This window comes from uncultured Porphyromonas sp. (assembly GCF_902489635.1).
GTDB lineage: Bacteria > Bacteroidota > Bacteroidia > Bacteroidales > Porphyromonadaceae > Porphyromonas.
The window spans coordinates 1-40640 of sequence record NZ_CABUAN010000018.1 but is presented as its reverse complement, the minus strand read 5'-3'; the positions used below and the strand labels follow the sequence as shown (position 1 = coordinate 40640).

Sequence of the window (40640 nt, the reverse complement as noted above, 5' to 3'; positions counted from 1 at the left end):
GCGTCCGGAGCAGGGCGAGCTCCACTCCAAATTGCATTTTGGAGTGGAAAATACGTGATAGAGGGTGGCTGATAGAGGGTGCTAGATAAGCTAACGTCTGATCTCCACGTAGAGATTTGCAGTTTACCACGTGGACGATGTGCTATGCGGGCGGTTTTTTGTAAGTTTGCAGGAGTAATTGAATTCATCAACTATAGATACCTATGAATATATTCCTTCTACAGGCAGCACAGGCAACACCGACAGCACCGCAGGGCGGTCTTTCTTCGTGGTCTACGCTTATCTTCTTTGCAGTCATCATCTTGATCTTCTGGCTTTTCTTCATCCGTCCTCAGAGCAAGCGTCAGAAGAAGCTACAGCAGGAGCGTGATGCACTCGCTGTAGGCGATGCAGTCATAACGGCAGGTGGTGTGCATGGCGAGATCCGCAAGGTAAACGAGCAGACCTTTGAGGTGGAGATAGCTCGTGACGTCTGCATAGAGATTGCCAAGAGCTCGGTCTATCCGCTCGGCACGGACCCCAACGCACGCTAATAGCCTCTCCGAACTTTTAAGACGGGAGCGGTGCGACTCAATCTGACCCCTAAGCTCCGCACAGGTGGAGATCCTGTGGTGCGTAAGCAGCGTGTCCCTCGCTTGAGACGACTGCTGGCGATCGCTGTGTGGGTACTCCTAGCGACCGTCTTATGGTTTATGCAGACGCTCTCACGTGGCACGACCTCGATAGTTCATGTACCTATCGTATATGAGGAGATGCCGGGAGAGATAGGACTAGAGGGGGATCAGCCGACGACGCTAGATGTCAGCGTCTCGGCAAAAGGCTCTCAGCTCCTCTTCCGCTGGATGAAGGGCGTGCCTCCGATTTCGCTCTCTATGCCACAGCGAGTGCCGCAGGGGGGGCGTATCCTCTTTAGCAGTGCCGTCTTGACACAGAAGGCGCGGGAGAGCTTGGGGAGCTCTATACAGATCCGTGACATCTATCCTAATCAGATTTCGCTGCGCGCATTCCCTCTCCAGAGGAAAGAGGTGCCAGTGGTAAACCACGTGTCGACTTCTGCTAAGGATGGCTATATGGTACTGCCGCTGACGATGACTCCTACGACGGTCGAGCTGTATGGTAGTCGTGAAGCCCTAGCGGGGATTAGCGAGATGCATACCAAAGCATTGACCTACAAGAACCTATCGCAAGACAAACTGGTGCTTGTGCCGTTCGAAGAGATCCCCCACGTCTATACCTCGCCCGATAGTGTGCAGCTACAGATCTCAGTCGTCGAGCTGACGGAGAGACGCATCGAGCTACCTGTCGAGGCGCTTAATACGCCCTCAGGCTTTGTCGCGAAGTTGCTCCCAGCTCGTGTCTCTCTGACCCTGACGATGCCGATCACAGACTACAATAAGCCTATCGGGGACAAGGTCTCGGTGGTGGTCGATCTGCAACAGCTCGCAGAAGCTGTGCAGCAGGGCGAGAAACAACCAGAGATGCTACCCGTAAGGGTCCAGGGACTACCCGACTGGGTGGTGCGCGCTACTCCCTCTCCCAAGGCGGTACAGTATATCCTAGAGACAGCTGAGCCGTGAGCCGTAGTGGCTACTGAGTCATGACCGAAAAGCAGCTCACCTCCTTCTCAAGGCCCCCTCGCATCTTAGGATTGACAGGAGGGATCGGTGCGGGCAAGAGCTTCGTCGGTCAGATGCTTGTCGAGGCGGGGCTACCTCTGATGGATAGCGATGCGGTAGCTCGTGGAGCTTACACCGAGAGCGAGCTGGTGCGTCAACAAGTGGTCGCATTATTAGGTGCAGAAGTTTATAATTCAGAGGGAAAGCCTCGCTATGACGAGATAGCTCGCAAAGTTTTCGCACCAACTGATATGGGTCAGTCGCTATTGCACCAGTTAGAGCAGATCATTCACCCCTATGTGTCTGAGAGACTGACGGCGTGGGCGAGGGAGCAGGATGCCCCCGAGGGGTGGGTCGTCCTAGAGAGTGCTATCTTGTGGCAGTCAGGCTTCTATCGTCTCTGCGACGCTGTGGTCGTCGTGACGGCTCCTGAGGCGGTACGTGTGGCTCGTGTCCAGGAGCGCGACGGAGCCTCCCGCGAGCAGGTGCAGGCACGGATCGCTCGTCAAGCTTCGTACACCTTTACAGATTTGCAACAGAGGTATCCAGAGCTCCCTCTCTATCAGATCAATAATGATGGGGTGCAGGATCTGGAGGAGCAGGTGGCGCAGCTACGCTCTCATCTAGCCACTCTGTAGATTGGTCTTGCGTGTATGGAGAGCTCGGTCGGGTTGTGGACGTTGACTCCCTTTGGGGTAGATCGAGGAGCAGAGGATATCATCTTACTATTGCTCCTCATGCTGCTCTTACTCCCAGCACTCATGCAGATGTGGGTCGGCTCTCTCTTGTCTCGCTCGGTAGATGCGCTACTATATAATAGAGGACACATTTTCTTTCGCAGCTTAGTGCATCGGGTATCTGTCGGCACCTATGCGATCCTCGGAGGGTTGCAGCGTCATCTGCTGGTCGGCGTGACTGGCTATCTGCTACTACGCTACTATGCAGCTCTTCCCTCAGGCGAACTGTGGACGACGCTCTCGCAGGTAGGGCTTCTAGCACTCTGCAGCTTGATCCTGAGCGGACTGTACCTAGGTATCAACCGTCTGCTGGCGGGGATCTATCTAGACTCAGCCTTTTACCTACACTGGGTGCGTCACTACGGCATCTTGGAGTGGCTGTGGCCGCTGCCTCTCTACCTGAGCTCCTTGCTGCTACTGGCGGGCGTCTGGCAGGGGGTCGCACTCTGGCTGTCGATCTCTGTAATCCTCTTGTGGCGCCTTGCGATCATCGTGCCCACAGCGCGCTGGCTCGGGGAGGCTGGGGTGACTCCTTTGCTTATTTCTTTGTACCTTTGCAGCCAGGAAATGGCTCCTCTTGCCTATCTCATAGGCTTTGGAATGCTGATCCTGTGAAAGAATCTATCATATACCATTAGCCCCTGCCTGTGCGTATGTCACGGATTAAAAAAATACTTATCTCTCAGCCCGCTCCACTGATGGCCAACCCCTACACCGAAGTCGCTGAAAAGCATCAAGTGGAGCTTGACTACAAGCAGTTCATTCGTGTCGAGACAGTTGAAGCAAAAGAGTTTCGCCAGCAGCGCATCAATCCATTGGATTACACAGCCATCATCTTTACCTCTCGTACTGCTATCCTGCACTTCTTCACGCTGATGAAAGAGATGCGCATCACGGTGCCAGACACGATGAAGTATTACTGCAGCTCAGAGATGTCCGCGCCATACTTACAGAAGTTTGTCAATTACCGCAAGCGCAAGGTCTTCTTCTCACCGACAGGACGTACCGAAGACCTTGTCAAGGTGATTGTCAAGCACAAAGGGGAGAAGTACCTCCTCCCCGTCGCAGAGGAGCACAGTGCTAAGCTCTCTGACCTACTGACAGATGCGGGGATAGACTATACCAAGTCGGTCATGTACCGCACCATACCTCGTGAGCTAGAGCTTGAGAAGCCACTACCTTACGATATGATCATCTTCTTCAGTCCCGTAGGGATCACCTCGCTCTTTGAGAATGTCCCTGACTTCAAGCAGGAGGATATGATCATCGCTACCGTAGGTCCTAAGACCGCACAGAAAGCTGAGGAGCTAGGGCTCAGAGTAGATATCAAGTCTACGGGCAGTCGTCAGGATCCGCCGATGCCTAAGCTACTTCACAACTACCTTGCCGAGCAAGAGGGATGACTACGGAGGAAGACTCCCCTCGCTCCCACCAGAACCAACGTCTACCCAAAGGTGAGCGACTCTATCTGCGTGAGGAGATAGAGCGACTGCATAGCTGTGGGCGTTCGTTTGTCTCTTACCCCATCCGCATCGTATGGCTCGCAGAGCCTATTGTCACGCAGACGCCAGGAGAGCAGGCGCAGGTGGCTGTCATGACCTCGGTCGCTAAGCGTCGCTTCAAGCATGCGGTAGATCGCAACCGCATCAAGCGCATGACCCGCGCTGCTTATCGCCTCCACAAAGCTCCGCTCTGGCAGGCTGCGACACAGCACCACTGTACGATACGAGTGGCACTACAATCTGTCGCTAAGACGATGCCGACCTATCCAGAGCTAGAGCAAGCGGTAGAGCGGGCCATAGCACGTATCGTCAAGGAGATAGAAAAAGCTAACCCAACCTCCCCCGCTACTGAACCCGCAACCGATCGTCAGGAGCAGACTGCACAAGCTGCACAAGACGACTCGCAGCAACTCTCGCTAGCGGTACGCCTGCTGAGCTACCCAGTCAAGTTTTATCGTCACTTCATCTCGCCGCTACTACCACCCAGCTGTCGCTTTACGCCGACCTGCTCGCAGTACGCACTAGAGGCTCTGAGGGTGCATGGAGCTCTGAAGGGAAGCTGGCTAACTATCTGGAGACTCTTACGGTGTAACCCCTTCAATCGACATGTGGGTTACGACCCCGTGCCACCACGACAATGAGCCAGGAGATCAGAGCTGCAGAGCAAGGCACAGGCCGTCCCAAACTTCTAGACTGCCACACGCACAGCCCCGAGGTAGGCTGTCAAGCAATTCGCTCGCTCACCTACACAGAGTGGAGACTGTTGCAAAAGTCAAGAGTCTCACAATCTTGCTGGCAAGATTGTCCTGACTTTGCAGAAAGGATGAAGCGCAAGGCGCTGAGGGTGAGGTCTGAAGGGAGCATACCTCCGTATGTGACCGAAGCCGAATCCCGAAAGCAACACAGCGATTCGCCTTTATGCAACAGTCTCGAGTGGAGCGGTGGTGTCGCAATCGAGGAGGGCCAGCTCTACTCAATAGGCTTTCACCCCTGGTCACTGCCTCCAGAGGGGAGCTTGACACCACTCATTGATCAGATGCAGAGTCGCCTAGCAACTGTTCCACAGATCGTCGCTGTCGGCGAGTGTGGCATCGACAAGGTGCGGAGCAATGCGACACTCGCAGAGCAACTCGTCTGGCTAGAGGCGCAGATGCGCTTAGCCTGTCAGTTACAGCGCCCGATCCTCCTACACACGGTACGTGCGTGGGCTGAGATGATTAAAGTGCGTAGTCAGATGGCGCAAGAGTTTGCGCAGCTCCCCCCGATGGTGCTACACGGCTTTCGCGCTAGGGGAGAGGTGGCGCAGATGATGCTGAGCAAGGGCTTTGTGCTCTCCTTCGGCCGTCGCTACGATGCTGAGGCTTTGCACTTAGCCTATGAGGCGAAGGCTCTCCTCGTCGAGACCGATGAGATCCCCAACGGACTTACGCATCGAAAGGCTATAGAGGCGACCTACGCCCACATCGCCGGGGAGCTAGCTACCACGCCAGAGGCCTTGGTAAGCCGAGTGGCGGCGACTCCATTCTGGAAGCAGATCGAAAGCTAAGCTCCGCAGGGCAAATTCAACGCCGGATCGTTACAATAATTTAGAACCGACTACATATCAAAACGGAGCTGTGTCGGAGAAAAGTGATTTCCACGTGGATATTTCGAAATATCCACGTGGGGAATTTTTATTTTCCACGTGGGGAAGAAAAAATTCTTCGGAGGAATCAAATGAAACTTCGGAGGAAATGAATCACGCCCACGTGGAAAATAAAAAATATCCACGTGGAGATTTGAGATTCCCCACGTGGATATTCGAAAAAGGAGGGAATCGGACAAATTTCGCCGTAAAGATATGTAAAGGTGCTAGAGGTTAGAAATTAGAAGTTAGAGATCCGATCACTCTGATAGATCCGATGGTTTCGATAGCCAACCGCCAATAGCCAACAGCCAATCCATGGCTGACACATTATATATATAGTAACCTCATCTATTCCTCGCTTGTCGCTCATGTGTAGCTCCTGACAGAGCGATTATAGTGCGTCAGCCCTGCTAAGCACCGCGAAAGCGTAAGCTCTTTGCGCTAAAAACACTATCTTAGTTCCCAGATTAGCCCTAACAGAAGAAATGCCATGACAGATATGAACCCGCTAGCATGCTCACCAGAGTATCAGAGGCTTCGGGAGCAGTACGAGACGCTCGTCGCGGACTACACGGCACTCGTCTCCCAGTATCAGGAGATGACGGATCACGAGGCGCCTCACCTATCTGCGCTCTACATGCACTACTTCGGCAAGTTGCTGTACACCCAGTTGCGTCTAGGGCTCTCCTTGGCCACGCTCCGCTTCAGGCGGTCGCTCCTGCAGGCTTACATCAATCGAGACGAAGCACCCGACCTCGTCGAGATAGACAAGCAGATGGCGCAGCAGCGGCTAGAGTTTCATCAGCTCCTGGAGCGAAAGCTGGCTCAACTCAAAGCGGCTAAGGAGTATTGGGACAGGCCACGCCTGTCTCCCGAGGAGACCAAAGAGCTCAAGGAGATCTACAAAACCCTCGTCAAGCGACTTCACCCAGACCTCAACCCACACTATACGGAGGAGGACAAGCGGCTCTTTCTGATCACAGTGAAGGCTTATCAGATCGGAGACCTACCGCAGCTACGAGCTGTGCTGGCTCTACTCAACAAGGAGAAGCACTCGGAAGAGCTCCCCTCAGATCCTGAGACACTCTCGGCTGAAATCGAAAAACTACGAGAGAAGAAGAGTACCCTCGAGATTAGGATGGCCAAGCGGTCGAAGAGCTTCCCATTTGATCAGAAAGAGTTACTGTCAAGCCCCGTAAAGATACTAGAGAAGCAAGCTGAGCTGCAAGCGATCATCCAGGAGCTCGAGGAGAGCGAGAAGGAGATGCAGACGATCATCACACTGATGGAGGAATATAAGTCACATAATCTATGAGTAACGAGATCATACCAGTCAGCCCCGAGCTACTAGCGCTCATTGGCACTGAAGGCATCAACGCACTAGGACTACCCAAGCGGGAGATCTTCCTCCTAGACATCGTAGTCGCTGGGACCACTTTCTGCCCTATCGTACAGGAGCTTTACCCTACGCTACTGCCCGACACAGTGCTACGTATGGTGCGACAGCCACAAAACGAGCACGACGAAAACGCTATCGCCATCTACTACGAGGAGCACCGCATAGGCTATGTGCCACAAGAGCTCAACCTAGTCATATCACGGCTGATGGACGCTGGCAAAGAGTTTTACGCTCGGGTCGTCCAGGTCAAGAAGATCAATGAATGGGTACGCATATCGGCCAAGCTCTTTATGATCGAGTGAGTGCTACGCATTCGATTGTTTTGCAGGGAGCCACTTTGGGGGTCTGCCTTCTTTTCGGTACTTTTGTAGCGATGCAATCAGACAGCCCCGATGGATAGGCACAAGATAAATACGATAGCAGTGTATGGGAGCCACGCTACAATGCGGCTCACGGACGATGTGACGGCACTACTGACGGCACTCGCAGAGCATGGTGTAGACCTTTATATAGAGGCACCGCTCTGGGAGGCACTGCAGCAGGCGGGCATCCCGGAGGGTTATCCGCAGATGCGGCTGGGTGGAGAGACGCCCTATGGCGACATCGCTCTGAGCCTCGGAGGTGATGGTACCCTCCTGCGAGCTGTGCACAAGTTGCGAGACGTGGAGCTGCCTATATGGGCGATCAACTGCGGGCACCTCGGCTTTATGACCGAGATGGAGCCACGAGAAGCTCTGCATCACCTTGATGACCTGCTGGCTGGGCAGTACGATATAGAGCCCCGCTCGCTGATCGATGTAAGTGTGGCGGGAGAGCATGTCGGCACAGCGCTCAATGACCTGGCGGTGCAGAAACGAGAGACTGGATCTATCATCAAGATACGCGTAGATCTAGACGGCGACTTGCTAGCTGAGTACGCTGCCGACGGCTTGGTCGTGAGCACGCCCTCGGGCTCGACGGCTTATGCGCTCAGCCTAGGAGGCCCTATCGTGACGCCTCAGTGCCAGACGTTGCTGCTGGTGCCGATAGCACCTCACACGCTCAACATGGCTCCGCTCATCTTCCCCGACACCAGTGTGCTGACGATGAGAGTCTCCTCGCTACATCCCACCTTCTCTATCGTGATCGATGGTAATCTGCGGGTCTACGACTGTGGTGTCGAGATCGTTGCTCGCAAGAGTGACAAGCGCGCCCACCTGTTGCGCCTCTCACACAAGCCTTATGCTCAAGTAATTCGCGAGAAGCTCCTTTGGGGTCGTGACTTGAGGTAGAAAGTCTGTTTTGAGCAAACTTTCTGTAAGGGCTTGACTATCAGCTTGCTGAGTCGTATTTTCTGCGGCGCGATCTCTCTTTTGGAGAATTTTCTTGCGAGAATCTTTTGCCAGAAGAAAAATTTGTATTACCTTTGCATCACAATTGCCCGAGAGCCGAACATTCGGCATCAGTTGGTAAGTAGCTACTGGCCCTTTCGTCTAACGGTTAGGACGTCAGATTCTCATTCTGAAAATAGGGGTTCGATTCCCCTAGGGGCTACAAGTAATCGCTGATATGCAGTGCTTCGCGTAGCGAGTCTCGCATATCGACAGTACACCACGTAATTAAGTATCACAAGAATGGCAAATCATAAATCAACGCTGAAGAGAATCCGTCAGAGTTCCACACGTCGCCTTCGCAATCGCTATGCGAGCAAGACGTCGCGTACGATGGTTAAGCAGTTCCGTGCTATGACCGATCGTCAGGAAGCTGAGCAGGCTTTGCCGAAGGTTTATTCTACGCTAGATCGTCTAGCTCGTAAGAATATCATCCATCGCAACAAGGCTGCGAATCTGAAGTCCAAGATGGCTCTTCACCTCAATTCTCTCTAGTCTACGACGACACATCGCAATACTGTATCAGTTCGCTGAGGATATAACTCTACATTAAAAGGATACTGGCGCAACGATTTGGCCCTTTCGTCTATCGGTTAGGACGCCAGGTTTTCATCCTGGAAAGAGGGGTTCGACTCCCCTAGGGGCTACATATAGAGCCTTGCCAGCCACCTCCCTTTCCTCTAAGTCGCTTTAAGACACAGGGCTGATACCACAAGCGAGCATATATCAAAAAGAAGAGGAGTGTTCTTGGACAAGATCGAGAGCACTCCTCTGATTTTTTTTACGCTAGAGCAGATTGGTGTGGGTTGCTTTATGTACATTTATCCACCATGCGCGCTCTCGGACTCGTAGCATGACGCCTTATCGCAAATCATTAATAAGACCCATTACTAAGAATACATGACTAAAGCAGAAGTTGTAAAGAACATAGCTGACACGACAGGCTTGGACCGCCAGGAGGTACTACAGGTCGTAGAGGCTTTTATGGATACAGTCAAGAACGCTATGAGCCAGGGAGACAATGTCTACCTCAGAGGCTTCGGTAGCTTTGTCGTCAAGGAGCGCGCAGAGAAGACTGCTCGCAACATATCCAAGCAGACGACGATCATCGTACCAGCTCGCAAGGTTCCTACGTTCAAGCCTTCGAAGGCATTCACAGCCATAATCAAATAGTATCCTAGGGGGTGAGTCGAGGCAGATAGTCCTGAGGAAGACATCGGTTGCTTCTGCATAGAGGCTAGCTACGGACCTCATGACCTTGGATCCAATATAGACCAATTCAAAAGAATCAATTATGCCAAACGGTAAGAAGCACAAGCGTCGCAAGATGTCGACGCACAAGCGTAAAAAGAGACTACGTAAGAATCGTCATAAGAAGAAGTAGTAGGCACTCGGTCGAGGAGACCGTATGTGATCTCTCTTAGGCGAGCAGATCGTCTTAGGGAGTCCTAGTCTACTCACTAGATAGCCATCACAGTATGTATGGCGATCTAATCTTGACGAACGAAACGTACCAAGCAAGCCGTCATGACCGACCTCTCACCGATGAGGGGCTGGTTGTGGTTGGCTTCGTTGCATAGCAACTCATCCTATCATCCTGCAGTAGTCACCTCTCACGGCCATCTGTCGGGGTCTGTTAGCAGACTCTATAGAAGATATAACCCGTGCTACGTGTGCTACGGCAGCATCTGTAGACCACCCCTCTCTGTGTATCTAGCGACTCTCTGGAGTCACTATCGAGATACGCATAGAGACCAGCTACTCCAGTAGAGGTGTAGCGATTAGGTACTTCGACAGCTCACCAGCTCGGGGCAGTGCAGTGGCACGACGTGGCTGTGAGACGGAGGAGAGAAGAGGCGGGTCATACTAGACCTCTACACGTTTCCAATCTATTAATGCACAGATTATTTGAGACACCGTGAATAGTGAACTAATCATCGATGTAAAGCCCAAAGAGGTGTCTATGGCAGTGCTCGAAGATGGCGAGCTCGTAGAGCTACGCACGGAGAATAGAAACATCCGTTACGCTGTCGGAGACATCCTGCTCGGCGAGGTAGACAATGTGGTCAGAGGCAACAACGCCGCCTTCGTCAACATAGGCCCCATGAAGAATGGCTTCCTTCACTACAATGATCTAGGCAAAGTATTTGGAGCGACAACTCACTTATTAGAAGATATAGCGGAAAAGAAGAAGGTACCCCCCATTGACAAAGTCAAAGAAGGTACCCCCCTTCCTAAGGATGGCAATATCATCAACTCGGGACTCAAGAAGGGAGACAAGATCCTCGTCAAGGTAACACGCGAAGCCTTCGGAACGAAAGGACCTAGCCTCTCAGCAGAGCTCTCCATAGCGGGTCGATTTCTAGTCTTAGTACCCTTTAGCGATCAGGTAGCCATCTCTAGCGAGATACGCTCCACGGAGGAGCGTACGAGGCTTAAGACGATCGTGCAGAGTGTCATCAAGAGTGGCTACGGAGCCATCATCCGGACGCAAGCTGCTGGTAAGAAGACTCAAGAGCTCGTCGAGGAGATGATGGATCTGATAGATCGATTTGAGACAAGTATCAAGAAGCTGGTCCGGGCCAAGGCTCCTGCACAGATTTACGAGGAGCGAAACCGCGCTATCAACCTCATCCGTGACTCCTACAACAAGACCTTTACGAAGATCGTCGTCAACGATCCAGACTACTACAAGGAGCTCAGAGGTTACGTAGCCGACATCGACCCAGGTAGAGAGCAGATCGTCACACTCTATGAGGATGACAGTAAGCGCCCTCTCTTTGATGCCTGTGGTGTGACAAAGCAAAAGAAGACCCTCTTCGGGCGCAAAGTCACCCTACGCAATGGAGCCAACATCATCATCGAGCAGACCGAGGCTATGCACGTCATAGACGTCAATAGTAGCAAGAAGGCTCGTCGCACCTCAGGACAGGAGGAGACCGCCTTTGATGTCAATATGGCCGTGGCAGACCTCATCGCCCGACAGATCAGGCTGAGGGACCTCGGAGGGATCATCGTAATCGACTTCATCGATATGAACGAAGCAGCCCACAACAAGGAGCTGTACGAGCACATGGTGAAGCTCATGGCAGATGACCGCGCTACCCACAAGATACTCCCTCTGAGCAAGTTTGGGCTCATGCAGATCACACGACAGCGTGTTCGTCAGGCGACCATCATACGCACCGAGGAGACCTGTCCTACCTGTCAAGGCACGGGAAAGATCAAGACCTCCATCACCTTTACCGATGATCTAGAGGAGGTCATAGCCCAGCTAACCTCTGGCGACAAGCCGATACGCAACTTCGCCATGCATCTACATCCCTACGTCGTCGCTTATATCAAGAAGGCTCCCCTCTTGGGATCTTCTATCTTTACTAAGTGGAAGAAGAAATACTCCAAAAACATCAAGCTGATCGAAGATCAAGATGTAGCACTCCTAGACTACAAGATCTACGACAAAGATCGTAATCCAGTAGAGCTAGAGAAGTAATAACCAGCTACACAAAGTAGCTATACGATAAATAAGCAAAGAGTCCCTATGAGAGCATCCATACCCTCGTAGGGACTCTTTTTTACGTCGTCTCGTGCCATCACAATTTGCAAGACTCAGAATATTGCTCTATATTTGTGGTAGCAAGACACCGATAGGTGTGTGCGCAGCGTGATCTTAGTACATAGTATATGTAGACGGCGCAGACCCATAGCCGCACTGCTCGATACGGAAACTCTTCAAATTTAATCGACTATTCCGAGATCATTCTATCTACCTGATGACCGGCCTCGACAGACTCCTCGTGAGTGTGTGAGCACTCGTTGCTCCAGTGGACTTCAGAGGGTGATGGATCCTCAAAACTTGTATGTTCTTCGGAGTTTTTCTAATCCGCAGTGCGGCTTTTTTGTGCCTGTCGCCATAGTCGGCAGGCTTTTTTGTGTCCGTACTTATAGGAGCGGGGAGAAGAGGCGAGCCAGCGCCTCTAGACTTCGTATCCAGAAGGAGCGCTCACTCCACTCCTCTAGAGTTAGTTGATGACACTCCTTGAGATCCTCCTCGAAGGCTTTGCTCAGCTCCTCAGCCATCTGCTTGTCATAGACGAAGGACATTACCTCCAGATTGATCTCTAGGCTACGAAAGTCCATATTAGCACTGCCGATACCTACGATGCGCCTATCCACCACCAGCAGCTTGGAGTGTAGGAAGCCACCCCTATAGCGTCTCACATCCACGCCAGCCTGCAGTAGTTGCGCCAGATAAGAGTCTGAGGCACGCTGCGTCAGATAAGAGTCGCCACGCTCAGGTAGCATGACGGAGACGTGTACACCGCGCAGAGCAGCACTGCACAGGCTCATCAGCAGTCCCTCTGGTGGAAGGAAGTAAGGGGTCTGTACTAAGATCTCCTCGTGCGCTATCGAGCACGCCTTGATGAAAGCCTGCTCGATCGTCTGCCAATGCGCTTGGGGCCCATTAGTAAGAAATTGCATCGCTATAGGGTGCTCGTAAGAAGTGCCTCGATCGATCCCTGCGAAGTAAGGCTCTAGGTCAAAGTGCTTGCGCACCGCCACAGCCCAGTCCACCAGAAAAACACGTTGCAGTCCCGCCACCGCACTACCCTCGATGCGAAAGTGTGTATCCCGCCACTGTCCCAGCTCATTGCCCTGCTTATAGTACTGCGCCACATTCATTCCCCCGAAGTAGCCGATACGCTGATCGATCACCACCACCTTACGATGGTTGCGGTAGTTGATGCGAAGATCAAAAAAGGGAAAGCGCACCGGAAGAAACGCATAGACCTGACCGCCAGCTCTACGTAGCGGCCTCCAGAAGCCCTTCACATCACTCCAGAAGGAGCCCAGCCCGTCATAGATGACCCGTACCTGAACCCCCTCGCGAGCCTTGCTCACCAAAAGGTCACGTAGCTCTACCCCCAGCTCGTCAGAGGCGATGATGTAGTACATCAGATGGATCTCCTGCCTTGCCGAGCGAATATCCTCAAAGAGCTGTCGGTACTTATCCTTTCCGACCGTGATCACCTCCATCGAGGAGGCCGCCAGCACCGTACGATCGTCACTATTGTAGAGTAACTTGCCCAGAGAGCTGTAGTAAGGGTTCTCTAGGATTGCTTGATGAAAGTCAAAGTCCGTATGCTCCACAGGCATACGATTGATCTTCTTCAGGAAGTCCTTAGGTATCAGTTTCATCGAAGCTGTCGAGCGACCGAAGAGCAGATAGAGTATAATCCCCACCACTGGTATAAAAAGCACGACCATCAGCCACGAGAACATCCGATAGATGTCATCGCCTCCCGTCAGGATCACCACCACCACGCCCACGACTAGGAGCGTGTATAGGATAGTCAGTACAGTCGTCCACATAGATCATCCACTCTAGGAGCCAGCCAGTGTGGCGGACTCACTATCGCAAAGGTAGTAATATTCCCTTGACCATACGAACTAGATACTTTTTCCCTCCTTGGAAAGTTTAGTTTCCTCCCTTGGAAAACTATTTTTCCTGCCTTGGAAATTTACTTTTCCACCGTTGGAAATTTTATTTTCCAAGGCTGGAGAGTTTTTTGGAAAACGTCTCACGGTGATTGTTTTACCGTACCCATCGCCCGCCAGATAGACACTCCTGTCGCAATAGCTCCCTGGAGAATTGTTGTTTTCCAGTGGGCTATTGGGGAGTATCCACGTGGAGATCGGGATAATCGGTGGCGACGATAAGGCGTCACGCCTCAAAAATGTGTACCTTTGTGCAGATTAGCCCGTCTCTATGTGCAGCTCGCCTACGGGTAAGGCTGGCGACGAGACTGCGATGGGCTCGCCTCCTTATCAGATCAAGACAGAAGACAGTATAGAATAGAAAGATGATTATAGTCAACGACCTCACGATACAGTTTGGCAAGCGCGTGCTCTTTGCCGACGTCAACCTTAAGTTTACCCCGGGCAACTGCTACGGCATCATCGGTGCCAACGGCGCCGGCAAGTCGACCATGCTCCGTATGATTAGCGGAGATCTAGACCCGACACGTGGTACCGTCAGCTTCGGACCCGATGAGCGACTCTCGGTGCTGAGTCAGGATCACTTCGCCTTCGATGAGTATACCGTCATCGATACCGTCCTGATGGGGCATGACAAACTCTGGAAGATCATGAAGGAGAAGGACGCTATCTACGCTAAGGAAGACTTTACTGACGAAGATGGTGTCAAGGCGGCTGAGCTCGAGGAGCAGTTTGCCAACCTCGATGGGTGGAACGCTGAGAGCGAGGCGGCAGCCCTCTTGAGTGGCCTCGGCATCAAGGAGGATCTGCACTACCGCCTGATGGGCGACATCAGCGGTAAGCAGAAGGTGCGTGTGCTACTAGCACGCTGTCTCTTTGGCAAGCCGGACAACCTACTCCTCGATGAGCCTACCAACGACCTAGACTTGGAGACCGTCTCCTGGCTAGAGGACTATCTCGCCGAGACGGAGAGCACCGTCCTCGTGGTGAGCCACGACCGTCACTTCCTCGATGCCGTATCGACCCACACGGTGGATATAGACTTTGGCAAGGTGAGACTCTTCGCTGGTAACTACAGCTACTGGTACGAGTCTAGCCAGTTGGCGCTCAGACAGCAACAGCAACAGAATAAGAAGCTCGAGGAGAAAAAGAAAGAGCTCGAGGAGTTCATCCGTCGCTTTAGTGCCAACGTGGCAAAGAGCAAGCAGACGACCAGCCGCAAGAAGATGCTGGAGCGTCTCGACATCAACGAGATCGAGCCGTCGTCACGTCGCTACCCAGGCATCCTCTTCCAACCAGAGCGTGAGCCAGGCAACAAGGTTCTGGAGGTCAACGACCTCTCGGCTGTGACGGACGAGGGGGAGGTACTCTTCAAGGGGTTGACCTTCAATGTAGAGCGAGACGACAAGATCGTCTTCATCAGCCACGACCCACGTGCTATGACCGCACTCTTTGAGATCATCAATGGCAACCGCAAGGCGCAGCAGGGTAGCTACGAGTGGGGGCAGACAATCACGACCGCCTACCTACCTCTGGACAACAGCGCTTACTTCGACACCGATATGACGATCCTCGACTGGCTCGGGCAGTTTGCCAAAGATACGAACGACGTCTATCTCAAGGGCTTCCTGGGGCGTATGCTCTTCAGCGGTGAGGAGGTGAATAAGCGCGCCTCGGTCCTCTCGGGAGGGGAGAAGATGCGCTGTATGATCAGCCGTATGATGCTTCCCCCAGGGGCTAATGTGCTGATCCTCGACACACCGACGAACCACCTGGACCTGGAGTCGATACAAGCGTTCAACAACACGCTCATCTCCTTCAAGGGGAATGTGCTCTTCTCCAGCCACGACCACGAGTTCATCCGCACGGTGGCGAATCGTGTCATCGAGCTCACTCCAAATGGGATCATCGACCGTATCATCAACTACGACGATTACATCACCGACCCGAAGGTTGCTGAGCTCCGCGAGAAGTACTACAACGCATAAAGGGACCACACGCCTATGGCTCGTATCCTCGCTATCGACTATGGCACCAAGCGCACGGGGCTGGCGGTGACCGATCCGCTACAGATCACTCCGGGTGCACTCGACACGGTGCCTACGCATCAGCTCCTCAACTATCTGGCGGACTACCTGGGGCGTGAGGAGGTGGAGACGATCGTTCTCGGCAAGCCGACACAGATGGACGCAACGCCCTCAGCGACGTGGCAGGCGATACAAGCTTTGGCTAAGAAGCTGAGACAGCTCTATCCTCAGATACGTCTAGAGTATGTGGACGAGCGCTTTACCTCTGTCTTGGCGCAGCAGACGATCCGCGAGGCAGGCATCGGCAAGCAGCGACGCCGACAGGACAAAGGGCTGGTGGATCGTGTCAGTGCGACCATCATCTTACAGAGCTATCTGGAGAGCTTGAGTATGCTTCACTAAAAACAGAGAATTAACCGATTACACTTATGGCTAAGACCTTACCTATATACCTTTACGGGCATCCCGTCCTACGCAACATGAGCGAGGATATAACGCCTGACTACCCGAACCTCTCCGAGCTGATCGCTGATATGTGGCAGACGATGTATGAGAGCGACGGCATCGGACTGGCTGCTCCACAGATTGGGCGCAACATACGTCTGCAGGTGATCGACGCAACACCTCTTGCTGAGGAGTACCCTGAGTGTGCCCAGCTCAAGCTAGTCATGATCAATGCGCACATGCGCTCCCTGAGCGAGGAGACCTGCTCGGAGCCTGAGGGTTGCCTGAGCTTGCCTGGCATTAACGAGCGGGTCGTACGACCAGAGTCGATCGTGGTGGACTATATGAATGAGCAGTTTGAGCCACAGCATCTAGAGCTCTCGGGCTTTGCGGCTCGGGTGGTGCAGCATGAGTATGATCACCTAGATGGCAAGCTCTTTGTGGATCACATCTCGGCGATGCGTAAGCGCTTGATCAAAAAGAAGCTACAGCATATAGCCGACGGGCGGGTACGTGTCGGCTACCCTGTCATGCGCAATCCGATACATTAGTCCTTATGCGTCCGCTACTACGATCACTCTCTCTGCTGCTCTGCACGCTCTGTGTGTGGAGCACTACGCTCTGGTCGCAGATAGATACGGAGCGGGTGATGACGATCGGGCGCAATGCGATCGGCTTCAAGGATTATGTGGTCGCTATCGAGCACTTTAACCAAGTGATCGAGGTGTCGCCCACGATGGCCGATCCGTACTACTACAGAGCTTTTGCCAAGCTTATGCTGGGCGACTATGCGGGTGCCGAGCGAGACGCGACGCTCTGCCTGGAGCGCAACCCCTTCCTCTCTAGAGCCTATATGGTACGGGGGGCGGCACGGCACAATCTGCAGCACTATGCGGAGGCAGCGACCGACTATGCGCAAGCGCTCAAGATCACGCCTGACGACTTTTATCTCTCGTTCAACTTAGCAGGCTCGCTCTACGGTGCCGAGCAGTATGAGCGTGCCGACTCGGCAGCACTTGCCTTGACGCAGCGTCACCCCAAGGAAGCGCGGGGCTACTTCCTCGCAGCAGAGATAGCTTTGCGACGGCAAGACACGGTCGCAGCAGAGGGACGGATAGCCGAGGGCTTGGCGATAGACTCGCTGAGTGCTGCGCCTTATCGTATGCTCTCGACGATTGCTTACCTGCGGGGAGACTACGAGGGGGCACTACGCTATCACGACAAGAGCATAGAGCAGGAGCCTGGCCAAGCTAGCGACTACATCAATCGTGGACTGACACGCTACAAGCTGAAAGAGTACCGTGGTGCTATGGAGGACTACAATCAGGCACTCCTCCTAACGCCTCACGATGCGGTCGCTCGCCACAACCGCGCCTTGCTACGTATCGAGGTGGGCGACCTACAGGGAGCTCGCGAAGATCTGCTAGAGGTGGTGCGGCTACAACCGACCAATCTGACGGCACACTTTAACTTAGCTTTGGTACAGACTCAGACGGGACAGTATCGTGAGGCGATCGAGACGCTAGACTATATATTAGGCCGTCGACCTGAGTTCCTCTCGGGTTATTATCAGCGCTCGGAGGTGAAGCGTCTGCTCGGTGATGCTGCTGGAGCCGACAGAGACTACTGGTTCGCCTACAAGCTAGAGCGTGGGCAGGTCAAAGCACCTAAGCCAACCATTGCCGACAGCACCGCCTCGAGTGTGGCTAGCGAAGAACTATACGCACTAGATCATCACGCAGAGCTACAGTCTGCGAGCAGCGACGCGACGCCCTCTTCGATTACTACGGGAGGCAATTCACTACGCGGATCGATCCAAGAGCAAGCCACTTCGTCAGAGGCTTGCCCCGCTTACGAGCTGACCTACTTCGTGCAGAAGAGTCACGACAAGCTCTTGCCTCGCTCCAACTTCTCCGCAGAGCTAGAGGCGTACAATGAGCGCACGGGCTACCAGCCTCGTCTCTTGCTTGCCGTCGGCACGCAGTCGCTAGATAGCACGCAGCTCCATGTCGTGCTGGAGGATATAGCACGCCTGCAGGCTCGTGACACAGAGCAGACGGCCGACTGGCACCTGCGTATGGGCATCGACAAGCTTCTGCTACGAGACATCGGCGAGGCGGTCTCACAGTTCAACGCTTGTCTCGAGCTGGCTCCTCAGCAGCCACTCGCGCTTCTCGCGCTGAGCACCGCGCGCCTCATGCAGGCAGAGACGCTCACAGACGCTAAGCAGCAGACGCTCATGTACGACTTGGCAATGCGTCAGCTCACTACAGCCATCGGCCATGCCCCGCAGATAGGCTATCTCTACTACAATCGGGCGCACCTGCACCAGTCGCTGGGACATACGGATCAAGCGATCGTAGACTACACTAAGGCGATCGAGCTACTGCCCCAAGCTGGCGAAGCTTACTACAATCGTGCTCTGCTCCTGGAGCAGCAGGGGCAGCATGAGCAGGCGATAGATGACTTGAGCCGTGCAGGCGAGCTGGGCATCTATCAGGCTTATTCTCTCATCCACACTATCCAGACACGCTGATGATATCCGTTCAAGACCTTACGGTAGACTTTGGTAAGCAACTCCTCTTTGACTCAATCAACTTTGTCATCAGCAAAGGCGAGCGAGTCGCACTCGTCGGGCACAACGGGGCGGGGAAGTCAACCTTGATGAAGATCCTCGTCGGCATCGAGCAACCGACCAGTGGTGCCGTCAGCCGTCCCCGCGACCTCTCCATAGGGTACTTGCCACAGGTCAAAGAGCTTGTCGACCACACCACGCTGCGTGCGGAGGTCGAGGAGGTCTTTAAGGATGTGCAGTCGCTCAACGATCAGTACGACCGTCTGAGCGAAGAGCTAGCGACACGCACCGACTACGACTCGCCCGAGTACTTAGAGCTGATCGAGCGTCACGGACATCTCACCGACCTGATACAGATGCATCACCCGTCGCAGTACCTTGCCGAGATGGAGCGCACGCTCCTCGGACTAGGCTTCGAGCGGAGCGACTTCGACCGGCCGACGCGTGAGTTCTCCGGCGGGTGGCGTATGCGTATCGAGCTGGCTAAGGTGCTGCTGAGCAATCCCGATCTGCTCCTTCTCGATGAGCCGACGAACCACCTAGACATCGAGTCCATCGACTGGCTCGAGCACTTCCTCATCGCCCGTGGGGTCACGCTCCTGCTTGTCTCGCACGACCGCACCTTCCTCGACAACGTCACCAACCGCACCATCGAGATCGAGCTAGGACGCATCTACGACTACAAGACCTCCTACAGCCACTACGTCACGCTACGTGAGGAGCGTCTGGAGCAGCAGAAGCGAGCTTACGAGAATCAGCAGAAGAAGATCCAAGACATCGAGTCCTTCGTCGAGCGCTTTCGCTACAAGCCGACGAAGAGCGCACAGGTGCAGAGCCGCATCAAGCAGCTAGACAAGATCGAGGAGATCGAGCTCGACGAGATAGACACACGGCACATCAGCTTCACCTTCCCGATGGCGGGGCGCAGTGGCGACTACCCAGTCATCATCGAGGAACTGGACAAGAGCTACGGCTCCCTCTCGGTGCTACGAGGCGTCTCGATGACCATCAAGCGTGGCGAAAAGGTCGCCTTCGTCGGGAAGAACGGCTCCGGCAAGTCAACCCTCATGCGCTGCATCATGGGACAAGAGGAGTATACCGGCAAGCTTCAGATAGGGCATGGCGTAGAGGTCGCTTACTTCTCTCAGAATAGGGCGCAGGAGCTACCCGCCAACCAGACCATCCGTGAGGCTATCGACAGCTTGGCGCGTGGCGATATGAGACTGCATATCAATGATATGCTGGGTGCCTTCCTCTTTGGCGGGGAGGTAGCCGACAAGCCCATCAGCGTGCTCAGTGGTGGTGAGCGCGCTCGTGTCGCTATCATGCAGATGCTCCTAGAGCCGGCCAACCTGCTCATCCTCGACGAGCCGACCAACCATCTGGACATCCGAACCAAAGAGATCCTCAAGCGAGCCATCGCAGCCTTCCCTGGGACTGTTATCGTCGTCTCGCACGACCGCTACTTCCTCTCGGGGCTCGTGGACCGTATCTTCTCCTTTAGCCATGGAGCCGTACGCGAGTGTATGGACGGCCTCGACGGCTACCTCGCCACCCTCCACGAAGAGCTAAACCAACAGCCCTCAACCAACGACAAACAGCCAACAGCTAACAGCCAACAGCCAAAGGCTAACGACCAACAGCCAGCGGCCAAAGCCCAGCCCCAGCTCGACTACCAGCAGCAGAAAGAGCAGCAAAAGCGCTTGCGCACCCTACGCCGCACTGCCGAGAGTTTCGGTGAGCAGCTAGAGCAACTCAAGAAAAGCCTTGCTGAGCTAGAGCAGCAGATAGCCACGGCAGCCACCCCGCAGCTCATCGATCAGTACACCCAGGTCAACAAAGAGATCCAAGAGATCACTCCTCAGTGGGAGGAAGCCGAGTTTGCGCTCATGGAGTACGAGGAGGAGATCCAATAGTAGTAATTAGCCAGCCAACCAACCCGTGAGACAGTTCCTCAAGCTCTTCGGCAAGTATATTCGCCCCTACCGTCACTACGTAACAGGTGGCATCATTGCCAACATACTCTCGGCGCTGCTCAACCTGCTCGCCTTTTCGCTCATCATGCCGATCCTGCGCATCCTCTTTGGCATGGATCAGACCACACCCGTCTACCATGCGCTCGACGGCATCAATTGGTTACGGCCCTCGGAGTGGAGCGTGGCGATAGACTATATCGTGGGCAACTTCAACTACTACGTCTACCAGCTCATCCAGCAGTACGGCCCCGCTCGCACGCTACTCCTCCTCTGCATCTACCTCGTCGTCATGACGCTCATCAAGGTCGGCGTCACCTATGGCGGCATCTATATGCTCGTGCCGATCCGTACAGGCGTGGTCAAGGATCTGCGCAATGAGTTCAATGCCAAGCTCCTCCGGCTGCCTATCTCATTGATCAGCGAAGAGCGCAAAGGCGACCTCCTCGCCCGCTTCTCGGGAGATGTTGCCGAGATCGAGTACTCCATCATCAACCTCCTAGAGAGTCTCATCAAGAACCCCATCCTCATCATCATCTACCTCGTAGCGCTCTTTGCGATCAGCTGGGAGCTCACCCTCTTCGTCCTCATCGTCCTGCCGATAGCCGGTTACGTCATGGGGGCCGTGGGCAAGCGACTCAAGCGAGACAGCCTCGAGGGGCAGACGCAGTGGGGACGGCTCATGAGCATGGTCGAGGAGACCCTCTCGGGGCTGCGCATCATCAAGGCGTTCAATGCAGAGCAGCAGATCTCTGACCGCTTTACTAAAGCCAATGAACAGTATCGACGCACCATCTCGCAGGTCTATGCCAGGCAAGGCTTAGCGCACCCCATGAGCGAGTTTCTCGGCACCACCGCCATTGCGATCATCCTCTGGTACGGCGGCAACTTGATCTTTGCAGGTGATAGCTCCATCACGGCCGATGCTTTCATCTACTACCTCGTAGTCTTCTACAGCATCATCAATCCCGCCAAAGAGCTAAGCCGTGCCTCCTACTCGATCCAAAAGGGGCTTGCCTCGATGACTCGCATACAAACCATCCTCGACTACCCCGAGCGCATCACAGATCCCGCGGAGCCACTGCCCGTTACCTTTGAGCGGAGTATCTCTTACGAAGATGTCTCCTTCCGCTACGAAGAGCCGTGGGTACTGCACAACCTGTCGCTCACCATACCCAAAGGTCGAATGGTCGCGCTCGTGGGAGCTTCGGGTGCCGGCAAGAGTACGCTCGTAGACCTGCTGCCCCGCTTTTACGACGTCACCTCAGGGCGCATCACCATCGACGGCACTGACATACGGCAGGTACGGGCGAGCGAACTAAGGGAGCTCATAGGCTATGTCAATCAGACGCCGATCCTCTTCAACGATACGATACGCAACAACATCACCTTCGGCATGGAGCGCGCCGTCAGCGACGAGGAGGTACGCACTGCTGCTGAGGCGGCCAATGCGACCGAGTTCATCGACCAGCTCCCCGAGGGGTTCGAGTACAACATCGGTGACGGCGGCAGCAAGCTCAGTGGCGGGCAGCGTCAGCGACTCAGCATAGCACGAGCTCTGCTCAAGGACTCGCCCATCCTCATTCTCGATGAGGCGACCTCGGCACTCGACAATGTCTCCGAGCAACTAGTCCAGGAGGCTATCCAGCGTCTCGTCAGCGACCGCACCACCATCGTCATCGCCCACCGCCTCTCCACAATCATGCACGCCGACCTCATCTGCGTCATGCAGGAGGGGCAGATCGTCGAGCAGGGCACTCACGCAGAGCTGCTCGAGCGCGGCGGACTCTACGCCCAGCTCTACCAGATACAGTTCAAGGAGTAACGATCAGTTTAGGAGCGAGAGACACCGACAAGTCACCAGAGAGGATCGAAGCGTTACGACCTCTCACAAAAACATCCACGTGAAAAACTCGATCTCCACGTGGATGTTTTTTATTACCCACGTGGGAAGGAAAAAATTCTTCGGAAGTTTCATTTGATTCCTCCGAAGTTTCATTTCATTCTTCCGAAGTTTTATTTTGCGTCCACGTGGAGGGTTTTTATTTTCCACGTGGATGTTTCGGATTTCCTACGTAGGAATTGGTTGAAACGTAAGATTTGCGAGATCGCCGTGGAGTGGGTGAAGTGTGCGGACCTCAAGGCTGACGCATTAGATACGATGAGCTCATCAACCTCTCTCTATTCTTCATTTGTCGCTCATTTGTCGCTCCCGTCAGAGCGATTATGGTGCGTCAGCACTAGTTTTGCAGAGATTTACTGAGATGTCCCTTTTTTCATTACCTTTGTATGGGAGGTTTTCTATACTTTAGAGCGTAGGCTCGCAGACCTCCGATATTCAACTAAAGACTAGGTATATATGGCAAAGAAAAATGAGAGGAATGTCGTCACTCCTCCTATTACAGATGTCGAAGCGAAAATGAAGGCGCTGGAGACTACGATGGGACGTATACAGAAGCAGTTTGGAAAGGGCTCTATCATGAATATGGCGGATGATGCCGTAGAGGATGTGAGTGTGATCCCCTCGGGGAGCTTGACGCTCGACATAGCTCTCGGTGTCGGAGGCTACCCTCGTGGACGTATCATAGAGATCTTTGGCCCGGAGTCTTCGGGTAAGACGACGCTGGCTATCCACGCTATCGCCGAGGCGCAGAAGCTGGGCGGTATCGCAGCGATCATTGATGCGGAGCACGCTTTTGACCCGACTTATGCACAGGCTCTGGGGGTAGACATTAGCCGTCTGTGGATCTCTCAGCCTGACGATGGGGAGCAGGCTCTAGACATTGCTGAGCAGTTGATTCGTTCGTCAGCGGTCGACATTCTTGTGGTGGACTCGGTCGCAGCTTTGACTCCTAAGGCAGAGATAGAGGGTGAGATGGGAGATACGCAGGTGGGTCTGCACGCACGTCTCATGTCTCGTGCTATGCGCAAGATCACGGCTGCCGTGAGTCGCTCTAAGACTTGCTGTATCTTCATCAATCAGCTACGTATGAAGATCAACAGTGGCTATAGTCCTATGGGGCCTAGCGAAGTGACGACGGGTGGTAATGCGCTCAAGTTTTACTCCTCTGTGCGTCTAGACATACGCGCTTACAAGCAGATCAAGAAGGGCGACGATGTGGTCGGTAAGGTGACGAGCGTGCGTGTGGTCAAGAACAAGGTGGCTCCTCCTTTCCGTCGTGCTGAGTTTGACATACTCTTCGGTCAGGGCATCAACCGTGTAGGCGAGATCATCGATGCGGCTACCGATATGGGCATCCTCAAGAAGAGTGGCTCGTGGTTCTCCTATCAGGGTAATAACATAGGTCAAGGTCGTGATGCGGTCAAGGAACTACTCGACGACAATCCCGAGTTGGCAGACGAGGTGGCTCAGCAGGTGATGGATCAGCTAGCTCATGAAGGTAAGCTACACCTTTCTCCAGAAGCCTCTGAGGGTGAGGAGGGAGAAGATCCAGACACGACAGATCAGCTGGTTGACGAGGACTTTGATATATAATAGATAGTCAGAGGGGCGTAGGGTGCGTGAGCGAAAGCTTTTGCACCTTGCGTGGCTCTCTGATCTACGCTATCAGATAGATCTGGGTCTATTGAGCCCCAGTCGTAAACTCTAAAGCATAGTTACAATGACAGCTCTACAACTTTCTCATGGTTGGCAGCAGCTCTCCGATCGCTCTGACAGCCAGTATACGCCAGAGTGTATCTCTGTGCTCCAAGAGGACGAGATATTTGTCTTCGGCAGTAATCTGCTGGGACATCACATGGGGGGTGCTGCACGTACTGCGCGTCGAGTCTTTAATGCAGAGATGGGTGTCGCCGAAGGCTTGACGGGGTGTGCTTATGCCCTGCCGACGTTGAACGAGGATATGCGTCAGGTGGCTCCAGAGGCTCTGCGTGCGAGCTTTCGGCGGTTGCTACTCTTTGCCTTAGATCATCCTATGCTCACGTTTTACCTTACGGAGGTGGGGTGTGGCATCGCTGGGTGGTCTGCTGAGGAGGTGAGTGCCTTGCTGTGGGAGGCTGTGCGTGAACTCTCTGAGGAGGCTTATGAGTTGCGAGCTATGCCGGCTAATCTTGTGATCCCGAAGCTATTTAGTAGATCGTGAGTCTTGTCGTAGATCGCCTCTCGCTCTCGAGTGAGCAGTACACTCGATGGTGTGCTGAGACTCGCTCGCTACCGCTCTACGTGCAGCCTTGGTGGCTCCTAGCAGCATCGGGGATGGGAGAGATGGATGTACTCACGACGACGGGGAGTAAGGAGGGTGCTCCGACGCTTATGTGGCCTCTCTTTATGCCCACATGTCGTCACCTGATTGTGCCTCCCTGCTGTCAGTCTGCTGGTCCTCTGAGTGATCGCTCGGGGGCGGTGGGTGAGACGCCTTTCGATCGGGACCGATATATTGCTCATCTAGCAGCTATGCAAGCGCTGGGTGAGGCACTGCCCTCATCGCTACGCTATATAGAGGCGCACTTACCGCTGGAGTACTGGGACTGGCTACCATGCGAGACGCCTGCGGGAGCATGGCGTAGCTCGGTCGCTTATACCCACCTTCTTGACTTGACGCAAGGTGCGCCTCAAGAGCTGTACAATAGTTTGATCCGCCGGAAGGTGCGCCGTGCTACTGCTTTGGGTCTGCGAGAGCTTTGGGCTGAAGAGACGAATGTGTCAACCTGTGCGGAGATGCTGGTGGATCTTTGCCATAAGAGCCTGCAACGCAGCGGAGGAGATCGTCTCTGCGCCTCCTCGCTGAGGCGGCTTGTGACGGCTGCTGTGGCGCGTCGACAGGGCGCTCTCCTACTTCTACGCTCCCCGCAGACGGATGAACCCGTGGCGGGAGCCTTTGTGGCGCATCATGCTGACACGGCGTACTACATTGCGGGAGGGCAAGCGAGAACGCCTGAGGGAGAGGATGCGATGGCGCTACTGCTGGATAGACTGATCACATGGAGTCGAGAGGCGGGGTGTCACACCTTCGACTTTGAGGGATCGATGCAGCCGGGCATCGCCTTTTTCTTTCGCAGCTTTGGAGCTGTGCCACACCCTTATCTGCGCTTGCAGGCGGGGCGACAGACGCTCGCTATGCACCTGCAGTTGCGTCGGTACTATCTACAGCATCTCTATTGAGTTCGTTTGACTTGTAAAGCTATCGATCTATATGCGACACTACGAGGCGACAGAATATATCTTATCGTTTCTACTCGGAGATGCGACTCCGCTCGACATATCGGGCCAGATCCGCATCTCGCGTCACGCTCAGAAGCAACGCTCACCAGACTACGTCGCTTACTGCCGTCCGGAGGAGGCGGAGCCATATCACCGTGTGGTGATCGTTCCGTCGGGCTTTTTTGACTATGATCAGTATGGTCGTGCTGAGTCGATGCCTGCGCTGCCGCTGGCAGAGTGGCACGGCATGCCTCTGCTCTTTGGAGAGCCTCGTGAGGAGTATATAGAGACGCCTTATGGTAGGCGTCTGGTGATCTATGCTGACCTGGTGGCTAGTAGCTTCTTCCTGCTATCGCGCTACGAGGAGATATACTATCGTAAGCGGCGGGATGAGCATGGTCGCTTCCCTGGGCGTGAGTCGCTGGCATATCGTGCGGGCTTCTTGGAGCGTCCGCTGGTGGATGAGTATGCTACGGAGCTACGACGCCTGATGAGCGAGATAGGTCTGGCGGTGCAACCAGTGGTGCCTGGCTTTAGTTCGGTCTCCCTGACGCATGATCTGGATCAACCGTACTACAGCTCGGGTGTGCGGGGCTTCTTGCGCTTGCTCCTCAAGGAGCACCTCTCCCTGCGGGCCGCTTATCGCAATACTTTCTCACGGGCTAGTGAGGATCTCTTCTTTAGCTATGGACGCTTCCTCGATTGGAATGTGGAGACCCAGCGTAAGTGCGCAGCACCTGTGCGAACGATCTTCTTTATCAAGACTCCCAGCCCGAATCCACTAGACAAGCCTAACTATACACTGCATAATCGCAAGATAGCGGCGATCATGAGGTTGGCGCGGAGGCGCAAGGTGGAGTTTGGTCTGCACCTAAACCTCTATTGCTCTGAGCATCCTGAGGCGGTGGAGGCAGCTAAGGCAGAGCTAGAGAAGGAGCTGGGCGAAGCGGTCATCTACTCGCGCCATCACTATCTAGCAGTCCGTGAACCGGAGGACTACAATGCGCTCCTCGCTGCGGGTATCTACCATGACTACTCGATGGGTTACGCTGATGTGGCGGGCTTTAGGCTAGGCACCTCACGGCCTGTGCGCTTTATCAATCCGCAAAGTCTAGAAGTCACAGACCTGATCCTGCATCCGCTTACGGTGATGGACTACACGCTACACGATGAGAAGTATATGCACCTAGACTACGCAGAGGCAGAGCGTGTGGCTGTGGCCATGGTCGATCAGACGTACAAGCATCATGGAGAGGTGACGCTACTCTTTCACAATGAGAACCTCCTGCTGGACGATCCGCACATTTACCACACACGTCTGTACCGAGCACTGCTGCGCCAGATCATGAAGCTCTCGCCAGCACCTGACATCGTAGGGTTATAGTCTTGCCTCTCCTATGCGTCCTCATCGTATCTTGCTACTGACAGATCTGCTGCCCCCGCAGTTTGCACCTCGCATCACGGCACTCTTGCAGCGGCTCCCCCAGGATGACTGGCAAGTCGATGTGGTGAGCGAGAAGATACGAGGAGATCATCGAGGCTCTCACGGCTCTGTGGAGCAAAAGAGTAGCTTGCCGGCACATCGTCTGGAGCGTGTGCCGCTAGCTCCTAGGAGGGGTAGGTCGCTCTATGCCCTCGCGGATGCGCTATGGCAGGTGAAGAGCCAGCGCCTTGTACGTCACTTGCGGCAGCATTACGACTTGACGCAGTACGCACTGATCGTGGGAATGAGTTATCGCACCTTCCCGCTACCGGCGGTCGCTCGCTTGGCACGGCAGACGGGTCTTCCTGCCGTGATGGACTGTCGAGACATCGTAGAGGAGTATACGCCAGAGGGCTTTCTGCCAGCACCGCTACCACGCTGGTTGCCTCTGCGCAGAGAGGCTTATAGTTGGCTACGAAGACGATTTATCAAGGCTCGTACGAAGGCACTCAGGGCAGCCACTGCTATCACGACAGTCTCTGAGTGGCACCGAGATCAGTTGCAGCAGCTGCACCCTGACCAGCAGGTCGTCTGTATCCCTAATGGTTATGACGAGAGGCTCTTTGTCGCATCGCCTGAGGAAGCACCTCAGTTGCCTCTGCGCATTGTGTACACAGGAAGGCTGCTCTCGCTTGAGATGCGCGACCCGACGCTACTCCTGGAGGCACTGCAAGAGAAGACGCTGAGTAGGTGGGTCAGTCGTGGTGCTGTCGAGGTTCATTGGTACTGTGATGCCGCTTCGCAGCAACTCCTAGAGAGTCTTCTAGAGCGTTATAGCGATGAGGTGCGAGCCTGTCAGCACTTTCACGCTATGGTACCTTATGCTGAGGTGCCGATGCTACTGGCTCAGGCAGACATGCTCCTTCTCTTGGGTCGTCGTGAGCAGCCCGAGGGTCCTCACGGGATGGTTACAACGAAGCTCTTTGAGGCGATGGCGATGCGTCGACCTATCCTAATGGTAGAGAGTGACGAAAGCGTTGTGGCTCAGATCCTCAGAGCGCATGGAGGAGCACTTGCAGCGACCGAAGTGGCGCAGGTGGTCGAGTTTGTCGCTTACCACTTAGAGCGTCTGGAGCGCGGTGAGATGCTGCCGATAGATACCTTTACAGAGCACTATAAGCAGTACACGCGAGCAGCGATGGCGGAGGCTTTTGCGCAGCTCTTCGGCACACTCGTCTGAGTATACTGCTCTGTCTAGGAAAGAATAAATGAGTCAAGCCCAGCAAACGATGAGTCTGCTGGGCTTGATCTGTATAGGCGGACAGCCTATGTGATGCTTTTTAGTAGTTCTCAGCCATTGGCTCGAAGAACTCCTGTGGGTGATCGCAAGCGGGACACTTAGCGGGTGCCTTCTTGGCCTTAACGACGAAACCACAGTTGCGGCACTGCCAGTAGATCTCCTTGTCACGCTCGAAGTACTTGCCAGACTCGACACGCTCTAGGAGCTTGAGGTAGCGCATCTCGTGCTCATGCTCAGCCTTAGCTACGTTGCGATAGACGGCTGCAATGGTCTTGAAGCCCTCCTCCTCGGCGATGTCAGCGAACTCAGGATACATCTCCTCAGCCTCGCAGTGCTCACCAGCAGCGGCAGCCTTTAGGTTCTCAGCTGTGGTGCCGATGACACCAGCAGGATAAGAAGCAGTGATCTCTAGATCACCACCCTCGAGGAACTTGAAGAAACGCTTAGCGTGCTCCTTCTCCTGATCAGCAGTCTCCTGGAAGACAGCCTCGATCTGACGATAGCCCTCCTTGCGAGCTACTCCAGCGAAGTATGTATAGCGATTTCTAGCTTGTGACTCTCCAGCGAATGACTTCAGGAGGTTCTGTTCGGTACGTGTACCTTTGATTGATTTAGTACTCATAGATAGGTATTCTAAAGGTTAATATAATTCCATTACCACCACAAAGATACCTATTTATTGTGAGTCGTGCAAATATACCCTTAAGAGGTTACGGCACGTGGTATAAGCAAAGCCCCTAGAGCGACCTATAGATCGTCTAGGGGCTTTCGTCTTATCGCTTAGCGGGGTGGGGCGATTAAGCCTCTTCCTGCTCGATAGCTAGTTGTCCACGGTAATAACCACACTCAGGACAGATGGTGTGATATACGTGCCATGCTCCACAGTTGCTACACTTAGCTAGTGTGGGGGTTGCTGCTTTGTCGTGCGTTCTACGCTTGGCAGTGCGCATCTTGGACTGCCGTCTTTTGGGATGTGCCATTGTTTATCTGTTTTATTATTTATCCTTCTCTTGTTGTAGTGAGTCACGTAGCGCACTGAGTGCAGCCCAGCGCTCATCAGTCTCCTCTGCTGCGTTGGGATCGAGATCATCTAGGATGGCCTGCATATCCTCGGCACACGCTCCGTCGGGGTGTACCCGGCTGATGGGGAGTGAGAGTACGATGAGGTCGTAGATCAGGTCAGCGCAGTCGAGCGAGGGGCTGTGATGCGGCACGATGATCTCCTCATCGCTTACCTCCTCGTACTGCTCGCCCAGCTTGACGACGATATGCTGAGACATATCGATGCACATCTCTAGGGGAGCTAAGCATCGATCACAATGTGTCTCCACAGAGCCTGTGAGCGTCAGCTGAAGGTCGAAAGTATCTCCGACACGATCTATGCGAATGGCGCATGCTACGGGACCTCCGCTGAGGTCAAACGTAGGGCGTGACTCTAGAAAAGCTGACTCCACAACAAAGTCTTCGGTCGAGACGCCTTGCGGCAATCCCTTCAAGTGTATCGTGTACCGACCTCCGTGAGACATAGTGTGCTACAAACTTCTCTAAATTGACTCTAGAGTGACACTATAAAGGTGTACTCTAGGGGTATGAGCGCAAAGGTACAGAAATTTCAGTAGACGGCAAGCGACTGGCGGTTGGCTGGAGTCATCGGAGGTGTCGGAACCATCGGAGCTATCAGAGCCATCGGAGTGGATCGGAGTGATCAGAGCTATCTAACCTCTAACTTTTAATCTCTAATCTCTAGCTTCTAATCTCTAATCTCTTTTTTCTGTACCTTTGTCACGCGATGGGCTTGCAGGCTCATCGCCTGCAGCACGTAGAGCTGTGGCCCAGATGGTGGAATCGGTAGACACGAGGGACTTAAACTCCCTTGGCCAATTGCGGCCGTGCGGGTTCAAGTCCCGCTCTGGGTACCAGTCTCTCGGCGAGACTCATTTGTGTGGGGAGCGGTCAGTCTCGCTAGTTTTTAGTATCTTTGTGGAGAACGAAAAGAATTTATCATGGCTGCCAAAGACAAAAAAGTACTCTACATATCTCAAGAGATATTCCCCTATCTGCCTGAGAGTGACCTCGCACATGTCGCTCGCTACCTCCCTGAGCATATACAAAATGCTGGGCATGACGTGCGCATCTTTATGCCACGCTACGGGCTGGTCAATGAGCGCCGTAATCAGCTCCACGAGGTGATCAGGCTATCGGGTATCAATGTCATCGTCGATGACTACGACCACCCACTTGTCATCAAGGTTGCCTCCATACCCTCTACACGCATACAGGTTTACTTCATCGACAATCCGGACCTCTTCGGTCGTAAGAGTCTCTTTGGTCCAGCTTCGGAGGGTGCTCCCAGTGACAATGCAGATAGGAGTATCTTCTTCATTCGCGGGGTCTTTGAGGCGATCAAAAATCTTCGCTGGATACCTGATCTGATACACTGTCTGGGGTGGTTCTCAGCCTTGGCTCCTGTCTATCTTAAGACCGCCTACAAGGACGATCCATACTTCGAGCGTGCCAAGGTGATCTTCTCGGTCGATGGCAACGAGGAGGAGGGGCTGATCGGTGACGATCTGATCAAGAAGCTAGAGTTTGACAAGATCACGGGCGATATGCTGGCACCACTCCAAGGTGAGGTGACGCCGGATGCGTTGCGTCGTATGGCGATCCACTACTCTGATGGAGTGATCCTCGGGCAGGAAAAGGTCTCTCCCGAGCTGATCAAGTACCTACGCTCTGAGCCCGACCACAAGGTGCTGGAGTACCCAGGACCAGCGGTAGACCATGCTGAGGCTTATGTAGACTTCTATCGTAGTCTTATGGAATAGAAGCCATCTTTCTGACATATAGTGCAAAGCCCCCAGCGACTCTCTTAGTCGCTGGGGGCTTTGCTCCATTAGAGGGGGAAATGTGCGGTCGGCACTTTCGTACCTAAAAAAGGCTAGTATCAGCGAAATAAGTCGTACCTTTGTGCTGTCCATGTGATGGTGCCGATCAGATTACAGTGGAGGTGCTGTGGTGGTCACTAGTATCCCCTATTTCTAGTGCTTGCTCACTAGTCTCTCCTGCTGTAGGAGGTGGCGCAGGGTCGCATGGTATACGAAAGTTTTCATGTAGAGGTCTATTGCTAGGAAGGTTTAGCTCAATCACCCTCTCAAGGAGTTGGGCCCTACACCTTTTATTCATCCTAATTATGACAGACAAACCGAACAAAAGAATTATCGAAGAGGTAGTCGTACGCTTCTCAGGCGACTCGGGCGACGGTATGCAGCTCACGGGTTCCATCTTCTCTGATATGTCAGCGATGTATGGTAACTCGGTCTCGACCTTTCCCGACTATCCCGCTGAGATCCGTGCTCCTCAAGGTACACTAGGAGGCGTATCGGGCTTTCAGGTACGTATCGGACATGATCAGGTCCATACGCCTGGAGACTATGCCGACGTGCTGGTGGCGATGAATGCCGCTGCCCTCAAGGTCAATGTGAAGAACCTACGTCACGACTCAATCATCATCATCGATAGTGACTCCTGTGGAGAGAAGGATCTCAAGAAAGCTCTCTACCAGACAGATGATCCTATCAAAGAGCTAGGACTCAACCCAGATAGAGTACTCGCTTGCCCCATTAGCACGATGGTCCAGGAGGTGCTCAAGGATATAGATATGGACGCTAGAGGCAGACTAAGATGCAAGAACATGTTTGCCCTAGGTATCGTCTCTTGGCTATTCGACAGACCCCTCGAGCAGGCGGAGCACTTCATCAGCAAGAAGTTTGCTAAGAAGGAAGTCATCCGTCAGGCCAACATAGCAGCCCTCCACGGGGGATACTCTTATGCGGCTAATACCCATGCTTCGGTAGGCACTCCCTTTGTCATTGAGGGCGCACCACAGGAAGCTGGCGTTTACCTTGACGTAACGGGCAATAAGGCTACCGCTTTCGGACTCATAGCTGGTGCGGAGCGTGCTGGACTCAAGCTCTTCCTAGGCTCTTATCCTATTACTCCCGCCACAGACATCCTACACTTCCTCGCTAAGTACAAGTCTCTCGACGTGATCACGATGCAGGCTGAGGATGAGATAGCAGGTATCTGTACAGCCATCGGAGCTTCCTACGCAGGTCGCCTCGGTGTCACCTCTACTTCAGGTCCTGGTGTGGCACTCAAGAGTGAGGCACTCAACCTCGCCGTCATCGCTGAGCTACCACTCGTACTCGTAGACGTACAGCGTGGCGGTCCCTCGACAGGTATGCCTACGAAGTCAGAGCAGACCGACCTCCTACAGGCTATGTATGGGCGCAATGGTGAGTCCCCAATGGTAGTGATTGCTCCTACCTCTCCCTCTAAGTGCTTTGACGCTGCTTACTATGCAGTCAAGATAGCCATAGAGCACATGACGCCTGTCGTCCTCCTCTCAGATGCTTATCTGGGTAATGGTTCGGTTGCATGGCGTATACCTGACTACGAGAAGTATCCCGAGATCAAGCCTCACTACGTAGATCAGTACAAGGGTGAGGACCCGTGGATGCCTTATATGCGCGACCCAGAGACGCTCGTACGCTACTGGTCTATACCAGGGGCTGGCTCACTGCCTTATCGTACAGGTGGTCTGGAAAAAGATAATAAGACTGGTGCTATCAGCACGGATGGTCCTAACCATGAGCTGATGGTACTACAGCGTCACAATAAGATACAGCACATTGCAGAGGTAGTCCCACCGCTCACCGTAGAGGGTGATGTGGAGGACGCTGAGCTGCTCATCGTCGGCTGGGGTAGTACCTATGGACACCTGAGTGATGCCTGCCAGGCTCTTCGCAAGAAGGGGCACAAGGTAGCACACACGCAGTTCACCTTTATCAATCCTATGCCTAAGAACACCGAGGAGATCCTACGCCGCTACCCGCGTGTAGTCGTCGCTGAGCAGAACCTCGGTCAGATGGCCATGCTCCTACGCAACAAGGTCTCTGATGCTAATATTTATCAGTATAATCAAGTGCAGGGACAACCCCTCAAGGTGGGCAATCTCGTTACTGCCTTCGAAGAGATACTCGCTGAGCAACTATAAAAGACCACAACTGCTATGATTGAAACAAATAGTAATCTAGAGAAGGGCACACTACGCTTTGCCCCCAAGGATTTCAAGAACGCATCACCCGTCAAGTGGTGCCCAGGTTGTGGCGACCACGGTGTCCTAGCGGCTGTCCATAAGGCGATGGCTGAGCTAGACATAGCTCCCGATGAGACGGTCGTCGTCTCAGGTATCGGCTGCTCCTCGCGACTACCTTATTATATGAGTACTTTTGGCTTCCACACCGTACATGGTCGTGGTGCTGCCGTTGCTACGGGTGTCAAGGTGGCTCGTCCGGACCTCACCGTATGGCTCATGTCTGGCGATGGCGATAGTCTCGCTATCGGTGGTAACCACTTTATTCATGCTGTACGACGCAATGTGGATATCAATGAAGTCCTCTTCAACAACCGCATCTACGGACTGACCAAGGGGCAGTACTCGCCTACATCGCCTCGTGGACTCGTCACCAAGAGTTCGCCTTACGGCACTGTCGAGGATCCCTTCGAGCCGGCTGAGCTGGTCATGGGTGCTCGTGGCAACTTCTTCGCACGCTCACTCGACGTCGATCAGCCTACACTCACCGCTTGTCTGCTCGCTGGTGCTAAGCACAAGGGCTTTGCAGTCACAGAGGTGCTGGTGAACTGTATGATCTTCAACAATGGCGCACACGCTGCTATCAGCGACCGTGCCGTTCGTGCTGACAAGACGATCGTCCTGCAGCATGGCGAGAAGATGCTCTTCGGTGAGGACAAGCAGCGCGGTCTCGTCCTAGACGGCTTCAAGCTACGTGCTGTGACGATCGGTGAGGATGGCTACACGCTCGACGATGTGCTGACGCACGATGCGCATGAGCCTAATCCCTTCCTACACATGATGCTTGCCGCTATGAATGGTGCCGACGGCCTCCCCGTCGCTATGGGCGTCATACGTGATGTCGAGGGCCCGACCTACGACTGGGCTGTGCATGATCAGATCGATCAGCAAAAGGCAAAGAACAAGGTGCGCACACTCCGTGAGCTACTCATGACGGAGGATACTTGGGAGATCAAGTAAAGCAATCGTCTAAGCCTACTTCATCACCTGTGTAAGGTGACAAAATAGCGAGGGAGACTCAGCAGTGAGTCTCCCTCACTGTTTCTTCTGACTCTTGGCCGTTAGCCTTTGGCTGTTGGCTGTTAGCTCTCCGATCTGCTCCGATCCCTCTAATCTCTGATCTCTCTACCCTCTAATCTCTAATTTCGTACCTTTGCGCTATAATCGAGAGAACTGTATGGATTACAATCACCACGACATAGAGCAGTCGGCTCAGCGCATCTGGCAAGACGCCGACATTTATCGAGTAGAGATAGATCGAGATAAGCCTTCGTACTACGTACTCGACATGTTTCCCTATCCCTCGGGAGCGGGACTACATGTGGGGCACCCGCTAGGCTACATCGCTTCTGATATTTACGCTCGCTATAAGCGTCTGCAGGGGTACAACGTCCTGCACCCGATGGGGTACGACGCGTTCGGTCTGCCGGCTGAGCAGTACGCTATCCAGACGAATCGCCACCCTGAGGAGACGACGCGAGTTAATATCGCCCGCTATCGTGAGCAGCTCGACAATATTGGCTTTGGCTTCGACTGGAGCCGTCAGGTGGTCACTTGCGATCCTGAGTATTATAAGTGGACGCAGTGGGCTTTCATACAGCTTTTCCACCATTACTACGACACGGCCACCGATCGTGCCGAGTCTATCGACAAGTTGGTCAAGCATCTCGAGGCGCACGGCACAGAGGGCTGTACCGCTTACAGCAGTACGCCTCTGGAGCTAACGGCTGAGGAGTGGCGAGTAGCGAGCGAAGCGGAGCAGTCGGAGTGGCTGATGCACTACCGCTTGGCTTTCCTCGGGGAGAGTGTGGTCAACTGGTGCCCTGAGCTCGGCACTGTCCTCGCTAATGACGAAGTAAGTGACGGCGTGAGCGAGCGTGGTGGCTATCCTGTGGTGCAGCGCAAGATGAAGCAGTGGAGCCTCCGTGTCTCTGCTTATGCGGAGCGTCTGCTGGCGGGCTTGGATCAGCTTGACTGGAGCGATGCGCTCAAGGAGATGCAGCGCAACTGGATCGGTAAGTCGGTCGGAGCGTCGGTCACCTTTAAGGCTAGCACCGCTCGTGGTGAGCTGCCTATCGAGATCTTTACGACCCGCCCCGACACACTCTACGGAGTCACCTTCATGGTGCTAGCTCCCGAAAGTAGTCTCGTGGCTGACCTAACTACGGAAGAGCAGCGTGAGGCTGTCGAGGCGTACCTTGATCGTACGAAGCGCCGCACGGAGCGTGAGCGCCAGGCAGACCACTCGGTGACGGGTGTCTTCACGGGCTCCTACGCACAGCACCCGCTCACGGGTGAGCAGATCCCGATCTGGATCAGCGACTATGTACTGGCGGGCTATGGCACGGGTGCTATCATGGCGGTGCCAGCGCACGACTCGAGAGACTTTGCTTTCGCACGGCACTTTGACTTGCCGATACGTCAGGTTGTTTTGCCAAAGGGTGGCGAAGCGTCCGATCCGTCCACTTGGAGCGAAAGCCTCGACAGCAAAGAGGGCGAGCTAATCAATTCGCCGCTCCTCAATGGCAAGCCAGTCTCTGAGGCGATCGACTATATGTGTCACTACCTCGATGAGCACGGCCTGGGCAAGAAGCGGATCAACTACCGTCTGCGTGATGCCATCTTCAGTCGTCAGCGTTACTGGGGTGAGCCGATACCTATATATTATAAGGAGGGGGTACCACACACGTTGTCGCTCGACAAGCTCCCCTTGACGCTCCCCGAGGTGGACAAGTATCTCCCCACGGAGAGTGGCGAGCCGCCACTAGGACGTGCTAAGCATTGGTGTACCGAGGAGGGCTATCCCTACGAACTCTGCACGATGCCAGGCTTCGCCGGGAGTAGTGCTTACTACCTACGCTATATGGACCCGCACAATAAGTCCGCTTTGGTCTCCCCCGAAGCTAATAGCTACTGGCGACAGGTGGATCTCTACATTGGCGGTACCGAGCATGCTACGGGTCACCTGATCTATAGTCGCTTCTGGAATAAGTTCCTCTACGACCTCGGGGTGGTCTGCGAGGATGAGCCATTCAAGCGCTTGGTCAACCAGGGAATGATCCAGGGACGCTCCAACTACGTCTACCGCATCAAGGGGACAAATCAGTTTGTCACCTACTCGCAGCGTGAGCAGTACGATGTGACGCAGATGCACGTAGACATACACTTAGTGCAGAACGACGTACTCGATCAGGAGGCGTTCCGTCAGTGGCGTGACGACCTCCACGACGCCACCTTCATCACCGAGGCGGACGGTAGTTATCTCTGTGGCTATGGGGTGGAGAAGATGAGTAAGTCGATGTTTAACGTGATCAATCCAGACGAAATCATCGAGCAGTATGGCGCCGATACGCTCAGGATGTACGAGATGTTTCTCGGGCCTCTGGAGCAGAGCAAGCCGTGGGATACGAACGGTATCGACGGGGTGTACCGCTTCCTCAAGCGTGTCTGGTCGCTCTATCACGATGGCGAGGGGCAGCTCACTGTCTCGGCCGATGCTCAAGCAAGTCGTGAGGAGCTCCGCACGATCCATAAGCTGATTCAGAAGATCACGCAAGACATCGAGCGTCTCTCCTTCAACACCTCCATCTCAGCCTTTATGATTGCTGTGGGCGAGCTTCAGAAGGTGCAGACCACATCGCTAGAGGTGCTACGCCCCTTAGTGATCTTGCTCTCGCCCTTTGCACCCCATATCGCAGAGATGCTGTGGCAAGAGATGCGCGCTACATGTAGTAGCGAGACACTCTCGGCCGAGAGCATCGTGACGGCCGCCTGGCCCCAGTGTGACGAGTCGCTCATCGCTGAGGACTCGGTACGCTATCCCGTTAGCTTCAATGGCAAGGTACGCTTTAACCTTGAGCTCCCCGCGGGTCTCTCTAAGGAGCAAATCCAGGAGCAGGTGCTGGCGCATGCCGACACGATCAAGTGGATCGACGGCAAGCTCCTCAAGAAGGTTATCGTCGTGCCAGGTCGTATTGTCAACATTGTGTTGTAATGATAAAGTCTTCCGTCTCTGCCATACTGGCGCAGGGCTAAGGGAAGACTATCCCATCTATCTCTAGAAAACAAATCATATAGTATGACTCAAGCTTTAGCAGTTCCCAATAGTAAACGAGCGAAAGCGTGGTACTTCGTCCACGACTTCTTCTTTATCGTACTCGGTGTCTGTCTCTATGTACTCGGCTGGGCGGGCTTTATCCTCTCACAGGAGATCGCAACGGGCGGACTAGCCGGTGTCACGACCATCATACAGATAGCTACAAATATCCCCGCCTTTATCCCATACAACATCATCAACGTCGGGCTACTGATCGTCTCGATCATCTTCTTAGGGTGGCGCTACTCGGTCAAGACGCTCATCGGAGTTCTCCTGATGGGTATAGCGATCCCGATTGGTCAGGCGCTCTTTGGAGATCCTAATACGGAGGTGTACCACAACTTGAGTAGCTGGCTCACGGACAACATACCCAACGTGGGCCCCCTGCTCAGAGAAGAGCGCTTTATGGCGGTGATCATCGGCGGTATCCTGTGCGGTAGTGGACTCTTTCTCGTCTTCCATGTGAATGGTAGTACGGGCGGTACGGATGTCATCGTCTCTATCTTCAACAAGTACACGACGCTCTCACTGGGGCGCGCTATGATCCTGATCGATGCGACGATCGTGATCACCTCTTACTTTGTCAATGTATACCTTGTAGGCAAAGATCCACAGCTTGGCGCTGAGCTACTCACCTTCTCTATCGTGGAGGTAGTCTTCTGCGCTATCACGCTCGACTACTGGACCAATAGCAATAAGCACTCGATACAGCTCTTTATCTTTAGCAAGAAGTACAAAGAGATCAACGAGGCGATCATCCAGCGCCTGCACCGTGGCTGTACACTCATCCATGCTGACGGAGGTTACTCGCAGGAGGAGATGCGCATCCTCATGGTAGTAACCCGCAAGGCTCATCTACAGAGTATCAATCGTATCATCAAGGAGATCGATCCCGATGCGTTCGTATCGGAGGGGACCGTGCATGGAGTCTATGGACGAGGTTTCGACAATCTGAGATAGCCATTAACGTCGAGGCTACATGACCGCCACAAGCCGACATAGCAAAGCACTACTCGCTCTACTAGGCTGTATGCTAGTAGGGGGAGTGGTGCTTTACTTATATCGTCCTGAGAGCCTGCCGATGCCACGCTGCCCCTTCCTGCAGCTCACTGGGTGGCAATGTCCAGGCTGTGGCTCCATGCGAGGCATTCACGCATTGCTCCATGGCGACATAGTACGGGTGCTACAGCTCAACGTCATGCTCATACCCGGTTTGATCTACTTTGCCTTCCTCGTGCTGCTAGAGCTATCTCGCCCACATAATCTGCGAGCTGAGAGACTCTACCGCCGCTTCTCAGGGCGCACCGCTAGCTGGATCATCTTTGCCATCATCGTCGCATGGGGCATAGGGCGTAATCTGATCTAAGTCAGCCTCGGGACCTTATGCGACTCCTTACGCTTTTTGTCCTCACGCTCTTACTCCTCTTACGCCCTTGTAGCTGGGTGCTAGCACAGAGTGACTCGTCAGATACGCTAGCTCCTTCGCCAGATCCCCTCAGCGTGCTACTACCTGGGGCACTCTTCGCTACCTACCCGCTACATCATAGCGATGTGGCTATCCGCACGACTCGTCACACCCTCCTAGGTACTCGCTGGCGTAATCACTACGACGACCACATGCAGTTTGCATCCTATGGGCTACAACTGGCTATGCGTTGTGGCGGTGCCACGGGACGCTCTCGCACATGGGGCGAGATGCTGACAGCCGATGCTATAGGAGCCCTAGGAACCGCCGCCATCGTTCTTTCGGTCAAAAGTGGGGTACAGCGCATGCGTCCCGATGGATCGACGGCTAATAGCTTTCCCTCGGGACACACTGCGACAGCCTTCCTCGGTGCCGAGCTTTTTTATCTAGAGTATGGTGCCGACTACCCTTTGCTGTCTCATCTGCAGTACCTCGTTGCCACTTCTGTTGCATTCGGACGCATGGCCAATAACCGTCACTGGTATTCTGATGTCCTCTGGGGGGGACTCGTTGGGGTCTCGATGGCTCATGTGGGCTACCTCGTGAGTGATCTCGTCTTCGGGCGCTACACTCCAGATGTAGGCCGAGAGATCCCAGATAGTTACTTCTACCTATCGCTCCTATCTAGTCGCCACTTGTCGGGAGGTGCCGGCTGCGTCGGTGCACAGCTTGGCTGGCAGACCTCCTCTCTAAACTATGCTGCAGAGCTCTCACTACGATCTGACAAGGAGCACCCCACACTCCATGGCGATCTCCTTTTGGGTGTGCCCCTCTACCAGTGGCGATACTTAGAGCTGCGACACAGCTATGGTCTCGGCATCGGCTACGACAAGGCTGCTAGAGAGCAGAGCTATGCCCATCTGCAGGCAGGTCTCGAGGCATATCCCCGACTACGCTATCTCGACAAGCTGGGGCTCTTCCTGCGGCTCCACTGCGAGCCTTATCGGCAGAGCTACTTGACGCTAGGAGTCTCGTTACGTCATCGCTACTTGTGACCTGGAGGGGGAAGGTAACTACTCCTCACTGGCCCTTACGTGCAGCTCATGAAAGAGCGATTATGATTCGTCTGCCCTGGCTGGTCAAATTCAACGCCGGCCTATTACAATAATTTAGATCCGGATACATATCAAAACGGCATTATGTCGGGGAAAACTGATTTCCACGTGGATATTTCGAAATATCCAGGTGGAGAATTTTTATTTTCCACGTGGGGAATAAAAAATTCTTCGGAGGAATCAAATGAAACTTCGGAGGAAATGAATGACGCCCAC

Annotated in this window: 35 protein-coding genes, 3 tRNA genes and 1 pseudogene; 35 read left to right on the top strand and 4 right to left on the bottom strand. The window is 54.1% G+C overall.

The genetic code is table 11. The features are described from left to right. The first annotated feature begins 203 nt into the window (after positions 1-203). The 16 genes and pseudogenes from yajC to RDM37_RS04915 all read left to right on the top strand — a co-directional run bounded on the left by yajC (position 204) and on the right by RDM37_RS04915 (position 11744). Complete coding sequence (gene yajC, locus RDM37_RS04990; RefSeq protein WP_308555530.1) at positions 204-533, top strand: preprotein translocase subunit YajC; 330 nt, start codon at positions 204-206, stop codon at positions 531-533. A gap of 30 nt (positions 534-563) precedes the next feature. Continuing rightward, the gene (locus RDM37_RS04985) at positions 564-1577 is read left to right on the top strand and encodes a CdaR family protein (RefSeq protein ID WP_308555528.1); all 1014 of its coding nucleotides are present in this window, start codon (positions 564-566) and stop codon (positions 1575-1577) included. A 20-nt stretch (positions 1578-1597) separates the two neighbouring features. Continuing rightward, positions 1598-2254 (top strand): dephospho-CoA kinase, encoded by a 657-nt coding sequence (gene coaE / locus RDM37_RS04980; RefSeq protein ID WP_308555526.1) that lies wholly within the window; start codon positions 1598-1600, stop codon positions 2252-2254. A 15-nt stretch (positions 2255-2269) separates the two neighbouring features. Beyond that, positions 2270-2968 carry a DUF4271 domain-containing protein gene (locus RDM37_RS04975; RefSeq protein ID WP_299366956.1) on the top strand — a complete coding sequence of 233 codons (699 nt, stop codon included), beginning with the start codon at positions 2270-2272 and terminating at the stop codon, positions 2966-2968. A gap of 38 nt (positions 2969-3006) precedes the next feature. Further along, entirely contained in the window at positions 3007-3756 is a 750-nt protein-coding gene (locus RDM37_RS04970) for a uroporphyrinogen-III synthase (RefSeq protein ID WP_308555524.1), read from the top strand. Continuing rightward, positions 3753-4151, top strand: a pseudogene (locus tag RDM37_RS04965) (ribonuclease P protein component); the annotation flags it as partial. The gene RDM37_RS04970 and the pseudogene RDM37_RS04965, both read left to right, overlap by 4 nt. Positions 4152-4283: 132 nt before the next feature. Continuing rightward, the gene (gene yidD / locus RDM37_RS04960; RefSeq protein WP_293964623.1) at positions 4284-4496 is read left to right on the top strand and encodes a membrane protein insertion efficiency factor YidD; all 213 of its coding nucleotides are present in this window, start codon (positions 4284-4286) and stop codon (positions 4494-4496) included. A 182-nt stretch (positions 4497-4678) separates the two neighbouring features. Continuing rightward, entirely contained in the window at positions 4679-5401 is a 723-nt protein-coding gene (locus RDM37_RS04955) for a TatD family hydrolase (protein ID WP_308555523.1), read from the top strand. Between the two features lie 580 nt (positions 5402-5981). Continuing rightward, positions 5982-6797, top strand: a complete 816-nt coding sequence (locus RDM37_RS04950; RefSeq protein WP_308555521.1) for a J domain-containing protein — start codon at positions 5982-5984, stop codon at positions 6795-6797. After that, positions 6794-7183: an HIRAN domain-containing protein gene (locus RDM37_RS04945; protein ID WP_308555519.1), complete on the top strand. Its 390-nt coding sequence runs from the start codon at positions 6794-6796 to the stop codon at positions 7181-7183. Before RDM37_RS04950 ends, RDM37_RS04945 begins: the two co-directional genes overlap by 4 nt. A gap of 90 nt (positions 7184-7273) precedes the next feature. Continuing rightward, positions 7274-8152: an NAD(+)/NADH kinase gene (locus RDM37_RS04940; protein ID WP_299366939.1), complete on the top strand. Its 879-nt coding sequence runs from the start codon at positions 7274-7276 to the stop codon at positions 8150-8152. A gap of 190 nt (positions 8153-8342) precedes the next feature. Beyond that, positions 8343-8414, top strand: a tRNA-Glu gene (locus RDM37_RS04935). Between the two features lie 80 nt (positions 8415-8494). Further along, positions 8495-8746 carry a 30S ribosomal protein S20 gene (gene rpsT, locus RDM37_RS04930; protein WP_296928642.1) on the top strand — a complete coding sequence of 84 codons (252 nt, stop codon included), beginning with the start codon at positions 8495-8497 and terminating at the stop codon, positions 8744-8746. 80 nt (positions 8747-8826) lie between these two features. Beyond that, positions 8827-8898, top strand: a tRNA-Glu gene (locus RDM37_RS04925). 253 nt (positions 8899-9151) lie between these two features. Continuing rightward, positions 9152-9424 (top strand): HU family DNA-binding protein, encoded by a 273-nt coding sequence (locus RDM37_RS04920; RefSeq protein WP_297115021.1) that lies wholly within the window; start codon positions 9152-9154, stop codon positions 9422-9424. A 745-nt stretch (positions 9425-10169) separates the two neighbouring features. Then, positions 10170-11744, top strand: a complete 1575-nt coding sequence (locus RDM37_RS04915; RefSeq protein ID WP_308555517.1) for an Rne/Rng family ribonuclease — start codon at positions 10170-10172, stop codon at positions 11742-11744. Positions 11745-12193: 449 nt separating this feature from the next. Here RDM37_RS04915 and cls read toward each other — a convergent pair whose 3' ends face one another. Continuing rightward, entirely contained in the window at positions 12194-13624 is a 1431-nt protein-coding gene (gene cls, locus RDM37_RS04910) for a cardiolipin synthase (RefSeq protein WP_308555515.1), read from the bottom strand. A gap of 491 nt (positions 13625-14115) precedes the next feature. On the opposite strand from cls, the gene RDM37_RS04905 reads away from it, so the two are divergent. The 11 genes from RDM37_RS04905 (at position 14116) to RDM37_RS04855 (ending at position 28593) form a co-directional block, all read left to right on the top strand. Beyond that, on the top strand, positions 14116-15738 hold the full coding sequence (locus RDM37_RS04905; protein WP_299366926.1) for an ABC-F family ATP-binding cassette domain-containing protein: 1623 nt from the start codon (positions 14116-14118) through the stop codon (positions 15736-15738). 15 nt (positions 15739-15753) lie between these two features. Then, positions 15754-16179, top strand: a complete 426-nt coding sequence (gene ruvX / locus RDM37_RS04900; protein WP_308555513.1) for a Holliday junction resolvase RuvX — start codon at positions 15754-15756, stop codon at positions 16177-16179. 26 nt (positions 16180-16205) lie between these two features. After that, entirely contained in the window at positions 16206-16772 is a 567-nt protein-coding gene (gene def, locus RDM37_RS04895; protein ID WP_308555511.1) for a peptide deformylase, read from the top strand. Between the two features lie 5 nt (positions 16773-16777). Further along, complete coding sequence (locus tag RDM37_RS04890) at positions 16778-18757, top strand: tetratricopeptide repeat protein (RefSeq protein WP_308555509.1); 1980 nt, start codon at positions 16778-16780, stop codon at positions 18755-18757. Next, the gene (locus tag RDM37_RS04885; RefSeq protein WP_308555507.1) at positions 18757-20712 is read left to right on the top strand and encodes an ABC-F family ATP-binding cassette domain-containing protein; all 1956 of its coding nucleotides are present in this window, start codon (positions 18757-18759) and stop codon (positions 20710-20712) included. The genes RDM37_RS04890 and RDM37_RS04885 overlap by 1 nt, the downstream gene beginning before the upstream one ends. A gap of 25 nt (positions 20713-20737) precedes the next feature. Next, complete coding sequence (locus RDM37_RS04880) at positions 20738-22594, top strand: ABC transporter ATP-binding protein (protein ID WP_308555505.1); 1857 nt, start codon at positions 20738-20740, stop codon at positions 22592-22594. Positions 22595-23128: 534 nt separating this feature from the next. Continuing rightward, entirely contained in the window at positions 23129-24265 is a 1137-nt protein-coding gene (gene recA, locus RDM37_RS04875; protein WP_308555503.1) for a recombinase RecA, read from the top strand. 127 nt (positions 24266-24392) lie between these two features. After that, entirely contained in the window at positions 24393-24872 is a 480-nt protein-coding gene (locus RDM37_RS04870; protein WP_308555501.1) for a hypothetical protein, read from the top strand. Beyond that, positions 24869-25891: a GNAT family N-acetyltransferase gene (locus tag RDM37_RS04865; protein WP_308555499.1), complete on the top strand. Its 1023-nt coding sequence runs from the start codon at positions 24869-24871 to the stop codon at positions 25889-25891. The genes RDM37_RS04870 and RDM37_RS04865 overlap by 4 nt, the downstream gene beginning before the upstream one ends. A gap of 31 nt (positions 25892-25922) precedes the next feature. Then, the gene (locus RDM37_RS04860; protein WP_308555497.1) at positions 25923-27314 is read left to right on the top strand and encodes a polysaccharide deacetylase family protein; all 1392 of its coding nucleotides are present in this window, start codon (positions 25923-25925) and stop codon (positions 27312-27314) included. Positions 27315-27327: 13 nt separating this feature from the next. Beyond that, positions 27328-28593 carry a glycosyltransferase gene (locus RDM37_RS04855; RefSeq protein WP_308555495.1) on the top strand — a complete coding sequence of 422 codons (1266 nt, stop codon included), beginning with the start codon at positions 27328-27330 and terminating at the stop codon, positions 28591-28593. Positions 28594-28693: 100 nt separating this feature from the next. On the opposite strand, the gene rbr is transcribed toward RDM37_RS04855, so the two are convergent. The 3 genes from rbr to RDM37_RS04840 form a co-directional block, all read right to left on the bottom strand. After that, a complete protein-coding gene (rbr, locus tag RDM37_RS04850) occupies positions 28694-29275 on the bottom strand; it encodes a rubrerythrin (RefSeq protein WP_308555493.1) in 582 nt (193 codons plus the stop codon). 175 nt (positions 29276-29450) lie between these two features. Continuing rightward, a complete protein-coding gene (gene rpmF / locus RDM37_RS04845; RefSeq protein ID WP_004331464.1) occupies positions 29451-29633 on the bottom strand; it encodes a 50S ribosomal protein L32 in 183 nt (60 codons plus the stop codon). Positions 29634-29648: 15 nt separating this feature from the next. Next, positions 29649-30179 carry a DUF177 domain-containing protein gene (locus RDM37_RS04840; RefSeq protein ID WP_308555491.1) on the bottom strand — a complete coding sequence of 177 codons (531 nt, stop codon included), beginning with the start codon at positions 30177-30179 and terminating at the stop codon, positions 29649-29651. A gap of 304 nt (positions 30180-30483) precedes the next feature. Between RDM37_RS04840 and RDM37_RS04835 the strand changes: the two genes are divergently transcribed. From RDM37_RS04835 to RDM37_RS04800, 8 genes are all read left to right on the top strand, one after another. Continuing rightward, a tRNA-Leu gene (locus RDM37_RS04835) sits at positions 30484-30572 on the top strand. An 84-nt stretch (positions 30573-30656) separates the two neighbouring features. Beyond that, a complete protein-coding gene (locus RDM37_RS04830) occupies positions 30657-31478 on the top strand; it encodes a glycogen/starch synthase (RefSeq protein ID WP_308555489.1) in 822 nt (273 codons plus the stop codon). 365 nt (positions 31479-31843) lie between these two features. Then, on the top strand, positions 31844-33709 hold the full coding sequence (locus RDM37_RS04825; RefSeq protein ID WP_308555488.1) for a 2-oxoacid:acceptor oxidoreductase subunit alpha: 1866 nt from the start codon (positions 31844-31846) through the stop codon (positions 33707-33709). Between the two features lie 15 nt (positions 33710-33724). Then, positions 33725-34768, top strand: a complete 1044-nt coding sequence (locus RDM37_RS04820; protein WP_004330651.1) for a 2-oxoacid:ferredoxin oxidoreductase subunit beta — start codon at positions 33725-33727, stop codon at positions 34766-34768. A 217-nt stretch (positions 34769-34985) separates the two neighbouring features. Next, complete coding sequence (gene leuS / locus RDM37_RS04815) at positions 34986-37802, top strand: leucine--tRNA ligase (RefSeq protein ID WP_308555486.1); 2817 nt, start codon at positions 34986-34988, stop codon at positions 37800-37802. Between the two features lie 84 nt (positions 37803-37886). Then, positions 37887-38864 carry a YitT family protein gene (locus RDM37_RS04810; protein ID WP_308555484.1) on the top strand — a complete coding sequence of 326 codons (978 nt, stop codon included), beginning with the start codon at positions 37887-37889 and terminating at the stop codon, positions 38862-38864. Between the two features lie 19 nt (positions 38865-38883). Then, positions 38884-39270 (top strand): DUF2752 domain-containing protein, encoded by a 387-nt coding sequence (locus RDM37_RS04805; RefSeq protein ID WP_308555482.1) that lies wholly within the window; start codon positions 38884-38886, stop codon positions 39268-39270. Positions 39271-39287: 17 nt separating this feature from the next. After that, complete coding sequence (locus tag RDM37_RS04800) at positions 39288-40364, top strand: phosphatase PAP2 family protein (RefSeq protein WP_308555480.1); 1077 nt, start codon at positions 39288-39290, stop codon at positions 40362-40364. The last annotated feature ends 276 nt before the right edge of the window (positions 40365-40640 follow it).

Bases quoted from the DNA above. Each gene is read 5' to 3' on its own strand.
- yajC (WP_308555530.1), top strand. From the start codon at position 204: ATGAATATATTCCTTCTACAGGCAGCACAGGCAACACCGACAGCACCG.
- coaE (WP_308555526.1), top strand. From the start codon at position 1,598: ATGACCGAAAAGCAGCTCACCTCCTTCTCAAGGCCCCCTCGCATCTTA.
- RDM37_RS04975 (WP_299366956.1), top strand. From the start codon at position 2,270: ATGGAGAGCTCGGTCGGGTTGTGGACGTTGACTCCCTTTGGGGTAGAT.
- RDM37_RS04970 (WP_308555524.1), top strand. From the start codon at position 3,007: ATGTCACGGATTAAAAAAATACTTATCTCTCAGCCCGCTCCACTGATG.
- RDM37_RS04955 (WP_308555523.1), top strand. From the start codon at position 4,679: ATGAAGCGCAAGGCGCTGAGGGTGAGGTCTGAAGGGAGCATACCTCCG.
- RDM37_RS04950 (WP_308555521.1), top strand. From the start codon at position 5,982: ATGAACCCGCTAGCATGCTCACCAGAGTATCAGAGGCTTCGGGAGCAG.
- RDM37_RS04945 (WP_308555519.1), top strand. From the start codon at position 6,794: ATGAGTAACGAGATCATACCAGTCAGCCCCGAGCTACTAGCGCTCATT.
- RDM37_RS04940 (WP_299366939.1), top strand. From the start codon at position 7,274: ATGGATAGGCACAAGATAAATACGATAGCAGTGTATGGGAGCCACGCT.
- rpsT (WP_296928642.1), top strand. From the start codon at position 8,495: ATGGCAAATCATAAATCAACGCTGAAGAGAATCCGTCAGAGTTCCACA.
- RDM37_RS04920 (WP_297115021.1), top strand. From the start codon at position 9,152: ATGACTAAAGCAGAAGTTGTAAAGAACATAGCTGACACGACAGGCTTG.
- cls (WP_308555515.1), bottom strand. From the start codon at position 13,624: ATGTGGACGACTGTACTGACTATCCTATACACGCTCCTAGTCGTGGGC.
- RDM37_RS04905 (WP_299366926.1), top strand. From the start codon at position 14,116: ATGATTATAGTCAACGACCTCACGATACAGTTTGGCAAGCGCGTGCTC.
- ruvX (WP_308555513.1), top strand. From the start codon at position 15,754: ATGGCTCGTATCCTCGCTATCGACTATGGCACCAAGCGCACGGGGCTG.
- def (WP_308555511.1), top strand. From the start codon at position 16,206: ATGGCTAAGACCTTACCTATATACCTTTACGGGCATCCCGTCCTACGC.
- RDM37_RS04890 (WP_308555509.1), top strand. From the start codon at position 16,778: ATGCGTCCGCTACTACGATCACTCTCTCTGCTGCTCTGCACGCTCTGT.
- RDM37_RS04885 (WP_308555507.1), top strand. From the start codon at position 18,757: ATGATATCCGTTCAAGACCTTACGGTAGACTTTGGTAAGCAACTCCTC.
- recA (WP_308555503.1), top strand. From the start codon at position 23,129: ATGGCAAAGAAAAATGAGAGGAATGTCGTCACTCCTCCTATTACAGAT.
- RDM37_RS04870 (WP_308555501.1), top strand. From the start codon at position 24,393: ATGACAGCTCTACAACTTTCTCATGGTTGGCAGCAGCTCTCCGATCGC.
- RDM37_RS04860 (WP_308555497.1), top strand. From the start codon at position 25,923: ATGCGACACTACGAGGCGACAGAATATATCTTATCGTTTCTACTCGGA.
- RDM37_RS04855 (WP_308555495.1), top strand. From the start codon at position 27,328: ATGCGTCCTCATCGTATCTTGCTACTGACAGATCTGCTGCCCCCGCAG.
- rbr (WP_308555493.1), bottom strand. From the start codon at position 29,275: ATGAGTACTAAATCAATCAAAGGTACACGTACCGAACAGAACCTCCTG.
- rpmF (WP_004331464.1), bottom strand. From the start codon at position 29,633: ATGGCACATCCCAAAAGACGGCAGTCCAAGATGCGCACTGCCAAGCGT.
- RDM37_RS04840 (WP_308555491.1), bottom strand. From the start codon at position 30,179: ATGTCTCACGGAGGTCGGTACACGATACACTTGAAGGGATTGCCGCAA.
- RDM37_RS04830 (WP_308555489.1), top strand. From the start codon at position 30,657: ATGGCTGCCAAAGACAAAAAAGTACTCTACATATCTCAAGAGATATTC.
- RDM37_RS04825 (WP_308555488.1), top strand. From the start codon at position 31,844: ATGACAGACAAACCGAACAAAAGAATTATCGAAGAGGTAGTCGTACGC.
- RDM37_RS04820 (WP_004330651.1), top strand. From the start codon at position 33,725: ATGATTGAAACAAATAGTAATCTAGAGAAGGGCACACTACGCTTTGCC.
- leuS (WP_308555486.1), top strand. From the start codon at position 34,986: ATGGATTACAATCACCACGACATAGAGCAGTCGGCTCAGCGCATCTGG.
- RDM37_RS04810 (WP_308555484.1), top strand. From the start codon at position 37,887: ATGACTCAAGCTTTAGCAGTTCCCAATAGTAAACGAGCGAAAGCGTGG.
- RDM37_RS04805 (WP_308555482.1), top strand. From the start codon at position 38,884: ATGACCGCCACAAGCCGACATAGCAAAGCACTACTCGCTCTACTAGGC.
- RDM37_RS04800 (WP_308555480.1), top strand. From the start codon at position 39,288: ATGCGACTCCTTACGCTTTTTGTCCTCACGCTCTTACTCCTCTTACGC.